Below are 57671 nucleotides of genomic sequence, written 5' to 3'. Positions count from 1 at the left end.
TTCGAGGATCGGACGTCCCCAGCTACCGATGCCGGCGATCAGCCGCGTCGACGGAAAGCGCTTGCGCAGCGCTTCGAAGAGCGGCGTGGTGGTGAGCAGTTCGCCGAAATCGTTCGGCCGCAGCACGAGAATGTCGCGCGGCGTATCGCGGTGCGGATCGAAGCGCGGTCGATAGAAGCGGCTCATCAGCCACACGGGCGTTTCGATCAGCTGATTTTTCCAACCCATGAGTGGCTCCAGTTCGCACGCAAGGCCGAGGCGTCTCTGCGATTGTGCCGGGTTGTGTCCGCAGCAAAACGCCGAGGTTCCGCTCTTTTCCGTCATTCGGATCGCATGCCGGGGATCAGTCGACCGTTCAGGTTCCTATCGTCAGATACAGCATCACCATCGGCGCCTTCGAGCCATCCGGCGTCGCGGCACGCAAAGGCGCGGCATAGGTGCAGCGGAAATCGACGAAGCGTGACCATCTGAAGCGCACGCCCGCGCCGACGCTTGCCAGCATGCCCGGGTTGTACTCCGCAGGCTGGTCGATGCGGGTCCAGACGCGGCCTGCATCGAAGAATGCGAACGGCTGCACGAGCACGTCGTTCGTGCCGAGCGCGAACGCGGGCGTGCGCAACTCGGTCTGCGCGTACCAGCCGCGGTCGCCGAGCACGACGTAGGGATCGTAGCCGCGCACGCTCGACTCGCCGCCGAGCCCGATTTCTTCGCTCGGCAACAGCGTGTCCGGCGTCCACTGGAACGTTCCGTTTGCCGCCAGCGTGAAGCCTTTGCCGAGCGCGAATGCGTCGGATCCCGTCAGTTGCAGATACGTGTAACGCGACGTCGCGCCTTGACGCGCCGTGTTGAACGCCGCGTCGCTGTTGTCGCCGTCGAGGCCGCCCGGACTCGCGACGAATGTCGCGGCGGCGTGCGCCGTGCCCGTGTCCTTCTGCTGGCTGATGTCGTAGACGGCCACGAACTGATGAATATGCGTGTTCGAGTTGAACACCTGAAAGCCGCCGAATTCGAGGTCGTTGTTGCTGCGCTTGAAGTCGTAACCGAACTGGATCAGCTGCGTCCAGTCGCCCGTCGACGGCAGACGCCAGTCGTAGCGTGCGCTGAACTGCGCGGAAATACCCGTCTGCCCATACGTGTTCGGCAGCCGCGGCGTGCTCTGCGCGTACACGCCGAACAGTTCGATGCTGTCGAGCCACGGCAGCGGCGCGACATAGCTGAACGCATGCGCCATGAAACGCGCGCGATTGGTCCTGCCTTCGATATCCGGATTGCCGCTGAAGAAGTCGTTGCTGGCCGTGAACTGATACGCGATCTGTTGATCGAGACCGAAGAGATTGCCGTAACCCAAACCCGCGAAGAAGCGGTCGCGGCCAAGCGAAGGCACGCCCTGATTGTCGTAGCCCACGTTCGCGCGAAGCGGCAGGCGGTCGTCGGTCTGAAGCACGACGTCGGTCGTATTCGTCGCTTCGCCGGGCGCGAAGATCGCATCGACCCGGCGATACGGATTCGCGTTCAGCACGGCAAGCCCGCGCGAAACCTGCGTTTGAAGAATCGGATCGCCGGACACGAGCGGCATCTCGCGTTCGAGCAGCGTGCTCGAAAAATAGCGGTTTCCGTTTGCGCGCACGCGGCCGAGTTTGAACTCCGCAACGTCGATATGCACGACACCGGAACTGATGTCCTGCTCCGGCACATAGACATCGACGAGCGGCTTGCCCGCGTGACGATATCGTTCGATCACCGCCTGCCGGATTTCGGCGAGACGCCCGAATGTGAGCGGCTTGTCGAGATCGGCGGCGAAGCTTTGCAGGAAATCCGCGTCCAGAACGGGCAGGGCGTTGGCCACCACGCGCTGCGCCTGTTGCGGCTGCTGTTGTTGCTGGGCGGTAGATGCGCCAGCCGGTTCGAACACGAGCCCGATGAGCCGATCGACCGCTACCTGCGACGCGTTGCCCTGCGTCTGCGCCTGAGGTTTCGATGGCGCGCTGCGCGGCGGCTGCGGCGCAGGCTGTGGCGCAACATCGCGCCACGCCTGGGCCGCAGCAGGCGTGCCATGCAAGGCCGCCGCCGCAGACGTCGCGACCATCAGCCATCGCATGGCGTCGAACGCGCGACGTCCGCTGTTTGCTGCTGACTTGTGCGTGGAATAGAGCAAGGAGTCTTCGCGGTTTCGGCTACTGAGCGGCAGGCTGCCTCAACACAGGATGCGTCGCGCCTGACGGCATCAACCAGACACCGTCCGGCCCGAAGTCGTAGCCGGCGAAGCTCGCCTTGTCGCTCATCTGCGCGGTCGTGAGTCCGTTGGTGGTCGGCAGATCGCCGCCGCTCACGCTTTGCCCCGTCGTCTCGCGGTTCCAGTAGACGTCGGGTGCGAGCGTGCCGGAGCCGAACGCGATCACGCCATGCGTCGGCATCGAGCGCGTCTGCACGGCGCCCGTCGCGAACGACTGGCTGACCGTGCCGTCGTTGATGCCGACGAGCCCCCCGCCGGATCCCGTCGAGAAAACGGGACTCACGTCACCCGTCGCATACGATTGCGAAATCGTGCCGAGGTTGTAGCCGACCAGCCCGCCGTTCGCATTGGAGCCGCTGACTGTCGCGCTGCTCCATGAACGTTCGACTGTGCCGTCGTTTTTGCCGACGAGTCCGCCGAACGTCGTCGCGTTCTGCTCGACCTCGCCCGCACGGCCTGTCGTGTGTGCGTACGCGATCACACCGTCGTTCACGCCCGCGAGGATGCCGCTTCCCACGGGGCTGGTCGAGACGAAGCCGTTCTCCATACCGACATCGCGCAGCACACCCGCCGATCCCACCACGCCGAACAGTCCCGACGAAGAGTCCTTGTGGAAGTCGTCGATATCGATCGTCGCGTTGGAGATGGTGTGCCACATGCCGTCGAATTGTCCCGTGAATGGCGTCGTATGGTCGCCGATCGGCGTGAAGGTGTGGCCCGTCGCGTCGATGTCGGTGCCGAGCGCATAGTTGCCCGCCAGATCCTGCCGGATGTTCTCCAGATCGTTCACGTTGTTGACCAGCTTGTAGCCGGTGATCTGCGTGAGCTGGCCGCTCGAAGCCGCGGCCGTCCATGACGGATTGCCGAGCAGCGTGCCCGCGCTGTACGTGCCGTTCATGTCGTACAACGCGTTGACGAGGCCCGTGCTGCGCGACCAGTCGATCACGCCGTGATTCGCGATCGAGCCCGCGTTGTCGTGACTCGCGGCGTCGGCGCGCAGAGTCAGATTGCCGCTGCCCTGATTCGCGAGCGTCGCGCCGGAGCCGACTGTCACGTTGTGATAGGCCGCGAGCGTCAGCGATGCGCCGCCTTGCCAGCCGATGCCCGCATTGACGTTCAGATCGCCGCTGCGGCCGTTCGCGCCCGTCGTTTGAACGTTGACCGAGGTTCCGTTGTTGAGCCCCTTCACGAGCGCGTTTGCGGCGTTCCTGTCGATGGTGAAGGTCGGCGTCGAGATGTTCCACTGGCGCGCGCTGACGTTCGTGCCGCCGACGGGAAACGCGAGCGTGTTCGCCTGCATGTCGACAGTGCCGCCTTTTGCGTCGATCACGCCGCCGGGCCGCACGGTGCCGTGCGCGGCGACGAGCCATACGTGACCGTCGCGGGTCGCCGTGCCCGTCGCGCGAATCGCCTCGTGATTGCCTGCCAGCGCGTAGATGTTGCCGTCGACGGATTGCAGGCTCACCTGCGCCGCCTGGATCGTGCCCGTATTGGCGAGCATGCCGCCCGCGCCAGCCTGCACGAACACCTGCTTGCCCGTCGACGAATCCTGCAGCAAGACCTGCTTCGCCACCGCCAGTTCGGCGGTGCCGTTGGGTGCGCTGATCGTGCCGTTGTTCATGATCGCGCTGCGCGCGATCAGAAAGACGTCGCCGCCACTAGAGGAAATCTTGCCGAGGTTGACGATGCCTGCGTTCGAATTCCCCGCAAGCGTCAGCGGCCCGCCGTTCATGAACGCGACGGGATCGGTGTCGAGCGTCGACGCGACGAAGCGTCCGTTGGTGGCGATCACGCCCTGCGTTCCCACGACGATGCCCTGCGGGTTGATCAGATACACGCTGCCGCTTGCCTTGAGCGTGCCGAGGATCGCGGACGGCTTGCCGCCCGTGACGCGGTTGAGCGTCGCGCCGCTGCCGTTGGCGAACACGACCTGATTGCCGCTGCCGATCGAGAAGCTGTCCCAGTTGACGACACCGCGTCCCGTCGACTGATTGACCGTCAGCGTCGAGCCATTCGCGGCAATCGACCCGTTGCCGCCGACGAACCGCCCGCCCGCAGGTAGCGGCCCGGCCGCGTGCGCAGACGCGGCGCAGCAGAAGGCCAGCATCGCGGCAACGCGCAATGTCGTGATTGGGTGGAAAGAACGGGAGGAGAGAAGGAGCGCATTCGAGCTGCGCTGGGTGCCACAGGCGTGCGATACCAGCCGTTGATTCGTGATCATGGTCCTGTCCCTGGCGATCGGTATCGTCCGCAAAACATGCGCGCATCGATACCCTGTTGTAGTGGAGGCCGGATCACTGATGGCGGGTATCGTTGGCGCGCCGGAGCCTTCGCGGTCAGCGGTATTGTGGCAGACGCTTTCAGCTTACGAATCCTTCCCCATCTCGCCCGATATCGTCTTTTTCCGCCGAAAGCACGGCGCGATTGGACATCTGCCGACAGTGTTCAAATCATTCGATGCCAGATTATTCGTAGTGCATAAAGCGTCGGAAAAAGGCGCGAAACGTTGAGATCTTGACGCGCTATCACGACGTGCGCTGCATATCGTTTCATACGCCGCGACTGAAGCATGTCCGGTCGGCCTTGCGGGTCGCAGGCATCCGTTCCGCATGAGCGGAAAGGGGGATGTATGCGACGTGCAGCCCGGGCCCCGTTCATTCGACGCGCATCGCGTCGTCACCCATCGACAGGACACGTGTGGATCGCGATCGGCGTATCGGTTGCCGAACTCGCGTTCGCGCATGCCGCACTGGCGGCGGGCGTGCTTCCGCAAGGCGGGCGCTTTGTGGCCGGCGCGGGCACGATCGCGAACCAGAGCGGCGGTCTGGTGATTACGCAGCCGGGTTCGACGCGCGGCGTGATCGACTGGAACAGTTTCTCCATCGGCCGGAACAACAGCGTGTCGTTCGACAATGGCTCGGGCGCGACGCTCAATCGTGTGACGGGCGGCTCGCCGTCGGCGATTCTCGGCAGGCTGAGCGCAACGGGCAGCCTCTACGTGATCAATCCGCAAGGCATCGTGGTCGGCCCGTCGGGCGTCGTGACCACGGGCGGACGTTTCGTTGCATCGACACTCGATGTCTGCAACTGCGCATTCATGAAAGGCGGCGATGCGCTCACGCTCTCGGGCGACTCGAATGCGAGCGTGGTGAACCTCGGCAAGATCAGCTCCAGCGGCGGCGACGTGTTCCTGATCGCGCGGCGTGCCGTCGTCAATGCCGGCGAGGTGCGTGCGCCGAATGGTTCGGCGGAACTCGCGGCGGGCAGCAAGGTGCTGTTGCAGGATTCGGCGGGCAGCCGGCAGGTGTTCGTGCAAACGGGCAGTCAGGGTGCCGTCGTCAATAGAGGCGCGATACAGGCCGCGCAGATCTCGCTGCAAGCCGCGGACGGCAACGTCTATGCGCTCGCGGGCGGCGGCACACGCATTCGCGCGACAGGCACAGGGACGCGCGACGGACACGTGTGGCTGCTCGCCGACGGCGGCCGTGTCGAGCAATCGGGCTCGATCAAGGCGACGAATGCGGACGGCAGCGGCGGAACCGTCGATACGCAAGCCGCACAACTGGCATTCGGCAAACATGCCGCCGTGCATGCAGGCCAATGGAATCTGTCGACACCTTCTTTCACGATCGACTCCGCAGCCGCAGGCGCGGTGCAGCGCAGCCTGAATGCGGGCACATCGGTCGATATCGCGACGACGGGCGCCAACGGCGCGGCGGGCGATCTGAGCGTCGCATCGAATCTGCGCTGGCAGGGCGCGGCCTCACTCACGCTTGCCGCATACAGGAACGTGTCGATCGGACAGGGCACGACCATCGCCAATCAGGGCTCGGGCAACCTGAACTTGCGCGCCGATGCATCGGCTATCGACAACGGCGGCGGCATCGCCAACCACGGCACGATCGACTGGTCGGGCAGCAGCGGCACGGTCGGCGCTTTCTACGACATAAGCGGCAGCTACCTCGCAGGCACGCAGGTACGCAACGCAGCGTGGACGCCAGGCGCATACAGCGGACAGGTCTCGCAATTCACCGGCTACAAGCTCGTCAATTCGCTGGGCGATCTGGAAGGCGTTGCGAATGATCTCGCCGGCAACTACGCGCTCGGCAAGGACATCGATGCGAGTGCAACAAGCGACGGCTCTTACATGCCGCTCGGCAATCCGAACACGCCCTTCACAGGACAATTCGACGGCCAGGGCAAAACGATCGGGTCGTTGACGCTTGCGCCGTGGGTGCCCGCCAGTCCCTACGACGCGAAGATGATGGGGCTGTTCGGCGTGATCGGCAGCGACGGCGTCGTGCGGAATCTGAACGTCAGCGGCACGGGCACACTCGGCGACAACCAGTATGTCTACATGGGCATGCTGGCGGGTCAGAACAACGGCACGGTGTTGCGCGTCAACGTATCGGGCACGCTCCACAGCGGCAGTTCCGATGCGATCGACTATTCGATCGCGGGTGGCCTCGCGGGCGGCAATGCGGGCTCGGTCCTGCGCTCGTCGAGCAGCGTGACGCTGGTGACGGGCGGCACGCTCGGCGGACTGGTCGGCGCGAATGGCGGGTTGATCGACGAATCCTTTTCGACGGGGCAGGTGGTGTCGTCGAGCTACATCAATCAGGGCGGCGGCGGGCTTGCGGGCGACAACAGCGGCACGATCAGCCGGTCGTATTCAACGTCGCCGACGAGTCTTTATGGCCGTTGCCGCGGCGCGGCGGACACGCCGTGCGGCGGCGCGGGACTCGTCGTGACCAACGAAGGGACGATTACCCAGTCGTTCGCGACGGGGCTCGTCACGCAGCCGTTCTACGAGCCGATCGGTATCGCGCGCACGAATACCGGCACGATCACGAACGATGTCTACTGGAACAGGGACACGACGACTGCAACGATCGGCGTCCAATACGGCACGACGATCCCTGACGCTAACGGACTGACGACCGCGCAGATGAGCAACCCTGCGTCGTTCGTGTCGTACGACTTCGGTCCGACGGGTGTATGGGCGATGCCGGCGGGCGCAACGCATCCTGTGTTGCGCTGGCAGGTTGAGCAGTGAAGAGAGAATTGGCAAGGCGGATACGGCTCGCCGATTGTTTTGGTATTGTCTTCGTATTGCAGTGGCCTAATAATCGATTATATTTTATCGAAGCTTAGGTTTAGCTTAAGGGGCCGCTAATTCTACTTCAGGGTATTTATTACCCGACTCATTCTTCCTTTTTCTTAAATTTGGTAACCTTTCCTTATCGTGAGGTCTTAGTGCTTTAAGGAATGAAATCGATGCCAGGCGTTTTCCCTGACCGTGAGTACTTTTCTCCCGACGGCTCTCTCGTTTCACCGGAATTCGCGCTTTCTACTGCATAACCGGGCCTTACAGAGGCGCTGGATCTCTCGCGTGCATCCGGTCGGAAGATCGGTGCACTGTCAATCTCTGTGCTATGCGGCAATCTGCCCATAGCGCATCTGCCGTCGATCAACACTTTCCATCGCTACATCAAAGCTCTAAGAGAATGCGGCATTGCATCGCGAATAGTACTGCCGCCTGGCTTGCATCGCTTCTCATTGTTATTCCGAATTTTTGCCGAACATTCAATCTTACGAATTCATCGTGTTTTCGCTGAATAGATATTTCGCTATCCATACATTCATTCGAAACTCCATATGGAAACCATCAAATTATTTTCTGTGCATTGTTACGGATCATTCCTCATCCTTACCGGCGAAACGAAGCACTGCAGCACCCAACCACTCGACGTTTCCCCACCGTTTCGCCGCTCAAAGGAGCCGACTGATGAAAAAACCGTTATTGGCCTTGCTACTCATTGCGACGGCAGTCATCGCTGGATGTGGCGGAGGAGACAACTCCAGTTCGACGCCGACACCGACGCCGACGCCATCGAAGCTGCTGACGAACATTACCGTACCCAATTCCGCGAAGCCGGCGTTCAGCTTCGATATCGGCTACACGGAAGCGGGCAGGTACTATCTGGCCGATCGAAACAACAAGGCCGTCGATGTCGTCGATACGAAATCGAATACGCTGATTGCGCAGATTCAAGGCAACTTTACCGGCGCGGGTGCGAGTACGGATGCGTCCGGGCCGGACGGCATCGTCGGCGTGACGGGAACGAACACGCTGTATGTGGGCGACGTGGATTCCGTGAAAATCGTCGATACGTCCGCAATGCAAACGGTCAAGACGATTCCGATCAGCACGTCGGGCTCGCGCGTCGACGAAGGCTGCTACGATCCCGACGATCATCTCATCATGTTCGCGAGTCCCGGCGAAACGCCGCCATACGTGACCTTCATCTCGACCACGACGCAAGCCGTCGTGTCGAAACTGGTCTTTACCGGATCGTCGGGACTGGAGGCTTGCACGTATGACCCGGCTTCGAAGAACTTCCTGATCAACAACGACGGAACAGCAGCCAACCCGGACGGCGAACTCGACATCATCGCCGCGAGTTCCGTCGTGGCCGGAACGCCCGTTGTCAGCAAGTCCTTTCCGCTCGGCAAATGCGCGCCGTCCGGCATCGCGCTCGGTCCGAATAGCGACGTGCTGATCGGCTGCGATCCGTCTGCGGGCGATCCGCTGATCACACTGATACTCGATCGCAACACAGGTTCGCAACTCGCGTCGATACCGTTCGGAGGAACGGACCAGGTCGCCTACGATCCCGCATCGAATCGCTACTTCTTGCCCGCGCGCCATTGGGTGACGAGCGGCACGGCGGCGGCGTCGGGCTTCACGCCGGAAATGGGCGTGATCGACGGCGCGACGCGCAAGCTGCTCTACACCATCGCGGTCGGCACGGGCGCGCACTCGGTCGCAATCGACAGCGGCCTCGGTCAGGTCTATGTGCCGTTCCAGCCAGGTGCCTCGGCATTCCCGAACGGTGGCATCTCCGTCTTCGCTACGAAATAGTCGAGTCGTCATTGCTTTAGCCAGTGGACAAGCAGATTGTCCACTGGTTTTTTTTCGTTTCACTGACTAACAGCTATGTGGACGTAAGGCATGAAAGGCAATTGCGGGCAACGCCCGGCAGAGGCAGCCGATTTCCTGTTGTGGCGCGAGGAAATCCGCTAGTCTGCTGATGCGTGGCTAAGCATCGGCCAGGCCTGTCGTACAAAGTTACCTCTAATAAGCCGGCCTTTCGAACCTAACGATTACTGGAGCACTTGTCATGGAAGTCCAGCAACTGGTTTCTGAATTTCTCGCGTCCGAACATGGCAGTCAGGCGACGCAGGCGCTAGCCGATCAGGGCATCAATGCCGACGACGCCCAGCAGGTGCTAGGGCAGGTAGCAGAGACCGCCCATGCTCACGTTGAAGAGCAGAGTGGCGGCCTGTTGGGCGAGCATGCGGGCAAGAGCTTCTTTGCTGCTTTCGCAGCTGGGCTCGTCAAAGGCGACGGCGTTTTCAAATCGCTTGAAGAAGGCGGGGAAGGCGTGCTGACCGGTCGTGTGGCTGAATCACTGGCGGCGCGTATGGGCATCGATCCGTCCACCGCGTCGACGATTGCGGCCGCTGCCACGCCTTATGTGGTTGCGTTTCTCAAGGAAAGGTTTGCCTGATTCGACTGCGTTTCAAGGCGTGCGGATAGCCTTGCTGCGCATCTGGCCCACCGACAGCCACACCGCGGACACGAGAAAATAGAGTGCGCCTACGGCTGCATAGCCCGCCACTCTTCCGATCGCGTGATCCAGCGGCGCGTGGGCCAGCGACACGAAAAATGCGCCCGCCAATGCCGACTGTCCGCCGCTCAGGATCATCGCCCATTGCGCGCCCATGCGCTTCCAGCGACGGACGGCAGTCGCGAGCTGAAGCAATCCGGAAAGTATCGCCCACACGCCAAACACACCCAGTACCCAGTTCAATCGCAAGGCGACGATGACGGCAATCGCTGTCGCGATGCTGATCACGGCGTTGATCGCCTGAGTACGATTGCTGGCCAGCCCTCCGCTGCGCAACGCATCGACGTAATTGGCCAGCGCATCCCAGAGGGGATACGCGATCAGCAATGCCATTGCGGCCGCCGGAAAACGCTGCCCGGCGGAGAAAGCAAGTGCGACCCAGACAGCAGAAAAAGCGGCCCGCACGATGTAATAGCGCGTGAGCCAGCGCTCTTCCTGAACTCGGGTGGAAACTTCATCGCGATCCGCCATTGCAGCTCCTTATGGATGGGTTGAACGTGCAGGCACGAAGGATCGCACTGCGCACGGCACGGCGGTATCGGTCAAATGACCGACCTTGTGTGTATCGATCTTGCTGACGGGGTCGAGTGGAAACGGAAGAATTGCCGGAAGAGACCGATACGGGCGAACCCTTGTCGTGCGGGTGCTTGCGCATTCATGCATCTGACTCTCCCCAAAAGATGCGATACGCCAACTCCTAGCGTTTTCATGTCGTCCGGCTTTTTGAACAGCGACGCGCCGTTACCATTTGCTGGAAATCAGACCCTTCCGCGCGGCACGTGCATTGCGGCGATGGTCTCGAGACAATCCGATTGCGCTTCGCCGCAGTCGACTCACCGTCGCGGGGGCGTGTGTGATGAAAGAGAAGTTCTCTGTTCTCGACCTTCTGCGGTTCGCGCTCGCGCTATACCTGACGCTGTTCCACTCGATTCATCAATATCCGCAAAGCCGCGACATTCCCCTGATCGAACTCGCCGGAATGGGCGGCTTCGTGACCAGCACATTTTTCATTCTTTCCGGCTTTATCCTCGCGCACGTCTATTTCCATGAAGCGGTGTCGATGCGGGGCGGCATCCGGACGTTCTTCGTCAAACGTCTTTCGAACCTGTACGTCATTCACTTTATCGGGCTCGTGCTGTTCTTTGCGGTGGCTATCGTCAGCACGCATGCCGTCACATCGTTTGCGTTGATGACGCTCGACGACGGGCCAGAAAAGATGGTCGCGTTGCCAGCGACAGCGACAACCTTGAACGTCGCGCTCAATGTATTGCTGCTGCAGGTCTGGAATCCGTTGTACGGTTCGATCAATCCGTCGTCGTGGTCGTTAGCGGTTTTGCTGTTTTTCTACCTGACGTTTCCATTTGCTGCTCCGCGTCTGCTGGCCGCTCGAAACAAGGCGGCGCTTCTCTGTCTGCTATGGATGCTGTATCTCGCTGCCCCTGTTCTTGCAAGCGTGATGCACTGGTACGAACCCGTGATGGTCGGCACAATCATGCGCAATCCTCTGTTGCGCTTGCCGGAGTTCTTCGGAGGCATCCTCTTATACGGGATGTTTCGCGAAGGCATGCTCTCGTCGATTACATCGTCACCCGCTCGATGCATCGTTTCGTTGGCAATGGTCACGTGTTGCTTCGTGACGGGCGCGTGGTTGATCGCACACGGCCCGGAGTATTGGCGATACCTCGTGCACAACGGCGCGATGATGCCCGCGGAGTTGGTGCTGATCGCGCTTTGCACATCGGTCAAAGTGCCTGAGAAATGCGAGAGACTCGCATCGCGTCTTGGCAATTCCGCATTGTCCATCTTTGCGATTCATGCGCCGCTGTTCATGCTCATGATCAAGGCAACCAAGCTGCTTTCGATGGGCGTATCGCCTGTTGAATGCGCAACGCACTTTGCAGCGTGCGCGGCGGCATCGAAGGATATCGTGCCGGGCATGGGCGGCTTGCCGTTGTATCTGATCGGCACGGCCATCGCAGCCGTCTATTTCCAGGAACATCTCGTCGCGCCGCTGCGCGATCTCATTCGCCGCAAGCTCTTGTCGCATAGACACACGAAAGCCGAACCGGGCACGGCCAGAGCTTGAGACGTCACGTAGCCGGAGGCCGACAGCGGCAGCCAGGCTTCCCGCGCTGACGGCGATCGCGTCAATTCACCCAGGTCCACGGTAAATTTGTCCTAGACTTCGAATGCTCCGGGCAGCTTCGATCTCTATGGGATTGTTCAGAGTATTGCCGAGTCGCCCCGTTCGTTAGATAACGAAAGGAGAAACGATGGAATGCATCGAGATATACAGTGGCGACGATGGAAACTCGCAATTCAGACCCGTCCAGCTCTTCGAGGTCAGCCCAGTCACGTTCAATGGCGTGGCCGTGTCCTTGTCGTCGGCGCAAGCATGCGAGAGCGTTCTTCTGCACGAGTTCGACAGTGACTATTTCCTCGGATGGCACAATCCGCCGTCAAGGCAATATGTCGTTGTGCTTGCAGGAGAACTCGAAATTGCCGTGAAGGGCGATGGCGACGCGCGACGCTTTGCGGCGGGCGACGTTTTCGTTGCAGCCGATTTGCACGGCAAGGGCCATACGACGCGCGCAATCCAGGCGGGCCGCGCACTGGTCGTCAACTTGTGAGGATGAGGCGATGCTACTCACGCATGCTTTGGCTGTGGTGACGGGCGGCAGCAGTGGCATTGGCTTCGCAACCGCCGAACGATTCGTCTCCGAAGGGGCACGGGTGGTGATTAGCGGACGCAATGCGGACAAACTGAAGCAGGCCGCGGAGAAACTCGGCGAGAACGCTTTGGGTGTGGTCGCCGATGCCGCAAATCCCGAGGACATGCAACAGTTATACAAGACGGCAGTCGGGCATTTTCAATGCGATGTCAACGTGGTGGTCGCGAATGCCGGTGTGTCCCGGCAAACACCGGTGGCCGAGACGTCGTTGCAGCAGTTTTCCGATGTGCTCAATGTCAATGTCGGCGGCGTCTACGTGACCGTGCGCGAGTCGTTGCCATTTCTCGGGCGGCCCGCAACGATCATCCTCGTTGCGTCGCTCGCGGCCAACCAGGGCACGAAGAATTTCTCGGCTTACTGTGCGTCGAAGGCAGCGGTGATTTCGCTCGCCAAAAGCTTTGCCGCCGAATTCGTCGAGCACGACATACGCGTCAACAGCATTTCGCCCGGAGTCGCGGAGACGCCGATCTTCGACACACTGGGAATATCCAGCGCGCAATTGGCGCAATGGTCGAATGTCATTCCGATGAAGAGGCCGGCTCAGCCCGGTGAAATTGCTGCGGCGATTCTCTTTCTCGCGTCGGATGCATCGCGGTATATGACGGGCGCCGATCTGGCCGTGGATGGGGGCATGTCGGGTATCAGCCCATTTTGACGGCCTGCTCACAGGTCCCTGCGTTTCCAATCGACCAAAAGTGTTTTTTCGTCCTGGCCATAATCGGCCAAACGCAAGGGCGATGACATGTCGCCGTCGCGTAGCTGCTATACGTGGCGTGCGAGACACGGCAGGCAAGGCCAAGACAACCGATAACTTCGACCACGAACAAAGCCGCCTCCTTCGTTGCGGTCGAGCAATATTTCGACGCAAACTCGGTGACATGACCGTGCGGTAGTTCAGGAGGTGGAAGGACATGTTCAAGACCGTCGAGATCAAAAGAAGCGGCGCCACCGCCGCATCCGACCCCGCCTGTTTCAACAGGCTCCATTGGGACATCCCTGCCATCGAGCGCGCCGCCGCTGGCGACTACATCGTGTTCGAAACACGCGACGCATTCGACAACCAGTTCGACTGGACAACTTCTGCAGAAGGCGTGGCGGAGTGCGATCTCAACCGCGTTCATCCGATGACGGGGCCCGTTCATATCGAAGGTGCGGAGCGTGGCGACGCACTTGCCGTGACGGTCGTCGATATCGACCCTGGGCCGTATGGTTATACGGTGATCGTTCCGGGCTTCGGCTTTCTGCGCGATGTGATTCCAGGGCCGTTTATCGCGCATTGGCGACTCGATCGGCTTGCCGCGATATCGGAACAGATCCCGGGCGTGCGCGTCCCGATGTGCGCGTTCCCGGGTTCGATAGGCGTATTGCCGGGAAAGCCAGAGGTGGCAGCGGCGCTCGAGCGCGAGGGCGCGCTCGCAGAGGCGGGTGGCTTCGCGCTGATGCCGGACCCGCAACGGGCATTACCGGCAGCGCTCTTCGGTCCGGGCGCGCCATGGGCCGCCGAAGGGCTTCGTACCGTGCCGCCCCGCGAAAATGGCGGCAATATGGATGTGAAGGCGATGCAGGTAGGCACGACCATCCTGTTTCCGGTTCTGCATCCGGGTGCCGGTCTCTGGACGGGCGACATTCATTTTGCACAAGGCGACGGCGAAGTTTGCGGCTCAGCCGTCGAGATGGCCGCACGCGTCACCATTAAGTGTGAGTTGCGAAAAGGCGCAGGCAAAGCGATTCGCTTTCCGCAGATCGAGGGCGGCTCTCAACTCAAGAACACAGAGCCGAGCCGCTTTCATGCCGTGACGGGAATGCCCGTTAAGGAAGCCGGATACGTGCCGCCGCATCTCGCGTATCTGGATAGCCCCAAAGTCGCTTCATTGACGAATCTCTCCGAAGATCTGACGCTCGCAACGCGCGATGCGCTGATCCGTATCATCGACTGGATGGTGGTCAACAAGAATCTGACGCGTGAACAGGCCTACGTAGTGGCGGCCGTTGCAGTGGATTTGCGAATCGGACAGATCGTCGATGTACCGAATGTAGTGGTGTCCGCTGTACTGCCGCTCGATATCTTCAAGAGCTAGGTGTGTCGGACGGAACATCGCGAAATGCATGCCACTTCCAGTTGTACATCGTTGCCTTTTGGGCCGATATCGAGTGCTTTGATGCACGCGATTTCACTGGTGTCCCGGAAGCAGAAACCTAGAATGTTCTCATGAGCTATCGGAACCTGGCCGATGCCATCGTTAAAGGAGTAGTTGTCATGAGAACGATCGTTCTACGTTTGATCGTCGTTATTGCTTGTGCAGGTCCTGCGTTGGTGTTGGCTCAGCAAAGCGCCGCACCTTCCGCCGATCAGGCAAACGATGCGCAGGCGGCACAGGCTGGTACCGGCAATGCAGCGAGTTACGGCGGTTCGACGAATGGAGCACAGCAAGCCGGATCGACACATCATCTGTTCGGCAGTATGTTTCGACATGGGAGCGGGGCCTCCGGAAAAGGACAATGCGTCGGCCCCGTCAGCTATTGCGACATATTTTTTGGCAGCTAGACAATGGCGCGGCTACTTTCAGTGAATGTTGGACTTCCACGCGATATCGAATGGAAAGGCCGTACGGTTCATACAGGCATATGGAAGGAGCCGCTCAAGAAGCGTTGCTGGGCAGCGCGGCTGAATCTGGACGGAGACGGGCAGGGCGATCTCGCTGGACATGGAGGTGAGCATCGGGCCGTGTTCGTCTATCAGACCGAATCGGCGCGTTTGTGGAAAGAGCAGTTGAAATGGCCGGAAGTTGTGTATGGCCAGTTCGGCGAGAACTTCACGATTGAAGGCATGCCGGATTGCGACGTATGCATCGGCGACCGGTATCGAATCGGCAGTGCGCTGTTCGAGGTGACGCAACCTCGGGTGACATGTTATCGCGTGGGTATTCGCGTCAACGAGCCGCGCATGGCGGCATTGCTCACGTCGAGCGGGCGGCCCGGCTTTTACTTTCGTGTCTTAAAGGAAGGCGAGGTCGGGGCAGACGACGAAATAGTCAAAGTGGAGGAAGGCGGCGAGCGCATGACGGTCACCGAGATCAATGCGCTGCTGTATTCTCCGCATCATCCTCGCGAACGCCTTGAGCGGGCACTGCGTATCGATGCGCTTTCGCTGGGATGGAAGCATTCGTTCGAGGCTTTGTTGCGCAGCTCTGTTAGCGGCAACAAGGGAGGCAACGCCGGGCTTGCGCCCGCCTCGGCAGCTCATCCAGGCGCGCCGGGATTTCATCCACTTACGGTCGCGTCGATTGTCGCGGAGTCCGTCGATGTCGTTTCGTTTGCTCTTCGGCGCGCGGACGATCGGCCATTGCCGATGGCAGAGCCGGGCCAGTATGTCGTATTGCGTCTTCAGCAGGGGGATGGAAAGCCACCGCTCTATCGCAGCTATTCGCTCTCCAATGGTCCGTCATCGCTGGAATACCGGATCAGTGTCAAACTGGAAGCGGGAGGCGTCGCCGCCGCTTATTTGCATGATCGCGTGCGCGTTGGCGATGTCATCGATGTCAGCGCCCCTCGTGGAAGTTTCGTGCTATTGGAGAGCACGAGTCCTGTTGTGCTTCTCAGCGCGGGTATCGGCGCGACGCCCGTTCTCGCGATGCTGAATACGCTGTCGTCGCAACACTCGACGCGGCAGGTCTGGTGGCTGCATGCGGCTCGCGATGGACAGCATCATCCGTTCGATGCCGAAACTCAGCGCTTCGCTGATGCGCTTGCGCATTGCCGTCGCTATATCTGCTTCAGCAAGCCCGACGCCGCGCGTGACCGGCAAGGAGTCCACTACACGGAGACGGGTCATATTTCGCAAGCGATATTAGCGGGCCTGGGTATTCCGGCGGAAGCAGAGGTTTATCTTTGCGGACCGTCCCGCTTCATGACCGATATGCAGACTGCGCTGACGAATCTGGGATTCGCAAAGAGCCAGGTGCACACCGAAATCTTCAATGGAATGGAGTCGATGAATCCGGGAATCGTCGGCGATGCCATTCGTGCGCCGCATCTACCTGAGAACCACGGCACCACCGGTCCGGTTGTGTCCTTTGCCCGCAGCGGAATCAATGTGCACTGGGACGGTTCGACCTACCAGAGCATCCTGGAGTTGGCCGAAGCCTGCGATGTTCCCGTTCGCTGGGCCTGCCGGACGGGTGTTTGCCACAACTGCGAGAGCGGATTGGTCTCGGGAACCGTAGCGTACAGTCCGGAGCCGCTCGACAAGCCCGCAGATGGCAACGTGCTCATCTGCTGCTCGCAACCTGCCGGTGATACGGTCATTGATCTCTAGAAATCTCTAGAATCGCGTACGTATGCCTACTGCACCGACAACCTGGTTTGCAGTCGTCGATGCTCCGCCCGAGTTGTTGACGAATGCGACATAGCCATGCCCCGTTACGTGCTGATACATCCCTTCGATATAGACATCGGTCCGCTTTGAAAAGGCATAGACCGCCTGAAGGTTGACCTGATTCCATTTCGGGTCTTCGCTGAAACTCGTGGTTTGGGTCACGTGTCCATCGGTATAGGTATAAGAAGCGCCCAACGTGACGGCATGCGTGAGCGCATATTTTCCGCTGACTTCATAGTTATCGAATCGTAGCGTGCCGTTGTTGGAGCCGAACGAATGCGTGCCCTGAAACTGGCTGTGCGAGTATGAGAAGCCCACGGTCGCTCCGCCAAAAACATAGCTGACGACGGCTGCGACCGTGCGTTGCACATCCGCTCCGAGCTGAAAGCCGCCAGTGCCGTTCGATTGAGTTTCGGCTGGATCCAGCGCACCCGACGTATTGGTTGTGGAGTTGCTTCCATTCGCCTGGAGATACGCTGCCGCCAGGTTCAATGGGCCGTGGTTATACGCGACGCCCACGCTATAGGCGCGATTGGCTGCGAAATCCGGATTGTTCGAAAACGCATAGAGCCCGCCGAACCGGAAGCCGTAGTACTCGATGCTCGAATACTTGAGTGCGTTATTCATCCGTATCGAGTGATCGAGGTTATCGTTGTCGTACGGATGTGCGAAGCTCGCGTCGCCGAATGTGCCCGCCACGCCTGTCAATGGTTCGACGAAGTCAGTCAGAAAGTCGTACTGTCTTCCTAACGTCACGGTGCCGAACTGGTCTGTGGACAAGCCGACAAATGCCTGTCGTCCGAACAGTCTGCTGTTCTGACCGAGTTTGCCGTTTTGGATATTGAAGCCGTTTTCGAGGACGAATATCGCGTGAAGTCCCGAACCGAGATCTTCCGATCCGCGAAGGCCAAAGCGGCTACCGTTTATCTGACCGCTAGTGGTCTGAAACAGCGAACCATGCGATGTGCCCTTGTTGACGTTATTCGTGTATGAGAGACCCGCGTCGATCAGTCCATAGAGCGTGACGGAACTCTGTCCATACGCGGAAGCAGCGACGAAACTGGAAATCGCGACAAAGGTCAGCTTCTTCATCTTCTCGCCTCTGCAGTCAGACAGTACTTTGTATTGAGAAGTATCGTGTACTGTCGACGTTTTTCAAATGCGAGGCGGTAAAGACAGTTTTTGCATCCAGTCAACGGTTGACGCGCGGACCCGCAAAGATACGCGGGTCCGGCTTCTTTCAGGCGGGTGTTACTCAGGCCATAACAGCCACTTCACTGTAATGCCTGTCCGGCACAACAACGATATTGCCGACGAAGCGCTTCCCCATGAATTGCGTTTGCGCTTCATGAAACTTCGACAGCGGATACGTTGCGGCAAGAACGGGTTTGATCGTGCCCGTCTGAATATAGTCGAGCACGCGCCTGAACGCGCCGCGTGTGCCTTGCGATGATCCGTTCAACTGCAACTGCTTCAGGTACATGGTTCGCAGATCGAGTTGAACCACGGGCCCGGCAATCGCACCTGCCGTCGTATAGCGGCCTTCCGGGCGAAGGATGTTGAGCAGCTTGCCGAACAGCGCACCGCCGACCAGATCGGCCACCACATCGATCGGCTTGCCGCCCGTCATCTGTTCGACAGCGGCAGCGAAATCCGGGCTCTCGCGCAGCATCGCACCTTCTGCGCCGAGCTTCAGCACGGCTTCTTCCTTGCCCTCGCTGACCACCGCGTACGGAATGGCGCCGCGCGCGCGGCACAATTGAATGATGGCCGATCCGACGCCACCCGAAGCACCCGTAATCAGCACCGTGTCGCCGCTCTTGACGGCGGCGCGCTCGATCATCTGCTCGCCCGTGTGATACGCGCACCAGAAGGTCGCGAGTTCGGCATCGGAGTACGAGGAATCGACGCGATGCGCGCTCCCGGAAGAGACCGCTGCGTATTCGGCGTAGCCGCCGTCACGGCCGTGGCCGACATAGTCGATGTCGGCGAGGCTGTCGTCGTCGCGGTTATAGATCGACGCGTCGACGATTACCCGTTCGCCGATACGCGTTTCGCTGACGTCGCTGCCCACGGCGACCACGCGTCCCACGATGTCCGCGCCCTGAATGCGCGGGAACGACAGCGTCGAGCGTCCGCGCCGCCAGGTCGAAACGGCTTGCGGATCGTCGTCGGTGCCGTATGCACCTTCGCGCACCCAGACGTCGGTGTTGTTCAGTCCGCACGCAGTGACGTCGAGCAACACTTCGCCCGGCTGACAGACGGGAACGGGCACGTCGTCGCGATAGACAAGCTTGTCCAGGCCGCCGTGCGCGGTCAGCACGACGGCCTTCATGGTCTTTGGAAGCATGATTGTCCTTTTATGATCCCGTCGCGCGAAGCGAGAAGCGCGCGCGGACGGGTTCCAGGCAGAGGTGAAAGCCTTACGGCTTGACGAACAGCTTGCGCGGCGTGTTGCAGAGCGTCTCGACGCCCGTCTCGGTGATCAGAATACTTTCAGTAATTTCGAGGCCCCAGTCGTCGAGCCACAGGCCGGGCATGAAATGGAACGTCATACCGGGTTCAAGCACCGTCTTGTCGCCTGGACGCAGGCTCATCGTGCGCTCGCCCCAGTCGGGCGGATAGCTCGCGCCGATGGGATAACCGCAACGGCTGTTCTTTTCGATGCCGTACTTGTGCAGCATCGCGAAGAATGCATTGGCGATGTCTTCACATGTATTGCCCGGTTTCGCCGCAGCAAGCCCTGCTTCGATGCCTTCCACCACCGCGCGTTCGCCGTCGAGGAAATGCTTCGGCGGCTTGCCGAGATACACCGTACGCGACTGCGGGCAGTGATAGCGCTTGAAGCAGCCTGCAATTTCGAAGAATGTGCCCGCGTCTTTCGCAAAGGGCGTGTCGTCCCAGGTCAAATGCGGGGCAGCGGCGTCGGCGCCCGTCGGCAGCAGCGGCACAATTGCCGGGTAGTCGCCGCCATAGCCATCCACACCGGTAATTCCTGTTGCGTAGATCTCTGCGACCAGGTCATTCTTGCGCATGCCGGGTTCGATTCGCTCGACGATATGCGCATGCATCTGTTCGACGATTCGTGCGGCCACGCGCATGTATTCGATCTCGCGCGGCGATTTGACTGCGCGTTGCCAGTTCACGAGCGCGGTAGCGTCCTGCCACTTGGCGTTCGGCAGATTCGCGACGAGCGACCGGTAAGCCGCGGCGCTGAAATAGTAGTTATCCATTTCGACGCCGATACGCAATGCGCCCCATCCGCGTGCATCGATCACTTCTTTCGCGAGGTAATCCATCGGATGGCGAACGGGCGACTGCACATAATGGTCCGGGTAGCCGACGATATGCTCGTGCTCCATGAACACCGTGCGCTTCGCGCCGTTAGCGTCCTGACCGCGACCGAACCACACGGGCTCGCCATCAAGTGCGAGCAGCACGCACTGATGCACATAGAACGACCAGCCGTCATAGCCGGTAAGCCACGCCATATTGGTCGGATCGGACACGATCAGCAGTTCGATCCCTGCGGCCTGCATTGCTTTGCGCGTTTTGGCGAGACGCGTGGCGTACTCGGCGCGCTCGAACGGCAGACGGACGCCAGGCGTCGCGTTACGCGTTTCCGTTTGCGTTGTCTCTGACATGTTCCCCTCTCTCTTGCGTGAGGTCGGTTCTAGAAGTGACGCCTCATGCGTGTTCTCCTACGCGTGACAAAGCGCCTCTGGGTATTTCTGCGCGCAGTCTAATGCGGCGAAAAAGCCGCTTCGAATGTGCTAGTTCAATCTTCGATACCCGCATGTAAAGCACTCGACATCTGTTCCGATTGTCCAGGTATTGGCCCTGGGTAGGTACACCCATTCGATGCATGGAGAGCCGCGTGGCGCGGCATTGCGAGGCGCGCTGTTGCAGCGTTGGAAAAAGAATTGTTCTAGAGCAATCGGATCGTGAATATGGCTTTGTATTCTGATTTGCATAGCGGAACGGGCAAGCCGGCATCAGTACTGCGCGCCGATGCCAATGCCCCACGTTCCATCAAGCCCAGCATGACAAACGGGATCGAATCGAGATGACAACCGCGCGAGTCGCCGACATGCCAAGCGTTTCAGATATTGCCCCGGCGGATTTCCCGCCTGACTCACGAGTTGCACGTAATCACGCTGCCGAAGCGCGTGTCGAAGCCCAAAAGAACAAGCCCCTGATCAGGATCGATCGCGTGACGAAGCGCTATGGCGCGCTGACCGTGCTCGACGAGTTGTCGCTCGATGTCATGCCCGGCGAAAAACTCGCATTGATCGGTCCATCGGGTTCGGGCAAGACCACGATCCTGCGCATTCTGATGACGCTCGAATCGATCAACGGCGGTCACGTCGAAATCGATGGCGAACAACTCTTTCATATGCAGCAGGGCGGCCGTATGGTGCCCGCAAACGAGCGGCATCTGCAGAAGATGCGCTCGAAAGTCGGCATGGTGTTTCAGCACTTCAATCTGTTTCCGCACAAGAGCGTGCTCGAGAACATCACGCTCGCGCCGATTCTGACCAAAGGCGAGAGCCGCGAATCGGCAGAGAAGCGCGCGATGGAACTGCTCGACATGGTCGGCATGGCCGACAAGGCGAAGAGCCGGCCCGCGCAGCTGTCGGGCGGCCAGAAGCAGCGCGTGGCGATTGCGCGTGCGCTCGCGCTTGCACCGCGAATCATGCTGTTCGATGAAGTGACGTCGGCACTCGACCCGGAACTCGTCGAAGAAGTGCTGAACGTGATGCAACGTCTCGCGAAAGAGACCGACATGACGATGTTGCTCGTCACGCACGAAATGGGCTTCGCGCACGACTTCGCCGATCGCGTGCTGTTCTTCGACCGTGGCCGGATCGTCGAAGAAGGCAAGCCCGAGGACATATTCAGTCATCCGGAGCATGAACGCACGAAGGCGTTTCTGCGCAAGATCATCGCGGCAGGTCACAGGCTCTGAACAGTTTTTTCCGTTACTGAACACACACGCCGTTGCATACCACCACGCTCGAGGAGCCAAAAATATGAAACTGAAGGCCATTCTGATCACGGGAACCCTGTCGCTGCTGACGCTGAGCGGCGTTGCCTCCGCAGAGGACAAGCTGACGCAACTGAAGGAGCAGGGCTTCGCGCGCATTGCGATCGCGAACGAGCCGCCGTTCACCGCAGTCGGCGCGGACGGCAAGGTGACGGGCGCGGCACCCGATGTGGCGCGCGCGGTGTTCAAGAAGCTCGGCGTCAATGACATCGTTGCGTCGGTCTCCGAGTACGGCGCGATGATTCCCGGCCTCGCAGTGGGCCGGCATGACGCGATCGCGGCGGGCCTGTTCATGACGCCGCAACGCTGCGCGGCCGTTGCATATTCCCAGCCGGTGCTGTGTGCCGTCGAGGCATTCGCGGTGAAGAAGGGCAACACGAAGAGCATCAAGACGTACGAGGAAATCGCCAAAGATCCTAAGGCGGTGATCGGCGTGGAAGGCGGCACCACCGAGCAGAAGCTCGCGACCGCCGCACATATTCCGACCGATCGCGTAGTCATTGTGCCGGACGGACAGAGCGGACTGAAGATGCTTCAGGACGGCCGCATCGACGCATTTGCATTGCCGCTGCTGTCGATCAGCGATCTGCTCTCGAAGGCGAAAGACCCCAACCTGGAATCGATCGCACCCGTGCAGGGCACGCCCGTGCAATGCGATGGCGTCGCGTTCCGCAAACAGGACACCGCACTGCGCGATGCATTCGACGTCGAGTTGAAGAAGATGAAGGAATCCGGCGAATTCGCGAAGATCGTCGAGCCTTATGGGTTCTCCGCGAAAGCGGCGATGTCGACGAGCCGCGAGAAGCTGTGCGCCGGATCGAACTGAAGCCATTCGGGGCCGCCTGATATGCAACCGTATGCACGTCCGGCGGCCAGCCTGAAGTACTGCGAGGTCCGTTTATGAGTGTCTGGTCCGGCTATCTTCTGCTCATTCTGAAAGGCGCCGAAGCCACCGTCGAACTGACGGTGATGGGCACGGTGCTCGCGCTCGTCATGGCCTTCGTCGCAGGGCTCGGCCGATTGTCGCGGTTCGTCGCGGTGCGCTCGCTGGCCACTGCGTACATCGAGTTTTTCCGCGGTACGTCCGTATTCGTCCAGCTGTTCTGGGCGTACTTCGTCCTGCCGATGGCGGGGTTGACGTTGACTCCGCTGCAGGCCGGCATTCTCGCGCTCGGCCTGAACGTCGGCGCATATGGCGCGGAAGTGGTGCGCGGCGCGGTTGTCGCGATTGGCCAGGAGCAGAAGAACGCCTGCATCGCGTTGAATCTGACGCGCTATCAGCGCATGCGTCACGTGATCCTGCCGCAGGCGTTGCCGTTGATGCTGCCCACCTTCGGTAATAACGCAATCGAATTGCTCAAAGGCACGGCCGTCGTTTCGCTGATTTCGCTTGGAGACATGACGTTCCAGGCGCAGGTCGTGCGCTCGCAGACTGGTAATACGTTGATCCCGTTCGCGACGATACTCGCGCTTTACTTCGCGATGGCGTGTCTGATCGCATTCGGCATGCGCAAGCTCGAACGCCGGATGAGCTTCGGTCTTGATGGAATGAGGAGATAAGCGCATGGAATGGGACTGGAGTTTCGCGCGCCAGATCTTGCCGATCCTGCTGCAAGGGCTGGAGATCACGGTGCTCGCCACGGTGCTCGGCGCGGTCGTCGCGGCTGTGGTCGGCATGGTGTTCGCGATTCTGCGCCTGTCGCCGAATCGCGCGGTTGCGAATACCACGACAGCCGTAGTGAGCTTCATTCGCGGCACGCCTTTGCTCGTGCAACTGTACTTCGTGTTTTACGTGTTGCCGGACATCGGCATAAAGATGCCCGCGCTTGCGGCCGGCGTGCTCGCGCTTGGCCTGCACTATGGGACGTATGCGGCGGAAGTCTATCGAAGCGGTATCGAGAACGTGCCGCGCGGGCAATGGGAAGCGGCGAAAGCGTGCAATCTGAATCCGGCGCAAACGTGGCAGCACATCATCCTGCCCGAAGCCGTGCCGCCGATGCTGCCCGCGCTCGCGAACTATCTGATTTCGATGTTCAAGGAAACGCCGCTGCTGTCCGCGATTACCGTGCTCGAACTGATGAACGAAGCGAAGATCATCGCGAATACGGACTACCGCTACCTTGAACCGATGACGCTCGTCGGCGTGCTGTTTCTGTGTATCAGCCTGATCGCCGTGGCCGCTGTGCGACTGCTCGAAAAGCGCTTTCCTCCTCTTGGGCATTGACCGATGCAGACTGACATTCAATCCGCCCAGCGCGCGCCGCGTCTCGATGAACGGGCACTTGAGAAACGCATCGGCCTCGTGATTCTCGCGACCGATCACACGACCGAACCGGACTTCGCGGCACTCGTCGCGAGCGAGCGTATCGGTGTCTACGTGAATCGCGTGCCTTATGTGAACCCGGTGACGCCGGACAATCTGCGCGCGATGCAGCCTTCGCTGACGGCGGGCGCCGCGCTGATTCTGCCCGACGAAGCGCTCGACGTCGTGATGTATTCGTGCACGTCGGCGTCCGTGATGATCGGCGACGCGCAGATCGACGCGGCGATTCGCGCGGCGAAACCGCAAGCTCAGGTGGTCACGCCGACAGCCGCGGCCGTGACCGCGCTGCGCGCGCTCGACGCGCGGCGCATCAGCGTGCTCACGCCTTATACGGTCGAAACGAGCGGTCCGATGGCCGATTACTTCACCGCGCAAGGTTTCGTGATCGATCGCTTTACGTGCCTGGGTTTGAGCGACGACCGCGAGATGGCACGCATCTCGCACGACGATATTGTCGAGTTCGCGCGTGACGCGATGGCCGACGAGTCCGACGCGCTTTTCATTTCGTGCACGGCTGTGCGAGCGGCCGCCGTCATCGCGTGGATCGAGTCGCTAATCGGCAAGCCCGCGGTGAGCAGCAATCTGGCGACGGCGTGGATGTGTCTGCGCCTTTGCGGCGATAACAATGCAAAGTCCGAACACGGACGACTGATGACGCTGCCGTTGCCGTCGCTCGAAGTTTGAGCGGCGCATCTAACGGCAAGCGCTAACTACTATCTGTGTTGTCGATGCGGTCGGGGGCGAAGTCGCATCGCTGGAGATTCAGGAGGGAGGGACGATGGGCTACGCACATTCACATGCATGGGAAGGCGAGGCGGAGCAGCGCCAGTCGACGAGTCTGTTGTGCCGCGCAATCGCGGCATCGGCGCTCGGCAACGCCACGGAGTGGTTCGACTACGGCATCTACGCCTACGGTCTGACCTACATATCGGCGGCGCTTTTTCCGGGCAGCACGGCTCAGGCCACGTTATTCGCGCTCGCCACGTTTGCGATTTCATTTCTGGTCCGTCCGCTGGGCGGTCTGTTCTGGGGTCCGCTCGGTGACCGCCTCGGCCGCAAGCAGGTGCTCGCGATGACGATCATCCTGATGTCGCTGGCCACGCTGCTGGTCGGACTCGTACCGACTTACGCGCACATCGGCTGGTGGGCGCCGACGCTGCTGATCGTTCTGCGCATGATCCAGGGCTTTTCGACGGGCGGCGAATACGGCGGCGCGGCGACTTTCATGGCCGAATATGCGCCGGACCACAAGCGCGGCTTTTGCGGCAGCTTCCTCGAGTTCGCCACGCTCGCGGGCTTTTCGCTCGGCGCGCTGTTGATGCTCGGCTGCTCGGTCGTGCTCGGCAACACCGCGATGCACGATTGGGGATGGCGCCTGCCGTTCCTGATCGCGGCGCCGCTCGGGCTGATCGGCTTCTATCTGCGCTCGAAACTCGAAGACACGCCCGTCTTCGTCGAACTGGAACGCACGAGCCGTACCGACAAGCCAAGCGACAAGCAGAGCTGCGTCACGCTGAAGGCGCTGATTGCCGATTACTGGCGGCCCCTCGTGTTGCTCGGTGGACTGGTGGTGGCGCTGAACGTGGTGAACTATGTGTTGCTCGCCTACATGCCGACCTTCATGCAGAAGCAGCTCGGCATGAGCGACAACATGTCGTTGCTGGTGCCGCTGATCGGCATGCTCACGATGATGGTGTTTCTGCCGTTCGCCGGGACGTTCTCCGACCGGGTCGGCCGCAAGAACGTCTGGTGGTTTTCGCTTGTCGGGCTTTTTGTCGCCGCGATTCCGATGTTCCTGCTGATGAAGCATGGTCTCGCCGGCGCATTGATCGGCTTCTCGGTGCTCGGTCTGCTGTACGTGCCGCAGCTTGCCAGCATCTCGGCGATGTTCCCGGCGATGTTCCCGACACAGGTGCGTTATGCAGGGATGGCGATCGCATATAACGTGTCGACGTCGATCTTCGGCGGCACGGCGCCGATGGTCAACGAGTGGCTTATCGCACGCACCGGCAATGTGCTCGTGCCGGCGTACTACATGATGGCCGCGTGCGCGATCGGCGCGCTGGCGCTGATCTTCGTCACGGAGACGTCGGGTTGTTCGTTGCGCGGGCGCGGCATTCCGGGCAAGGCATGATGCATCGGTAAAGCGGTTGCGGGCGCCCCTGCGGTCAAGGGGCGCTCTTGTCGTCTATCGCACGCTGCGCGGCGGTCAATCCGGTTGTCAAGGCGTCGTCTACCGTGTCGAAGACAAGGTTGCCTTCCTTGACGAGCCGGATCGGTACACCTATGGGCCTTCTCGGATCCGCCGTGCAGATACTCACCACCGCAACGTACCCCACCGGGGGACCGTATCTGAATTCGCCCGATACGGCCCGCACGGAATCGAGCGTCACGGTGATCTCAAAGCCCTTGTACGAGATCGTTTTTTCCATCGATTCACTCCCAGTCTGACGGACTGCAATTGAACAGCCTGCGTCAGCAATAAAGTTAAAGATGTGGGTTTGAAAAATCAACAGATTCGATACCGTTATGGCGACTGCACCTGGACAGGCGCGCCAGGCTTGTCCGCTCCTTGCGGGGCGACCACGAGATAGCGGCGCCTTTCGCCCGCCTTGCCTGCATTGCCCGTTCCGGGCGTGACCAGCTGGCGAATCTGCCCGAGCGCATTGACGATCGCCGAGCCCGCCGGATTGGACATGAAATTCGCGAGCACTTGCAGATCGCCTTTGCCATTGGCGTTGTCGGCGAGAGCCAGTACGTAGGGCTGTTTCGGTTGCAGACCCGTGACGGCGGCCTGCAGAACCTGCACGAGACCCTGATCGAACAATGCGACAGTCGTAGGTGTGCTGGACGCGTTGTTAGCTTTGCCCGACCCTATCGGCACGAGCACGATGTGGACGCTCTGACCCGCGAGGCCCAGCGTCTGCAGGTTCAGCGTGCCGTCGCCTTCCGGTACTGCGTCCGGTACATAGGTTACCGCTTGCGGCGCCTGACCGATGGGCACCGTTGCGATGACCGTGTTGGTCGATGTGTCGATAGCCGTCATCGCATCGGCGTTTTCGAGGCCGACGTAGATGCGGCTGCCGTCGCCCGATGGCCATATCCCATGCGGCAGGTTGCCGACGGGTATCGTCGCGACCTGCGAGAAGTCATCGGTTCGAAATACCTTCACCACGTTCAGGCCGCCGACGCTGACGTACGCGAACGTGCCCTTGTCGTTATGCACGATGTTCACGTGATTCGTGATCGGGCCTGTGTCGAGTGTCGTGATCGGCGCGAATGGCGGTCTTGCATCGAACACCTGGACCTTGCCCGTGTCCTTGAGCGTGAACCAGACCTGCTTGCCGTCGGGCGTTGCCGCGAGGTCGGGACAGAAGGGGCTGGCCTGCCTGACCGTGCCGACGATCTTGTGATCGGCGACGGACACCACTTCGGTCTCCGGGTTGAAGGACGAACAGACATAGCCGTACTTTCCGTCCGGCGAAAAGATCTGCATGCCGGGACCGGACGGGACCGTGATGCGCGATTTCTCCTCGTATGTTTTTCCGTCGAGTACCGCAACGTAGTTTTCGCCGCGCACGGTCACCCACACTTCTTTTCCATCGGGCGTGAAGAAAGCCTCGTGAGGAGAGCGGCCCACGTAGGTGACATGCCTGACGGCGTTGGTCTGCGTATCGATGAACGAAACCGAGTTCGATCCGATCGAGACAACCGCAATCGTGCGATGGTCCGGCGAGAAACCCATGCCGTGAACCAGCAATTGACCTTTGTATAACGGACTGAAATTGCCCGGCGACGGATCGCCGAGGCGAATCAGTCCGAGCAGCCTGTTGTCGGCGGGGTCGATCACCGACACGGTGTTCGAGAACTGTTCGGCGGCGTAGACACGATCGTGATGGCTGACGGGAATGTCGGGATCGGACTGCGACCCGGGGGCCTGGCCCGCCCACGCGAACTGCGCTGCGATGAGCGCGCTTGCAGAGAACGCGACGGCGATGATCGATGGGCGTTTCATCGTTGATCCCCTTGCATAGGGTGTGGCATGTTCATTTGCATGCCGTGACCGGTGGCCTGAGCGGGGGCGGGTGCAGTTGCTGGCAATGGCTGCCCGATCGCAACGTGCATCGCGACGATTTCCTGCTGCTGCTCGACGACGATCTCTTGTGCAATACGGCGCAACTGTTCGTTGTGTCCGTAGCGCAGTTCGGCCTGCGCCATGTCGATCGCGCCTTGATGGTGAGGCACCATCATCGCGACAAAATCGCGATCGACGTCACCCGTCGGTGTCGCGGACATGCCGTCCATCATTTTCGTCATGGCGGCATGGTTCTCCGCCAGAAACGCCGCTTCGCCGGATGTCGATGTCGCGTCGGTCTGTAAGCCGGCTGTCATGGCTGGCGTGTTGCATAGAGTCGGGATCGCTACGGCGACGGCGATCTTCAGCATCGTCCGCACGTTGCGAGGGCTTGGGATACGCACGATTTTTCTCCTGTTGTGGCAAACAGGTATTTCATTGGATTTCGCGCAGAGGGAGAGGCCAGGCGCGATCGGGTTGCCGCGGTATCGCTTGTCGATGAACTATCGCGCAGGTCGGCGGATCGTGCAGGGATGGTGGCGCGTGCCCACTTTCGTATCGAAGTTGAAGGGTTGGCCGCCTAGACTTCGATGGCCGGCGATCGGGCTACGCGTCCGGCGCGACGATAGACGGAGCTGTCCATGTCGAAACTGGTCGGAACGATGGCGAGTGCGATCGATATCCTGTTGCCGGATCTCGAAGCGATCTACAAGGATCTGCATGCGCATCCTGAACTGTCGATGCAGGAGGTGCGAACCGCGCAGATCGCAGCAGATCATGCGCAGAAGTTCGGTTACGAAGTGACCCGCAACGTCGGCGGTACGGGAGTGGTGGCCGTGCTGCGCAACGGCGACGGCCCGACGGTCATGCTGCGCGCCGACATGGATGCGCTGCCGATGGCGGAGGCCACCGGGCTGCCATACGCGAGCACGGTAACGGCCAGGGATGAAGACGGAGTCGAGGTCGGCGTCGCGCATTCGTGCGGTCATGATCTCCATGTAACCTGGCTGATGGGTGTCGTGCGCCTGATGGCCGAACACCGCGACGCCTGGCGCGGCACGCTGATGGCCGTCTTTCAGCCGGGCGAGGAAGTGGGGCGCGGTGCGCGCAGCATGATCGACGACGGCATGATGACGCGCTTCCCCAAGCCCGACGTGATACTGGGTCAGCACGTGATGGTCGGCATGGCGGGTACGGTCAGCTATCGGAGCGGCACGATCCTGTCGGCGGGCGACAGTCTGAAGGTCAGGCTGTTCGGCCGTGGCTCGCACGGTTCGCAGCCGCAGACGTCCGTTGACCCGGTCATCATGGCGGCATCGACGACGCTGCGTCTGCAGACCATCGTTTCGCGTGAAATTTCGCCGCGCGACAGCGCTGTACTGACTATCGGCGCACTCCAGGCGGGCACGAAAGAAAACATCATCCCCGATGACGCCACGCTCAAACTCAATATGCGCACCTTCGATGACGATGTGCGCGAGTACATGCTGGGCGCCATTCGCCGCATCTGCTGCGCGGAATGCGCGGCATCGAACGCGCCGCGCGAACCCGAATTCACTACGCTGTCGAGTTATCCGCTGACGATCAACGACGAAGCGACGATCGAGCGACTAGGCGCTGCGTTCAAAAGCCACTTCGGCGAGCGCGCTTACGAAGCGCAACCCGCTGCGGCGAGTGAGGACTTCAGCGTGTTCGGTCGTGAATGGGGTGTGCCTTACGCATTCTGGTTCGTCGGCGGAACGGATCCGGACCAGTTCAAAAGCGCGTTGGCCGCGAAAAAGCTCAATGAAATTCCGAGCAACCATTCGCCGAAGTTTGCCCCTGTACTCAGCCCGACGCTGCGCACGGGACTCGAAGCGATGCTGTGCGCGGCGGGGGAATGGCTGGGTAAGCTGGACGGTGATGAGTGAATCGTCTGTCTGTTCTGCTGTCACGCGCTCGCGGCACTGGTCGTCGTCGGGATCGTACCGGACGGCGCGCCATGCGTCGGATGCGCAACGGGCGACCATGCATAGAGCCCCGCCCATTCGCTATAACCGTTCACCACAAAACCCCCGCAGCGATCGATGTACCGCTGACGCGACGTTTCATAGACACCTCGGAGCGCAAACCACGGCACATGCGGCAGATCGTGATGCACGAGGTGGTAGTTGTTGTTCAGAAACAGCAGACGCCAGAACCACGCGGCCTCGTTGATGACGGAACGATGTTCGTGCGAAGCGGCCGCACGATGTTCATAAAACGAGCGCACCGCGCTCAACGCCAGCGCAGGATACGCGACACACGCGATAAACAGCCACGGCGCAATCCCGCACGCACGGTCGAGCCACGCCATCAGCGCAGCGAGCGCGGCGAAATGCGCGAGCCACGCGGGCACATCGGACCAGTCGCCGCGCATCGGCTTGCGCAGCGCCTGAGTCGCCGTCGCAGCAATCGAAAACGCGGGGCCGAGCAGCAGGCGTCCAAAAAACGTATTGCGCGCGACCAGCAATCCGCGCGTCAGCGCTCCCGCCTGACGCCACGCAGCGCCGCTGACGAAATAGCTTTCGGGATCGATCTCGGGATGCGTCAGATGTGGATCGTCGTGATGCTGCAAATGCAGATCGCGATACACGCGATACGGAAACCACGCAGCTAGCGGCGCAAAACCGATCAGTCCGTTGACGAACGCAGAGCGCGTCGGGTGTCCATGCAGCAGTTCGTGCTGCAACGACATGTACCACGCGCTGAACACGGCGAGCAGCGGAATCGCGATGCCCAGACCGAGCGAGCGCGCATGGCTCGCGATAAAAAACCATCCGCCGTAGATCGTGCCGATCAAGAGCCACGTCGGCCATTCGGTGCGCCAGGTGAAGCTGTTGCGTCGTTGCGCGAGCGTGTGTCGTTGTGCGTCGTCGAGATAGAAGGACATTGGCGGATCGGTCGTATTGCAGTCCAACCGATCCTAAAGGCGAGGCCGCCGCAGCCGAACCAATTTGTTCGGCAAAGCATGTGAGCAAAGCGGATTTAGCCCGCGTTATGCGTACGGGCTGAACAAATGCCCAGCGCCTTTACCGATGCATGCCGATCTCGCACGCGTGATCGAGCAGCGGTTCGGCTGTGCCGCTGCCGTCGTCGAGTTCCAGTCCGCTGTTGACGACCAGCCAGCCGTCCTTGTCGCTCGACCCTGCGCCCGTCACGAGAATGGTCTGCTGCGCCATGGCGTCGCTGCCGTGACGGTCGCGCGCGACGATGCGAAACGGGTCGTCATTGCCCTTCAGCGACAGCACGCGCATCACGCGGTATTTGTTGCCGTCGAGCGTCGTCCAGTGCCACTGACCGGGCTCGATCGTGCTGAAGCGCGCGAGGTCCTTGATGATGCCGTCGTGCATGCAGTCCATATGGATATGCAACTGCTGCTGCGAGCGGCGGTACTTCGAATTGATTTCGAGGCCCAGCTGGTTCGGCGGAAACGTCAGGCCGATGCGCGAGCCCACGTATTGCCGCGCGGCCCACGCGTCGGCCCAGTAATCGGGTGCATCGGCGTCGAGCACGCTCGGGCTTTCGATGCCCGTCACGCGATCGGTCGGAATCAGCAGAAACTGCGTGTTGCCGTTGATGTCCTTGAGGATCGCGTAGCGCTTTTGCAGATCGACGGAGGTGCAAAAGCCGGGACTGCCCGACGCGCGTGCAGCGGGCACGCACTGATGGTCGACGATATTCCAGAGTGCGTTGGGGTCGGCTGCCGCGATGAGCGCACAGCCGGACGTCCACAGCGCGACGGCAAGCGCCGCCAGGTGCCTGATGCGTGGTCGGATCATGAAGAGTCAGATGGTTGGAGCGGGCACCGTGCCGAGCAGTGCTTCGAACGCGATGCCGATGGCGAGCAGCCGGCGGTCGCTGCCGAGCGGCCCGTCGAGTTCGATGCCGACGGGCAAGCCTTCCTGCGTGAGCCCGGCGGGCAGCGACAGGCCCGGAATGCCCGCGTTGCTGGCGGGATCGGTATTGCGCAGGTAGGCCGTCATTTCTTCGATGGCAGGCGAGCCGTCGATAGACACGATCGACGAGCCGTTCACTTCGTCGATGGGAACGGCCACCAGCCGCGTGGTCGGGAACAGCAGCGCGTCGAGCCGTGCGGCCGCGAACGTATCGGCGTAGTGCTGCTGCAATTGCGGACGCCACGTGTGCAGCGCGTCGGGATACTGCTGCGCCAGAGCGCCCGCCAGTACGGCGTCGTAGATGTCGCGCACATCGGGGCTCGCGATGCGTGCCGCGAGTTCACCCACGGTTTTGACGGGCGCATCGTTCGCGACGAGGTATTCGCGCACGTCGTCGAGCGCTTCGTGAATCGCGATCGGGCCGCCTACCTGTTCGTTCAGACGCATCAGGTCGGGCATTGCGACGGGCACGAAGGTCACACCCGCCGCTTCGAGTTTCGTGAGCGCGCCGCGCGCGACGTCTTCCGTCGAACGTTCGAGTTCGGCCCACAGCGGTTCGGGCAGACCGATGCGCAGCGCGGACAGTTGCACATCGGGCAGCGCCGTGTCGCCCGTGATCACGCCGTCGAGCAGCGCGACATCCGCGACGGTGCGCGCCATTGGTCCGACGGTATCGCGCGTGTGACTGATCGGAACGACGGCCTGCGGATCGTGATAGCGGCGTTCCGCACCGCCGTTGCCCACCGACGGCCGGAAGCCCGCGATGCCCGTCAGCGCGGCGGGGATACGCGTCGAGCCGCCCGTATCGCTGCCGAGTCCGGCAGGCGAAACGCGTGCCGCGACGGCCACGGCCGTGCCGCCCGACGAGCCGCCAGCCATCAACGACGGGTCGTACGGATTGCGCACGGCGCCTGCATGCGGGGCCAGATTCGTGCTCGTGATGCCGAACGCGAGTTCGTGCATGTTGGTCTTGCCGAGCACGATCGCGCCCGCGTCGGTCAGCTTGCGCACGGAGGGCGCGTCCGTCTTCGGCTTGAAGCCGTCGAGCGCGGGCGTGCCCGCCGACGTGAGCAGGCCAGCCGTGTTGATGTTGTCCTTGATGACGACAGGCAGGCCCGCGAGCGGAAGACGGGCTTTTTCGTCGGGCGGCAGGGCGTCGATGCGCTTCGCGGCCGCGAGCGCGCCTTCCATGTCGATGACCGTGAAGGCGTTGAGGGTGGCGAGTGCGGCGGCGCGCGCGAGCAAGGTCGCGACATAGTCGGTGGCGGCGAGGCGCCCCGACTGGATGGCTTCGACGGCCTGGGTTGCCGTCAGCGCGAGCTGCTCATCGACGGTCCATTGCATGTGGTTTGTCTCCCTCGGTTGAAACGTGTCGTGAAAGTGCCCGCGTGCGCGGTCGCACGGCACGTTCATGGGCGTATCCAGTAACGTTACTGCTTGCCCATGAAACGCAGCGCGAGGCGCGCGAGCTTCGGAACGAGCGTCGGACGTACGAGGCGTTTGTCGTAGCCGGCCATCCGTTGGTCGTTTTCCTGGAGACAGAGTTCGATCAGTTGACGTGTCGAGAGTGACTGGCCGATGTTCGAACTGTTGGCGGCGAGGAAGTTCGAGTCGTGCGCGACGCCATTCGCGTCGATGCCTTTCGCGATCGCAACGCGGTCCCAGATCAGCTTGACCCAGATCGCGCCGACGCGCAGCGAGTGCCACGGACGCCGCCACCACGGCATCGTGCGGCGATACCACGCGACCCAGTTGATGAAAAAGAGGATGTGGCGCGCTTCTTCCTGAATGACGGGCTCGAAGGTTTCGACGAGTTCTTCGGGGAAATAGCCCGACAGTTGTGCTGAACGAAACAGGCCGAACGCGAAGAAGCTGTCGATGCATTCGCTATAGCCGGTGAACATCCACGCCCATTCGGCGTCGCGCGGTGCGGGGTAGTCGGGTTCGGGCGCGAGTTCGATGCCGTATGCGGCGACGAGGCGTGACAACACATGCTTGTGACGCGCTTCTTCGGCGGCGTCCATTTCGATTGCTTCGCGCACCAGCGGGTCTTGCACCTGCGCGGCGTAGGTCGAGACGCGGATCGACGCGCGGCCTTCCGTCTGCACCGCGATGTCCCAGATGGGCAGCGACGTGATGCGCTTGAGCGCGTCGGGTGGCAACTGCGGCCAGTCGATAACGGCGGGCTTGTACGGGTTGTGCGTTTCAAGCAGCATCCGGCAGAACATCTGCTTGTGTTCGTCCGAGCCGACCCGCATGCGCGCGTGGCCATCGAAGGTCCAGTGCCGCAGCGCATGATCATGAGCGGCTTCTGCTTCTGTGATCAGGGTGTCTGACATGTCAGGCGGAATCTTTGGCTAGTTATTCCGGCTATTCTGTCATAACCCGTTATTTCGTGACGTCGAGCGGGCATACGCCGTGCTGATGCGCACGTTTTACGTGCCGCGCGACGTCAAAAATTGCAATACTGCTCTGCGTTTATTGATGACAGTCGATCCATAAGCGTCCCCAGCGGAACGCATACGCAAGTGCGTGTTCTTCGTCGAAGAAGTAGTCGAGCGCATCGAACGAATAGGCGTGATCGCCGCTCGCGGGCGTGGTCTTTTCGATCGTGAGATTCGCCGCGAAGAGGCCGTTGGGCAGGCGCTGCGCGACGGGCGCGACTTCGTAGCCCTTGTAGCGGATATGCCGGTTGCCCCGCAAAGCCTTCTCCGGCTTCGGATGTTCGGAACTCGTCCGAAAGTGGTTTGGATTCTTCATTGCACTGCTCCCTGCTGCTGATCGTCCCGCCAAGCGTAAGCGACCCCGTTCGACGACTGAACCAACGATTCGTCGGAAGCAAATCAGGCCGGGGAAGCTTTGAGTTTTCGCGAGGGATCTGCTTGGGGAACCGCTAGTTACGGCTCGATTCTGCCGCGTGTGCGGCCGATTGCCCGTGCGTTTTCGTACAGTGCGCGGAAGGTTTCGGACGAGTCCGCCAAGGTATGCGAAAGAGATCCGCGTTGAACGTCAGAACGTCAAAGCGCAAAAACGCCACGCGCCGCATCGAAGCCGCGCGTGGCGTTCGCCAAAGCAAAAGCAGCGGATCAGTTCGCCAGCGCGAGAACCCGCGAACCGCGCGCATCGTCTTCATCATCCGACGACGCCGCATGCGCAGCGACATTCGCCGCATGATGCGAGCGAAACGCGAGCGCGAATTGCGCGGCCTGCTGGCCGACCGTCGACAGCTGATCGACCACTTTTGGATCCGAGCACGTGTCTACGGTTTCGAAGCGCGTTTCGAGCGTATTGATGCCTGCGCCGAACGGCGTCGGCCAGCCGCGCAACGCGTGCACGATCGAACGCAGCGACGTCAGCACGGAACCCGCCGCCTGCCATCCATACGCGGTGACGATACAGCCGACCGCGCGACCGTCGAGATACGGACGCTCGTCGGCGCGCAGTTCTTCGAGCGTATCGAGTGCGTTCTTCACGAGGCCCGATACGCCGCCGTGATAGCCGGGCGTCGCGATGATCAGCGCATCGGCTTGACGCACCGACTCGATCAGTTCGAGTTGCTCGGCAGTGCGCTGCGCGCTTTCGGGTGCATAGTGCGGCAGGCTGTGCAGGAATGCGCCGCCAAACAGACGCGTGCGCGCGCCGGCCTGTTCGGCGCCGCGCAGCGCGAAACCGAGCGCGCGTTCAGTGGACGATGCCGCGCGCGTGGTGCCGCCGATGCCGATCACGAGCGGGCGGCGGTTCTGGTCGAAACGGGTCAACTTCAAGCTCCTTGCTGCAGTGGCGGCCGGCCGGATGCATGTTCGAACCATTGCGACATGCTTCTCATGCGAACGGGCGATGGGCCTGAACCGTCATGTTAGTGACCGATGGTAGCAGCGGGAAACGACTTTTTGTTCTAACGATATAACGGCGTCAGGGTTATCGGCTGCGCACGCGGGCGTGGATTGCTTGTACGAAAGGCTTCGTTGGAGCGAAGGCGGGACGGTGCCAGAATGAAACCGTCTCCTCCATGAGAACTCCTTGACATGGGATTCGCCCCGGTTTCGCAAGAATCCGGGGCTTTTTTTGCCTGCGGGGAATGGGCGGTGTGTCTGCTACTGCGCTGACGACTGCTGCGGCAACGGCACGATGCGCCGCGCGCCGAGCGAGTTGTCGTTGGCCGTCATATCGCGCGATTCGGGCGTCACGCACACCACGTCGCCCTCGAACGCATTACGCCAGACGAAACCCGTCTTGCAGGTGTCCGGACCATATGCGCCGCCATTGGGCGAGCGGTTTTCGCTTGCCGCCCTGTTTTCGGCGAGGATGCGCGTTTGCGTTTCCTGCGTCACGCACACCTTGTCGCCGGGTTCCGCCTGACGCCAGATGAACGGCTTCACGCACGCGCCGCGCAGGTGGGCGGCCCGCTGCAATTCTTTCCGCGACACCATCTGGTCGGGCGGGTTGTGCGGCTGTGAAGCCACCGCTTGCACGGGCGCGGACACGGGCGGCGTATCCGCCTTCGCTTCGTGCCCCGGGCCCGACAGCTTCAGCACGACGGCACCCATCAGCGCGACGGCGGCGACCGCGCCGCCGATCGTCCAGATGCGCTTGTTGCCGCTGCCATCGCTGCCGTTCCTGTTCACGTTCGTCTTGCGCGAAGTGCGCGATGTAACAGTCGATGTAACAGTCGATGTGTCCGCTCCGGTGTCGTTCCCGCCGGTGCTGTCTGCCGTGTCGTTGTCCGCGTGCTCGCGCAATGCGTTGATCAGCAATTGCATGTCGCTGTCCCAGCGCGCGTGCGTGAGTTCGACGGAATTGCGGTAGGCGAGATCCTTGATGTCGGCGGGCAGATCGGCTTCCTGCGGCATCGCCGCGCCTTGCACCAGAACGGGTATCACCGTCACGCCGCGCTTGAGCGCCGACGCCGTTTCGATCCGCACGAAATCGCCCGGATTGTCGAGGCGCCGTTTGCCGTCGCGGTCCGTCACCGTGAGCCACGTCCGGCCGATCAGCGAGAGCAGCACCGCGCACTTGTCGATGTTCGTTTCGATGGCGCGCCGGAAATCGGCGCCGGGCTCGATCGTCGCGACATCCATGAATACCGTGTGTTCGCCGAATACTTCGCGCAGCGATTCGAACAGGCGTCCCGCCTGGCCTTCCGAATCCTCGCGCCGGTAGCTGATGAAAATTGGCCGCATCGAACGATTCCTCCCTCAACGGGTTGAACGGCGAGCCGATCCTTCAATTCAAATGCTCTTTCATTAAAGCAGAGCAATGCGCGTCCCGTTAGCGCCGCATTCGCAGCCGAACGCAGATGTGATGGAGCACATCCGACACGTTTCCCGCGCAACGGTCCTCGACAGTCTGCTACCCCAACACCGACGCGAGCCGGCTTCTGTTCGGCACCGCTCAGAACGCACAAACTTGCCTTGGCAATGCAGTGTGCTTTGCTATGCTCGTTGAAGCCTCGACGAACCGGCCGATCTGTCAGGCACACATCCGCTGGCGCACACGCGCCTCATTGTTCGTGCTTGTCCGGAGTTCTCCCATGAGTGCATTCGACACGTTGCTCGCGCAAACCATCCAGTCTGCCGAACTGCTTTCCGACACGGGTTCCAACGAAGAACGCAAGGAATACGACCAGACCAATCCCGTCGCGCTGCCCACACGCCGCGCGGCGCTGCCCGCCATTTCCGACAAGGCCGTCGAGCTGATCGTCACCTTCGAGGTCACGAGCGAAGCCGCGTACAACCGGCTCTACACGCATCCCGTGTGGCCACAAGGACAGTCGGGCTGCACGATCGGCATCGGCTACGACCTCGGCTACGTCGACGCGCAGCACATGTCGGCCGACTGGGGCGCCGCGCAGCTCGCGCCCGCCGACATCGCGACGCTCGGCGGCGTGTGCGGCCTCAAGGGTGCGTCGGCGCAACAGGCGTTGCCGCGCGTGAAGTCGGTGAGCGTGCCGTTCGCCGCCGCGAACACGGTTTTCCGGCAGGTGACGCTGCAACGCACGATCGCGCAAACCATCGCGAAGCTGCCGAACGCCGCCACGCTCAAGCCCGATTGTCTGGGCGCGCTGGTGTCGCTCGTCTATAACCGCGGGCCGTCGTTCGGCGCGGCCGGCGACCGCTACACCGAAATGCGCGCGATTGCCGCCGATGTCGCGAACGGCAATCTCACCGACATTCCCAACCAGATCCGTTCGATGAAACGGCTCTGGGCGAACCAGCCGAACCTGCAAGGTCTCGTGCGGCGTCGCGAACTCGAAGCGCTGCTGTTCGAAGAAGGGCTGGGCTGATTCGTTCTTCATGGCGGGCTCGCCGCGCGGGCCCAACATCGGCGTGTGGGATCGAGCGCCGCGCTGCCCGACGGAGTGAAGCGTGCAAAGCATCGAAACATCCGTGCCGCCGCAAGTGCTCGCGGAGCTTCCGCAGCCGCCGCAAGCTGCGTCCGCTGCCGACGCGGGCAATCGTCTGAAAATCAGCGTCGTCAACGGCAACCTGCAGTTCGTGCAGGAAGCGCTGCTGCTCGGCCACTATCGCGATGCATCGCTGACGGGCGTGGAGCGTGTCGTCGACGGTCTGATCGGTGGCGCGCTCAACACGTCGATCCGGCTCGGGCGCTATCCGCAGCATATCGGCACGCAGCAGGTGTTCGTCAACGCGGGCTTCCGCTCGCCGCATCCGTTCCGGCTGCCGCGTCCCGCCGGGCTGATCGTCGTCGGACTCGGAAGCGAAGGGCAACTGCGCGCCGCCGATCTCGTCACGACCGTGCGGCTCGGCGTGATCGCTTGGTCGCAGCGGCTCGCCGAAAACGCGCCGGACCGCGCCGCGCCGTTCGTACTCGCGGCGACGCTGATCGGCAGCGGCGGCTCCGGCATCGCGGCCGGGCAGGCGGCGCGGCTCGTCGCGGAAGGCGTGCGTGACGCCAACCTGCGTCTGCGGCTGACGGACTGGCCATGCGTCGGTCACCTTCGCCTGATCGAGCTGTACATGGACCGCTCGACGGAAGCGTGGCGTTCGCTGAAGCTGCTCGAACAGGCGAGCCCCGACTGCTACGCGATCGACGACGCCGTGAGCGACGGCACGGGCGGCCTGAAGCGTCCGCTCGACAGCAGCTATCGCGGCGCGGACTACGACCTGATCAGCGCGATCACACAGAACGACGCGTCAGGCGAAACGAACGTCGTCTATACGCTCGATACGCGCCGCGCGCGCACGGAAGTCCGCGCGACGGCCACACAAGGGCGTCTGCTCACGCAGCTGGTGAAGGCGGCATCGAACGCGGACAACGACGACGCGAACCTCGGTCTCGTGCTCTATCAGCTGCTCGTGCCGCGCGAAATGCAGCCGTTTCTCGCGGGCGGCTCGGAAATGCAGATCGAAGTCGACAGCGGCACGGCGGGCATTCCGTGGGAAATGCTCGACAGCGCCGCGAACGCGCCGCAGCGCAACGCCGATTCGCCGCGTCCGTGGGCGATCCGCGCGAAGCTGTTGCGCAAGCTGCGGATCGGCGATTTCCGCCATCGCGTCGATGACGCGAGCCGCGAAGCACAGATTCTCGTGATCGGCGAGCCGTATGTCGGTGATCCGCGTTATCCCGCGCTGCCGGGCGCGCGGCAGGAAGCCGACGCCGTTGCGCAGATGCTGAGCGGGCGCCTGGGACTCGCGAGCGTCATGCCGCTCGTCGCGCACTCAGACGGCGAGCGCGGTCCCGACGCGCGCAGGATCGTCAGTACGCTGCTCGAACGCGACTGGCGCGTGCTGCACATTTCGGGGCACGGCGAGCCGCCCGCCGACGAAGCGAATTCCGTCGGCGCCGGCGACGACCGGTTGCGCGGCGTGGTGCTGTCGGACGGCATCTTTCTCGGGCCGCGCGAGATCCGCATGTTGCAGCGCACGCCGCAACTCGTGTTCGTGAACTGCTGCTATCTGGCGGCGCGCAGCGGCGATCAACTGCTGAAGGCCGCGGACACACCCGCATACGACCGGCCGCGTTATGCCGCGAACGTCGCGGAATCGCTGATCCGCATCGGCGTGAAGTGCGTGATCGCGGCGGGCTGGGCCGTCGACGACGAGCCCGCGCAGAAGTTCGCGACCACGTTCTATCAGCGGCTTCTCGACGGCGAGCGCTTTCTCGATGCCGTCGCCGCCGCGCGCGACGCGGCCTGGCTGTGCGGCGGCAATACGTGGGCGGCGTACCAGTGCTACGGCGACGCGAACTGGACGCTCGACATGTCGGAGAGCAACGCGAGCGTGCGCGAACGTTCGCCCGACGAACGGTATGCGGGCATCGCGTCGGCGGTATCGCTCGTGCTCGCGCTCGAAGAACTCGAGACGGGCGCGCGCTTCGAAGCGGCGGGTTCGACGGAACGCCTGCAATACCTCGATATGCGCTTCGGCAAGCGCTGGGGATCGCAGGGCAACGTCGCCGAAGCGTTTGGCCGCGCGTGGGCCGCTGCGAAGAACGACGACAAGGCTGTCGCGTGGTACGCACAGGCAGTGAGCGTCGGCGATGGACGCGCGACCTTCAACGCAACCGATCAGCTCGCGAACCTGCAGTGCCGGCTGGCGTGGACCGCGCTGAAGACGAAGGCGACGCAGCCGGGCGGCGCGTCGGCGGACGATATCGAAGCGGCGCGCAGCCGGATCGGCGACAGTCTGCGGCTGCTGGAATCGCTGCTCGCCGTGCAACGGACGGTCGAGCGCGTGAGCATCTGCGCGTCGGCGTACAAGCGCATCGCGCTGACCGCGCGCGTGGCGGGCGATGCGGCGGCGGAGTCCGCGGCGATCGGCACGATGCTCGACCTGTACCGCGAAGCCGAACAGATCGGCAACGCACGCGGCGAGGCATCGGCGTTCTATCCGCTGATGAACCGGCTTGCGGCCGAACTGATGTGCGGCATGGGCGCGGACAACGCGAGTGGCTTCGATGCCGATTCCGTCGCCAGGTTGAGACGCATGCTCGAACAGCAGGCACACGACGAGCCGAACTTCTGGAACATTTCGGCGGGCACGGAATTGCGCCTTTACGAGAGTCTCGCCGCGAAGCGGCTCGACATTGACCTTGCCGCGATCCGCTCAGATTTCGACGATCTGCACACGCGCGTGCCGTCGCCGGGCTACTGGAGTTCAGTGCTCGATCAGTGCGATTTCGTGCTGAACCGCTATGCGAACCAGACCGCCGCGAGCGTCGCCGAGAAGACGGCCGCCGGGCAGTTGCTGGCGATGCTGGAGAAGTGGGTCGACTGAACTGGCGCGCCCGGCCGCGACGAAACACGCGGCCGGGCACGCGCTTCAGGACAGATCGGGCAGCGCGCTCAGATAGCTGCTCGTGAAGCTCGCGACTTTCTGCTGCAGCGTGCCTTGCACGGCGTCGAGCACGGACATGTTGATCTGCGCATTCGTCGAGAAGCGCTTCAGGCTCGCATCGTTGCTTTTCACCTTGACGAACAACACTTGCGTGACCGTTGTGCTCGCCGATAGCGAGAAGGCCATCAGCGACACCGTGATGTTGCCGTCGGCGTCGGGCTCGGCGAGCGCGATCTGGAAGCTCGCGGTATTCGCGCGGCGGCTCTCGCGATTGAAGAGCGTGATCCACGGCGTGGACGTGTCCATCGACTGCAATGCCTTGAGCGTCGCTTCAATGAGCGGCGCGGCGGCGACGGCGCCCGGACCGAGCAGCACGGCTGCGACGGCCATGATCGCTTCGTGTACGTCGAGGCCGGCTTCGTTGGACACGTAATCGGTCAGCTCGCAGGTTTGCACGAGCCAGCCGAGGTTCGCGAGCACGCTGCCGTAGCCGTGATACCAGTTCTGCGTGTCGTCGGGCGACACGCCCTTGTTTTTGAGGATCAGTTGCGCGAGCAGCAGCGAGTCGGCGACGGCCTGGCGGCGGGCGGCGGAAATGCCCGCCTTGAACGAGACGACGCCCGAACCGGCGACGACCGCCTGGTCCTTCGATGCATCGAAGGCAGGCGGCGGATTCGCCGTATCGGTTTCCCCGCCGCGGCGGCGATGCGGCGCGGGCAGTTGGGCATCGTTCACGAAGGCAGTCGCTTGAGCGGGCGTTGGAGCAGCGGTCATGATGAAACTCCCATGCGGAATGAGAACGGACGGTGGAGTTGTCTGGCGTGGGGGCGCGGGCGGGCGCATGGATCGGCCATCGGCTGCGGCCGGTGTGCCTGTGTCGGCACGTTCAAACAGGGTAGGTCAAGCTTGATCGATGGTTGGGCATTTTTCCGCGAAGCGTTCGGAACCCCACACTGGCTGCGGCTCGCCGCGGCGTCGCGAGTGAAGACGAGGCTTTCGCGGGCAGTCATTCACCTGTGATGGAGGAAGTCATGTCGACCCAGATGAAAGTGTTCGCCTCGCAGCAGTTGGGCACGCAGCACGCGCCCGATCTCAGTCCGTTCAACTGGCAGTTTCTCGCGCAGGGCGACTCGTGGTTCTCGCTCAGCACGCTCAAGCCTTGGGCCGCGTCGCGGCTGCTCGATCACATGCAGTTTCCGCAGCGCACCGTGACGGTGAATTGCGCCGATCCCGGCGACACGCTCGCGCATATGGTCGACATGCGGCGCGATCCGCTGTTCTTTTCGTTGCTCGCGGGACCGAAGGAGCAGCCGTGGAATGCGATCCTGCTGTCGGCGGGCGGCAACGATCTGATCGACGCCGTGCAGGTGCCGCCCGTCGATGCCGACCAGATGCCCATCGCGCCGCATGAACGGCTCCTGTTGACGGAATCGGAATGGGACGGCCCGCTTTCCGTCGACAAATACATTTCGCAGGATGGCTGGGCGAACTTCGCGAACCATCTGACGCTGCAATTCAAGGCGCTGGACTTCATCCGCTCGAAGAGCCGGAACAATCGCAATACGCCGATCTTCACGCACACCTACGACTACGCGACGCCGCGTCCGAGTCCCGCGATCGCCGGGCTCGGTCCGTGGCTGATGCCGGCGCTCGTGACTTACAAGGTTCCCATGCAGGACTGGGACAAAGTCGCCGATGCCTTCATCGACAAACTCGCCGAGATCACGCTGAACCTCGGCTTGCCGAACGTTCACGTGATCGACACACGCAAATCGCTGACGCGCGCCGTCGACGATTCGCCCGGCGTCAGCAACGACTGGGAAAACGAGATCCATCCGACGGGCGACGGCTACGAAAAAATGGCGCCGCGCTACGTAGAGCGGATCTGCTCCGTGCTCGGGATTGCGTAGGCGCCGATCCGGTTTTGTTATCACCCCATCCAACAGTCGAATTGTTCCCGTATCGGGCACCGATTTATATTGCGTACACCGAGGGCCGTGATTGATTCACGGTCCAGACAGGACGAATGCGCGGCGAGACCAGACCGCGCATCAGGTGCACAGGAGCGCAAGCATGAATCGAATCGATCTGGAGGGGCGTGTCGTCGTCGTGACGGGCGGCGCGCGGGGTATCGGCTATGCGGTGGCGCAGCGCGCGCTGCGGTCGGGCGCGTCCGTCGCGCTGTGGGATCTGGACGCCGGGCGGCTCGCGCGCAGCGAGCGCGAACTGGGCGAACTCGGCAAGGTCGCCGCCATCACCGTCGATCAAACGAAAGAGGCGCAGATCGACGCCGCCGTCAGCCAGACACTCGCCGCGTTCGGCGCGATCGACGTGCTGATCAACTGCGCGGGCATCACGGGCGGCAACGGCACGACATGGGAACTCGATCCCGACGTGTGGCGGCAGGTGATCGACGTGAACCTGATCGGGCCGTATCTGGTGTGCCGCGCGGTCGTGCCGCAGATGCTCAAGCAGGGTTATGGACGCATTGTCAATATCGCTTCGGTGGCGGGCAAGGAAGGCAATCCGAACGCGTCGCACTACAGCGCGTCGAAGGCTGGGCTGATCGGACTTACCAAATCGCTCGGCAAGGAACTCGCGACGAAGAACATCCTCGTCAACGCCGTCACGCCGGCCGCCGCGAAAACCGAAATCTTCGATTCGATGAAGCAGGAACACATCGACTACATGCTCTCCAAGATACCGATGAACCGCTTCCTGCTGCCCGACGAAGCGGCTTCGCTGATCCTGTGGCTCGGCTCGGAAGACTGCGCGTTCAGCACGGGTTCGGTATTCGATCTGTCGGGCGGGCGCGCGACTTACTAGCTGGCGTGATGTTCACCTGCGCGCAGCGATCACGATAACGGCGGCACACGCATGCCGCCAGGCCTTCGCACGAAGGCCACTGGAGACACGACACGATGAACCGGACATCATCCGACGCGACGCTCGACGCCATCGTCAGTCAGGTCATGCGGCGACTGCTGCCGTTCCTGCTGCTGATGTACGTGCTGGCGTTTCTCGACCGCGCGAACATCGGCTTTGCGCAGAAAGCGTTGCAGCACGACACGGGCATTTCGAACGCGGCGTTCGCGTTCGGCGCGGGCGTGTTCTTCGTCGGCTATGCACTGTTCGAGGTGCCGAGCAATCTGCTGCTGCATCGCGTCGGCGCGCGGCTGTGGATGTGCCGGATCATGGTGACGTGGGGCCTCGTGTCGGCGGCGATGAGTCTTGCGCACACGGCGACGGCCTTCTACACGTTGCGCTTTCTGCTCGGTGTCGCCGAGGCGGGTTTCTTTCCGGGCGTGATCTATTACCTCACGCGCTGGTTTCCGCAATCGGCGCGTGCGCGCGCCGTCGGCGTGTTCTATTTCGGCGCGCCGCTCGCGTTCATGTTCGGCAGTCCGCTGTCCGGCTTTCTGCTCGATCTGCATGGCGCGCTGGACCTCGCGGGCTGGCAGTGGCTGTTTCTGATCGAGGGTGTGCTGGCATCGATAGTCGGCGTGTGGGCGTTCTTCTATCTCGACGACCGGCCCGAAGATGCACGCTGGCTCACGCCGGCTGCGCGCAAGACCTTGAGCGCCGCACTCGACGACGACGCGCGCGCGGCCGCCGCGCACGGCCCGCACAATCTGCTGGCGGCGCTGGTCGACCGGCGCGTGCTGTTGTTGTCGGCGATCTATCTGTTGATCCAGATGAGCGTGTACGGCGTGATCTTCTATCTGCCGCAGCAGGTGGCCGCGCTGATGGGCGAATCGGTCGGACTGCGCGTCGGTCTCGTCGCCGCGGTGCCGTGGATCTGCGCGCTCGCGCTGACGTGGTACGTGCCGCGCCGCGCCGATGCGACGCTCACGCACCGGCGCTGGGCCGTCGTGTTGCTGGTGCTCGCGGGATGCGGGATCGGCGTGTCGGGTCTTGCGCATAGCCCGCTCGTGGCCTTGCTCGCGCTGTGCTGCGCGGCGAGCGGTTTCATCGCTGCGCAGCCGCTTTTCTGGACGTTTCCGACGCGCTATCTGACGGGCGCGGCGGCGGCGGGCGGCATCGCGCTGATCAACTCGCTCGGCAGCCTGGGCGGCTTCATTGCGCCGACGCTGCGCACGAGTGCCGAACACGCATTCCAGTCGACGTCGGCGGGCCTCTTGCTGCTCGGCGCGGCGAGCCTGCTGGCGGCGCTGCTGATCGGCACGCTGATGCGCCGCGACGCGAGCCGCGACACGTCCGCATTCCCGCAACCCATTCATCGCGCCCGCTGACACGCGAGGCGCGCGCAACCCACGAACGGAGCTTTAGAACATGGCGATGCCCACTATCCGGCACGTGCGTGCCTTCGTCGTCCGCGGCGGCGGCGCGGACTATCACGATCAGGCCGACGGACACTGGATCGACGATCACATCTCGACGCCGATGGCGCGTTACCCCGAATACCGGCAAAGCCGGCAGTCATTCGGTATCAACGTGCTGGGGACGCTCGTCGTCGAAATCGAGGCGAGCGACGGCACGGTCGGCTTTGCGGTGACGACGGGCGGCGAGATCGGCGCGTTTATCGTCGAGAAGCATCTGGCGCGCTTCCTCGAAGGGCAACTCGTGACGGACATCGAGAAGATGTGGGATCAGATGTACTTCTCGACGCTGTACTACGGGCGCAAGGGCGTCGTGCTCAACACGATTTCGGGCGTCGATCTGGCACTGTGGGATCTGCTCGCGAAAGTGCGCAAGGAGCCCGTGTATCAATTGCTGGGCGGACCCGTGCGCGACGAATTGCAGTTCTACGCGACGGGCGCGCGGCCCGATCTGGCGAAGCAGATGGGGTTTATCGGCGGCAAGCTGCCGTTGCAGCACAATCCGGCGGAAGGCGAAGAGGGCTTGCGCAAGAACATCGACAAGCTCGCGGAAATGCGCAACCGCGTCGGCGACGACTTCTGGCTGATGTACGACTGCTGGATGAGCCTCGACGTGACGTACGCGACGAAGCTCGCGAAGGCCGCGCACGAGCATGGGCTGAAGTGGATCGAAGAAGCCTTGTCGCCCGACGACTACTGGGGTTACGCCGAACTGCGCCGCAATGTGCCGCGCGGCATGATGGTATCGACGGGCGAGCACGAAGCGACGCGCTGGGGCTTCCGGATGCTGCTCGAAATGGGCTGCTGCGATCTGATCCAGCCGGACGTGGGCTGGTGCGGCGGCATCACGGAACTGATCAAGATTTCCGCGCTTGCCGATGCGCATAACGTGCTGGTCGTGCCGCATGGGTCGTCGGTGTACAGCTATCACTTCGTGGTCACGCGCCATAACTCGCCGTTCGCCGAGTTTCTGATGATGGCGCCGAAGGCCGATCAGGTCGTGCCGATGTTCACGCCGTTGCTGCTCGACGAACCGGTTCCTGTGAATGGTCGAATGAAGGTGCCCGAGACGCCGGGCTTCGGCGTGCGATTGAATCCGGAGTGCAAGCTCGAGCGGCCTTATCAGCATTGAAAATTTAGGAGACGCATGTGCTGCTGAAAGACAAGTCGGTGATCGTGACGGGCGGCTCGCGCGGCATTGGACGCGCGATCGCGGTGGCGTGTGCGCGTGAGGGCGCCGATGTCGCGATCAATTACTGGGGCGATAACGATGCATCGTATGGCCGGCGCTCCGCTGTTGACGAGGTTGTCGATGAGATTCAGGCGCTTGGGCGACGAGTGATTGCCGTTGAAGGGAACGTTGCTCTGCGTTCGACTGGCGTCGAGCTTGTGGCTCGAACTGTTGATGCCTTCGGCAAGGTCGATGTGCTGGCCAGCAATGCAGGTATTTGTCCGTTTCATGCGTTTCTGGATATGCCTGCTGATGTGCTCGAAACTACCGTTGCCGTTAATCTCAACGGCGCGTTTTTTGTCACTCAGGCTGCTGCGCAGCAGATGAAGGCGCAAGGTACGGGCGGTGCGATTGTCGCGACTAGTTCTATTAGCGCGCTAGTGGGTGGCGGTATGCAGACGCACTACACGCCCACCAAGGCTGGTGTGCATTCTTTGATGCAGTCATGTGCTGTCGCTCTTGGACCTTTTGGGATTCGGTGTAATTCGGTTATGCCTGGGACTATTGCTACTGATCTTAATGCCGAGGACCTGGCTGATGACGCCAAGAAGGCTTACTTTGAGAAGCGGATTCCTTTAGGGCGGTTGGGGCAGCCTGATGACGTCGCCGAGTGTGTGGTGTTTTTGGCCTCCGACCGGGCAAGGTATGTTACTGGCGCTGCTTTGTTGGTCGATGGTGGGTTGTTTGTGAATTTGCAGTAGCTGCTTTTTTGTCTGCGACGCTAGTCGCCATTTTTGGCTTTTTGCGGCGCTGGCATCCGCGAATTCGTATCCGTACTTCACGCGTTGCCCCTGTGCGGGGCGGCACCTACTTTTCTTTGCAGCGGCAAAGAAAAGTAGGCAAAAGAAAGCCGCTTCAAACCTCCGGTGCCCGCCAGGATAACGCCACGGCACACGGTCCTTGAGCTGTCGCGCAGTGACGCAAACACTCCGTAGAAAGCCCGCAGTCAGGCGCGCGCGGCGCGAAACATGACATCCACCTGGAGCACATTCGGTCAGCACGTTTTTTTGCATTTGCCCTCGGTTGATTGCGGCGGTATGTGCTCCAGACTGTGTGGGGCTTTCGCGCCGTGCGCGGTTGACTGCGGGCTTTCTACAGAGTGCGGACGTCGCTGAGCGATAGCTCAACTGCGGCACGCCGCAGCGCTATTCGGGCAGGCACCGGAGGTTCAAAAGCGGCTTTCTTTTGCCTACTTTTCTTTGCCGCTGCAAAGAAAAGTAGGTGCCGCCCCGCACAGGGGCGACGCGTGAAGTACGGATACGAATTCGCGGATGCCAGCCAAAAGCAAAAACCAAAAAGCACAGAATGGCGACTAGCGTCGCAGACAAAAAAACAACTAGGCCAGGGCATCTTCCCGAGAAAGCCTCGCAGAGTGCACCCTCAACAGCTCAACAAACCGCTGCGCAGGCTCAGCAAGAGCCTCTTCCTTGCGAGTAAGAATCCCAAACCCGGCAAGGCTTTTGCCAATCTCAACAGGCAGAGCAACGAGCAACTTGCCACGCACGTGATCCCTGACAACAGACTCAGGCAACATAGCGACAGCGTCATAATTCTCAAGCAACTGCAAAGTAGCAAAAATAGAAGCACATTCGGTGAGATTAGCAGGCGTCCCAAGCCCAGCCCGAGCAAGCTCTTCCTCAAACAAAACCCGAGCCGGACTAGAAACAGGCTGCGCGACCCAGGGCCAATCCATCAGCTCGCGCAGCGAAACAGAAGCCCGTTCAGCAAGCGGATGCACAGCCCGCACAACCAGAACCAGGGTCTCCCGCGCCAAAGGCTCAAAACTGAAATCATTGTGCTGCAGAGGATTAGTCAACCGCCCAAGCGCAAGATCCACTTCGCGGCGATGCAGCAATTGCACCACCTGATCGCTGGTCTCACCGAGAATGCAGACATGCAACAAAGGCCGCTCAGTCTTGAGCGCAGCAACCGCCATCGCCAGCAGATCGGGCGCGGCGCCCATGATCGCGCCAACCGTCAGTTGCCCATGGCCGCCTTTACGCTTCGCATCGAGATCTTCGGCAAAACGCGTGAGTTCCGCGAGCGCACGCCGTGCATAGGCAAGTGTGACAACGCCCAGCGGCGTCGGCTGCATGCCGCGCGCATTGCGTTCGAACAGCAGAAAGCCCAGCGCTTCTTCGATGTCGCCGAGCATGCGGCTCGCGCTCGGCTGCGCGACGTTAATGGCGTCGGCGGCCTGATGGACGTTGCGGGCGTCGTCGAGCGCGACGAGCAGCGCAAGATGCTTGAACTTGAGCCGGTTGACGAGGGCGACAGTGGCGGCGTTCTGGCTCATGTAAGGTCGGAAAATCGAACGTTAGCGATTCGGTTTGAGTATCGCCCAATCCCAACAACGGATTGAGATGTTATCGACGCCCGAATTATAGTCGCATCAGACGCTACCTCAGAGAGCGGCAAGAACAAGTGATCGAAGACACTGGAGACAACCCCGGCATGGAGACAATCGCTTTCCGGATGGTGCTGAACCCCGGCATGCGCGACGAGTACGAGCGCCGGCATCGGGAGATCTGGCCGGAACTCGTCGACGCACTGCACAACGCCGGCGTGCGCGATTACCGGATCTTTCTCGACGACGACTCGCACCATCTGTTCGCGATACTTACGCGCACGGCGGATCATTCGATGGAGCGCCTGCCCGAACTCGCCGTGATGCGCAAATGGTGGGATTACATGGCCGACATCATGCAGACGGCGCCCGACCATACGCCGCTCCAGCAGCCGCTCATTCCAGTATTTGAGTTGCAGCATCCCTTCAACTGATTCGCGACGCTCGCGGCGCACGTGCGCCAGCGACGAAGGACGCGCCATGAAAGTTGTCGACCCGCACATTCATCTGTGGGATCTGAAGACGCATCATTACCCCTGGCTCGCCAATCCCGGCGTGTCCTTCGTCGGCGATGCGCGCGCGCTCAAGCACGACTATCTGATCGCCGATCTGCTGAAAGACGCAGGCGAGATCGAACTGCTCAAGTGCGTGCACGTCGAGGCAAATCACGATCCCGAAGATCCCGTCGAAGAGACGCGCTGGCTGCAAGAGGTGGCCGATGCAGCGGGTTCGCGCGCAATGCCCAACGGCATCGTTGCGGCCGTCGATCTGTCGGCCGCCAACGCCGCACAAGTACTCGAACGGCACGCGGCATTCGCCAACACACGCGGCGTGCGGCAAATCCTTAACGTGCATCACGACAAGCTATACGACTACGTCGGTCGTCACTTCATGCGCGATGCGACGTGGCGCGAGAACTTCAGGCTGTTGCGCAAGCACGGCATGTCGTTCGACGCGCAATTGTATCCGTCGCAGATGGAAGAACTGGCCGCGCTCGCGAACGAGCATCACGACACTCAGTTCATCGTCAATCACGCGGGCATGTTCGTCGATCGCAATAGCGTCGGCGGATATCGCGCGTGGCGCGAAGGGATGAAGACGCTCGCGCAGTGTCCGAACGTCGCCGTGAAGATCAGCGGACTCGCGATGTTCGATCACGCATGGACAGTCGAAAGCCTGCGTCCGTATGTGCTCGAAACCATCGATACGTTCGGCGTCGAGCGTGCGATGTTCGCATCGAACTTTCCCGTCGACCGCCAGTTCGGCTCATACGGAGACTTGTGGCACGCGTATGTGTCGATCGTCGGCGCAGCGAGCGAAGCGGAAAAAGACGCGCTATTCGTGCGCAACGCAGAGCGGCTCTATCGAATCTGAAGGATAAGAAGCATCGGAAGGAGGCGAGGGTGCAGCAACAGCTACATGAACACACTCAGGACGTGCCGCGGCTGGAATTGCGGCACGCAAGCAAGACGTTCGGGCGCGTGCGCGCGCTGTCGGACGGCGAACTCGTGCTGTGGCCGGGCGAAGTGCATGCGCTGCTCGGCGAAAACGGTGCGGGCAAATCGACGCTCGTGAAGATACTCGCGGGCGTGCATCAGCCGGATACGGGCGAGTTGCGCATCGACGGCATCGAGCGGCGTTTCGCGACGCCCGCCGAAGCGCGCGATGCGGGACTCGCTGTGATCTATCAGGAACCGACGCTGTTCTTCGATCTGTCGATTGCCGAGAACATTTTCATGGGACGACAACCCGTCGACCGCTTCGGCCGCATCCAGCACGACGCAATGCGCAAGGAAGTGGACGGGTTGCTCGCGTCGCTCGGCGTCGATCTGCGCGCGGATCGACTTGTGCGCGGATTGTCGATTGCCGATCAGCAGGTGATCGAAATCGCGAAAGCGCTCTCGCTGAACGCGAACGTGCTCATCATGGACGAGCCGACCGCGGCGCTGTCGCTGCCCGAAGTCGAACGGCTCTTCGCAATCGTGCGCAAGCTGCGCGAGCGCGACGTCGCGATTCTGTTCATCACGCACCGGCTCGACGAAGTGTTCGCGTTGACGCAGCACGTCACGATCATGCGCGACGGCGCAAAGGTATTCGATGCACCTACTTCGGAAATGACGACGGAGTCGGTCGTCGCAAAGATGGTCGGCCGCGATCTGGAAACGTTCTATCCGAAAGCCGACGTGCAGCCTGGCGATGTGCGTCTGTCGGTGCGTAACCTGACACGCATCGGCGTGTTCAAGGATATTTCGTTCGACGTGCGCGCCGGCGAAATCGTGGCGCTCGCGGGACTCGTCGGTGCGGGCCGCAGCGAAGTGGCACGCGCGATCTTCGGCATCGATCCCATCGATTCGGGCGAAGTGCAGATCGCAGGCAAGCGGCTCGCGACGGGCAATCCCGCTGCGGCTGTGCGCGCGGGTCTCGCCCTCGTGCCGGAAGACCGGCGTCAGCAAGGGCTCGCGCTGGAGTTGAGCATCGCGCGCAATGCGTCGATGACGGTGCTCGGGCGGCTGGTGCGTCACGGCCTGATTTCGACGCGCAGCGAAACGCAACTCGCGACGCGCTGGGGCACGCGGCTGCGTCTGAAGGCAAGCGATCCGTCTGCGCCCGTCGGCACGTTGTCGGGTGGCAATCAGCAGAAAGTGGTGCTCGGCAAGTGGCTCGCGACAGGCCCGAAGGTGTTGATCATCGACGAGCCGACGCGCGGCATCGATGTCGGCGCGAAGGCCGAAGTGTATGGCGCGCTGTCCGAACTCGTGCAGGAAGGCATGGCCGTGCTGATGATTTCGAGCGAACTGCCCGAAGTGCTCGGCATGGCCGACCGCGTGCTCGTGATGCACGAAGGCCGCATCACAGCGGAGATTTCACGCGCCGACGCGAACGAGGAGCGGATCATGAGTGCGGCACTCGGACAATCGGCGGCATTACTGGGGCGCGCAGCATGATCCGGCATTCGACTCACTCACACGCGGCGTCCATCGAGCACACGCCGATGCAGCGCACGCGTTCGGGACCGGGCGGTATCGTCGGCACGCTTGCGAAAAGCCGCGAGACCACGCTGTTCGTCGTGCTGATTCTGCTGATACTCGGCACGTCGCTCGCACGGCCACAGTTTCTGAACTTGCAGAATCTGCGCGACGTGCTGCTCAACGTATCGATCATCAGCTTGCTGACGGCGGGCATGACGGTCGTGATCCTGATGCGGCATATCGATCTGTCCGTTGGATCGACGGTCGGGATCAGCGCGTACGCAGTGGGCAGTTTGTATGTGGCGTTTCCGCATATGCCTGTGCTCGTCGCGTTGGTGGCGGGCGTGGCGATCGGGCTGATCGCGGGCGGTATTAACGCGCTGCTGATTGCGGTGGGGCGCGTGCCTTCGCTGGTGGCAACCTTGTCGACGCTCTACATTTTCCGCGGCGCCGATTACGCATGGGTGCACGGCGGCCAGATCAACGCGACGAGTCTGCCCGAAGCCTATTCGCGCCTTGCGACGGGCACGCTGCTCGGCATACCCACTCTCGCGCTGATCGCCGCAGTCGTGCTGCTCGCGTTGTCGTTCTACCTGAAACACTTCCGCGCGGGACGCGAGCATTACGCAATCGGCTCGAATCCGGAAGCCGCGCGGCTCGCGGGCGTCAATGTCGAGCGACGCGTGATGTCGGGCTTTCTGCTGTCGGGTGCGATTGCGGGCTTTGCGGGCGCACTGTGGCTCGCGCGCTTCGGCACCGTCGACGCCAGCACCGCGAAGGGCATCGAACTGCAGGTCGTGGCGGCCGCCGTGGTCGGCAGCGTCGCGATCACGGGCGGCGTCGGCACGATACTCGGCGCGACGCTCGGCGCGCTCGTGCTCGGCGTCATCAGCATCGCGCTCGTCGTGCTGCATGTGTCGCCGTTCTGGGAGCAGGCGATCGAAGGCGCGCTGATCGTCGCCGCGATCGCCGCCGATACGCTGCTGGCCCGCTCCGTCGCCAAACGCATGATGAGGAAACGCGATCATGGCTAAACCCGATTCCGCGCTGCTCACGCGCAAACGCGAAACGCCGCTGCGCTGGGAAACCCTGCTCGTCGTCGTGCTGATTGCGTCGCTCGGTCTTGGGCGCGTGCTGTCGCCCGTGTTCCTGACGGGCGCGAACCTCAGCAACGTGCTCGCCGATCTGACCGAGATCGCATTGATGGCGTTGCCGATGACGCTCATCATCGTCGCGGCGGAAATCGATCTGTCCGTGGCGTCGGTGCTCGGTGCGTCGAGCGCGCTGATGGGCGTGCTGTGGCATATGGGCCTGCCGATGCCCGTCGTCATCGTGCTCGTGCTGGTGTTCGGCATGATTGCAGGGCTCTTCAACGGCCTGGTGATCGTCAAGCTGAACCTGCCTTCGCTCGCGGTGACGATCGGCACGCTCGCGCTGTTTCGCGGGCTCTCGTATGTGCTGCTCGGCGATCAGGCCGTCGCGGATTTCCCCGCGGGCTACACGGCGTTCGGCATGGATACGCTGTTCGGCACGTTCATTCCGCTGCCTTTCGTGATCGTCATCGTGTGTGCTGTGCTGTTCACCGTGCTGTTGCAATCGACGGCGTTCGGCCGCAGCCTCTACGCGATCGGCGCGAATCCGACGGCGGCCGCGTTCTCGGGCATCGAGGTCGCGAAAGTGCGGCTGCGTCTGTTCGTGCTGTCGGGCTTCATGAGCGCACTCGCGGGCATCGTCTATACGCTGCGCTTCACCAGTGCGCGCGGCGACAACGGCGAAGGCTTCGAGCTGTCGGTGATCGCGGCCGTGCTGTTCGGCGGCGTGAGCATTTTCGGCGGACGCGGGTCGATGGTCGGTGTGCTGCTGTCGCTGCTGATCATCGGCGTATTGAAGAACGCGCTCACGCTCGACGACGTATCGAGCGAAACGCTGACCATCGTCACGGGCGCGCTGCTGCTCGCGTCGGTGCTGATTCCGAATCTCGTCGCACGCTGGCGCGCGATGCGCGACCGCAAGCTGATTGCCGCACAGACATTGACGAAGCCGAGCGCGCCCTGACATCGAGCATATCGAACGTGATGCCGTTCAAACCCACCGGACGCAAAAAGTCCGAACCACCACCAGGAGACAAGAGATGAACAAACCACTGCGTCACGCGGGAGCGATGATGCTCTGCGCGGCCATGCTCGGCGTCAGCGTCGCGGCGGCCGCAGCCGGCATCAAGCCCGACCTGAAAATCGCGTTCGTGCCGAAACAGATCAACAACCCGTACGAAGTGATCGCCGACGACGGCGGCATGGCCGCGATCAAGGAGTTCAAGGGGCAGGGCAAGGTGGTGGGGCCGTCGGATGCGGGCGCGTCGTCGCAGGTGTCGTACATCAACACGCTGACGACGCAGCGCCAGGACGCAATCGTGATCGCCGCCAACGACGCGAACGCGCTCGTGCCGTATCTGAAGAAAGCGATGTCGCAAGGCATCAAGGTCGTGACGTTCGACTCCGACACGGCACCCGATGGCCGCCAGCTGTTCGTGAATCAGGCGAACGCCGAGAGCATCGGTCGTGGGCAGATCCAGCTCGTGTCGAAGCTGATGGGCGGCGAGGGCGAGTTCGCGATTCTGTCCGCGACGCCGAACGCGACCAACCAGAACACGTGGATCAAGTGGATGCAGGAGGAACTGAAGAAGCCCGAGTACTCGAAGATGAAGCTCGTGAAGATCGCGTACGGCAACGACGACGACCAGAAATCGTTTGTCGAGACGCAGGGCTTGTTGCAGGCGTATCCGAACCTGAAGGCGATCGTCGCGCCGACGTCCGTGGGCATTGCGGCTGCAGCACGCTACATCTCGACGTCGTCGAGCAAGGGCAAGGTGGCGGTGACGGGCCTCGGCACGCCGAACCAGATGCGCGCGTTCGTCAAGAACGGCACCGTGAAGGCGTTCCAGTTGTGGGATCCGGGCCAGTTGGGCTATCTCGCGGCCTACGCGGCGGCTAGTCTGGCGTCGGGTGCGATCACGGGCAAGGAAGGCGAATCGTTCGATGCAGGCAAGCTCGGCAAGCGCACGATCGGCGCGCAAGGCGAAATCATCCTCGGACCGCCGACGACGTTCGACGCCAGCAATATCGACAACTTCAACTTCTGACGCCAACCCGGCGGATTGATGCAGAAAGGGCCGCTCGCGTGTCGCGAGCGGCTCTTTTCATTGGATGTCGCATTCACGCCAGGCCATTGTCCTGCGCGTATTTGACGAGATCGGCGTTCGTGCGCAGAAAGAGCTTCTTCATTGCCGTGCTCTTTTGCGTCGCGATGGTCGAGATCGACCGGTTCACGTGATGCGCGATCTCGGTCAACGTCGCGCCCGCCGCGAAAAGCCGGATCACCTCCAGTTCCTTCTTCGTCAGGACGGACTTGCCGCTCTCCATGCCGTCCGGCAACTGCTGCAGACGCGCGCGAATCTTCTCCGAAAAGTAGGGCCGCCGCTGATGCATGACTTCGCGCGCGGCCGTACGGAATTCCTCGACGCCTTCACATTTGTCGACGATGCCCGCGATCCCCGAGCGCGACAGGCGCGCAAGCACGTCGTCATTGTTAAGCATGGTGAACACGACGATGGGAATGTCCGGGTATTGCCTGCGTAACTGACTGATCAGGCTGAGGCCGTCGGTGTCGCTCTTGCCGGTATCCATCGTGAAGTCTGTGATGACCAGATCCCAGTGGCTTTTCGACAGCAGGCCGAGCAGTTCGCCGCCGGACTTGACGGCGGCATCGACCGTGAAGCCGGGAAGTTCGTTCAATGCATGGATGATGGCGTGCCGGATGACGGGGTGGTCGTCGGCGATGACAATCCTGAAGTCGCGGATGGCATTCATGATCATGAGGCTGGCGGCGTTGGTGACGCGCGCAATGCGTGTGAGAATTGGATGATGCAATGCGCGCTGTTCTGAAACGAGGGGACGATTATCCTGCGTAGAGGGTGGGATTAAAACAGATATCGGTAGGAAGACGAAGGGATGATTTGATGTGTCGCGTAAATCGCTTGTCATGCCGTGATGAAGCGGATAGAAGAAATCTGACGCTCTGACGGATTCTGTCGATGTAGTTGGTCGGCTGTACCGTCTTGCGCAACAATTCACTGCATGAAAACGAGAGCGCGAATCGCGTGAAGCACATTTCGCCGTAAAGAAATGTCAAGAATGAGGCGCAGCGTGTGCTAGATGTCAACGCTTCACGAAACTGTGCGTTTAGACCGTTGACCTCATCAGGTCGCGCGGCCAAAAGCCGTCTAGTCAACAACCAAAGGTTTGAGGATTCAAGCATGAACAAGCACATCATCGCTGCTGCACTGGCAGGTCTGTTCTCGATCGGCGCATTCGCGCAGGCATCGGCTCCCGCCGCTACGGAAGAAGCACCGGCAGCTGCATCGGCACCGGCTGCGAAGCATCACGCGAAGAAGCACCACGCAAAGAAGAAGCACGCGCACAAGAAGGCAGCGCCCGCCAAGGCAGCCAGCGACGAAGCAGCATCGGCAGCACAGTAATTAGCGCGTTGCGCTGATTTCGAAGGAGGAAGTGTGGACTTTGTGTCCGCCTTCCTCCTTTGTTTTTTTCTTAGCTGCGTGAACTGCGCTGGTCTGCGAATGGACCGAGCGCTGAAGCAAAGCGTCGTGCGCATGCGAGGCCAAATTCTGTCGGACGCATGCCTCGATCGTGTGCGACGTCGAAGCCCATGCGCCACGCCGCGATGCGTTTGCCATAGCACGTCAGTGCATCGAGCGACTGCATCACGAAGACGATCGAAGGCAGTACTTGTTCGTAGAGCGTTTGTGCTTTTTCTTCATCGCCTGCGGCGAACGCCCTGTGAATTGCTGCTTGCCAGTCGAATGAATCGGGCGCGACGATCAGCCCCGCGCAACCCGCGCGCAGATTGTCGATCAATTCCTGCCCGCCGCGTCCATTGAAAACGGGTAGCGCGCTGCCTTGTTCGCGCAAGCGTTCTATCGTCGACTGAATGATCGTTGCCGGACCTTCGCCTTTGAGCCATTGAAAATGCGCACATTGCGCTGCGAGCGCCGACAGCGATTGCACCGATAAACCCA

52 protein-coding genes (2 of these 52 cut by a window edge) are annotated in these 57671 nt (G+C 61.9%); 31 read left to right on the top strand and 21 right to left on the bottom strand.

All coding sequences use genetic code 11. From position 1 onward, the window contains the following. The 3 genes from QEN71_RS12840 to QEN71_RS12830 form a co-directional block, all read right to left on the bottom strand. Window positions 1–228: the beginning of a glycosyltransferase family 9 protein gene (locus QEN71_RS12840; RefSeq protein WP_201653719.1), read on the bottom strand. 963 nt of this gene lie to the left of the window's left edge; the window shows 228 of its 1191 coding nt (coding positions 1–228); its start codon is at window positions 226–228; its stop codon lies off the left edge, out of view. Between the two features lie 127 nt (window positions 229–355). Further along, on the bottom strand, window positions 356–2086 hold the full coding sequence (locus QEN71_RS12835) for a ShlB/FhaC/HecB family hemolysin secretion/activation protein (RefSeq protein WP_201653716.1): 1731 nt from the start codon (window positions 2084–2086) through the stop codon (window positions 356–358). Window positions 2087–2174: 88 nt separating this feature from the next. After that, on the bottom strand, window positions 2175–4454 hold the full coding sequence (locus QEN71_RS12830) for a two-partner secretion domain-containing protein (protein ID WP_201653713.1): 2280 nt from the start codon (window positions 4452–4454) through the stop codon (window positions 2175–2177). On the opposite strand from QEN71_RS12830, the gene QEN71_RS12825 reads away from it, so the two are divergent. From QEN71_RS12825 to QEN71_RS12810, 4 genes are all read left to right on the top strand, one after another. Further along, entirely contained in the window at window positions 4453–4743 is a 291-nt protein-coding gene (locus QEN71_RS12825) for a hypothetical protein (protein ID WP_201653710.1), read from the top strand. The two genes, QEN71_RS12830 and QEN71_RS12825, sit on opposite strands and share 2 nt — an antisense overlap. A 119-nt stretch (window positions 4744–4862) precedes the next feature. After that, entirely contained in the window at window positions 4863–7289 is a 2427-nt protein-coding gene (locus QEN71_RS12820) for a two-partner secretion domain-containing protein (RefSeq protein WP_201653707.1), read from the top strand. A gap of 732 nt (window positions 7290–8021) precedes the next feature. Then, window positions 8022–9158, top strand: coding sequence for a YncE family protein (locus tag QEN71_RS12815; protein ID WP_201653704.1), 1137 nt, complete (start codon window positions 8022–8024; stop codon window positions 9156–9158). 259 nt (window positions 9159–9417) lie between these two features. Further along, a complete protein-coding gene (locus QEN71_RS12810; RefSeq protein ID WP_201653701.1) occupies window positions 9418–9807 on the top strand; it encodes a hypothetical protein in 390 nt (129 codons plus the stop codon). 12 nt (window positions 9808–9819) lie between these two features. Here QEN71_RS12810 and QEN71_RS12805 read toward each other — a convergent pair whose 3' ends face one another. After that, complete coding sequence (locus QEN71_RS12805) at window positions 9820–10398, bottom strand: DUF308 domain-containing protein (protein ID WP_201653698.1); 579 nt, start codon at window positions 10396–10398, stop codon at window positions 9820–9822. Between the two features lie 385 nt (window positions 10399–10783). On the opposite strand from QEN71_RS12805, the gene QEN71_RS12800 reads away from it, so the two are divergent. The 6 genes from QEN71_RS12800 (at window position 10784) to QEN71_RS12775 (ending at window position 16974) form a co-directional block, all read left to right on the top strand. Then, on the top strand, window positions 10784–12013 hold the full coding sequence (locus QEN71_RS12800) for an acyltransferase family protein (RefSeq protein WP_201653695.1): 1230 nt from the start codon (window positions 10784–10786) through the stop codon (window positions 12011–12013). Window positions 12014–12200: 187 nt separating this feature from the next. After that, a complete protein-coding gene (locus QEN71_RS12795; protein ID WP_201653692.1) occupies window positions 12201–12557 on the top strand; it encodes a cupin domain-containing protein in 357 nt (118 codons plus the stop codon). 34 nt (window positions 12558–12591) lie between these two features. Continuing rightward, complete coding sequence (locus tag QEN71_RS12790) at window positions 12592–13314, top strand: SDR family NAD(P)-dependent oxidoreductase (protein WP_233471977.1); 723 nt, start codon at window positions 12592–12594, stop codon at window positions 13312–13314. 256 nt (window positions 13315–13570) lie between these two features. After that, window positions 13571–14737 (top strand): acetamidase/formamidase family protein, encoded by a 1167-nt coding sequence (locus tag QEN71_RS12785; protein WP_201653689.1) that lies wholly within the window; start codon window positions 13571–13573, stop codon window positions 14735–14737. 179 nt (window positions 14738–14916) lie between these two features. Continuing rightward, the gene (locus QEN71_RS12780; RefSeq protein ID WP_201653686.1) at window positions 14917–15204 is read left to right on the top strand and encodes a hypothetical protein; all 288 of its coding nucleotides are present in this window, start codon (window positions 14917–14919) and stop codon (window positions 15202–15204) included. A 3-nt stretch (window positions 15205–15207) separates the two neighbouring features. Next, on the top strand, window positions 15208–16974 hold the full coding sequence (locus QEN71_RS12775) for an MOSC and FAD-binding oxidoreductase domain-containing protein (protein WP_201653683.1): 1767 nt from the start codon (window positions 15208–15210) through the stop codon (window positions 16972–16974). Between the two features lie 6 nt (window positions 16975–16980). Here QEN71_RS12775 and QEN71_RS12770 read toward each other — a convergent pair whose 3' ends face one another. From QEN71_RS12770 to doeA, 3 genes are all read right to left on the bottom strand, one after another. Further along, the gene (locus QEN71_RS12770; protein ID WP_201653680.1) at window positions 16981–18126 is read right to left on the bottom strand and encodes a porin; all 1146 of its coding nucleotides are present in this window, start codon (window positions 18124–18126) and stop codon (window positions 16981–16983) included. Between the two features lie 163 nt (window positions 18127–18289). After that, window positions 18290–19384 carry an alcohol dehydrogenase family protein gene (locus tag QEN71_RS12765; RefSeq protein WP_201653677.1) on the bottom strand — a complete coding sequence of 365 codons (1095 nt, stop codon included), beginning with the start codon at window positions 19382–19384 and terminating at the stop codon, window positions 18290–18292. A 73-nt stretch (window positions 19385–19457) separates the two neighbouring features. Then, on the bottom strand, window positions 19458–20678 hold the full coding sequence (gene doeA, locus QEN71_RS12760; RefSeq protein ID WP_201653675.1) for an ectoine hydrolase DoeA: 1221 nt from the start codon (window positions 20676–20678) through the stop codon (window positions 19458–19460). A 422-nt stretch (window positions 20679–21100) separates the two neighbouring features. On the opposite strand from doeA, the gene ehuA reads away from it, so the two are divergent. The 6 genes from ehuA to QEN71_RS12730 all read left to right on the top strand — a co-directional run bounded on the left by ehuA (window position 21101) and on the right by QEN71_RS12730 (window position 26538). After that, the gene (ehuA, locus tag QEN71_RS12755) at window positions 21101–22003 is read left to right on the top strand and encodes an ectoine/hydroxyectoine ABC transporter ATP-binding protein EhuA (RefSeq protein ID WP_290468252.1); all 903 of its coding nucleotides are present in this window, start codon (window positions 21101–21103) and stop codon (window positions 22001–22003) included. 64 nt (window positions 22004–22067) lie between these two features. Continuing rightward, window positions 22068–22907 (top strand): ectoine/hydroxyectoine ABC transporter substrate-binding protein EhuB, encoded by an 840-nt coding sequence (gene ehuB / locus QEN71_RS12750; protein WP_201653671.1) that lies wholly within the window; start codon window positions 22068–22070, stop codon window positions 22905–22907. A 74-nt stretch (window positions 22908–22981) separates the two neighbouring features. Then, window positions 22982–23641, top strand: a complete 660-nt coding sequence (gene ehuC / locus QEN71_RS12745) for an ectoine/hydroxyectoine ABC transporter permease subunit EhuC (RefSeq protein ID WP_201653668.1) — start codon at window positions 22982–22984, stop codon at window positions 23639–23641. 4 nt (window positions 23642–23645) lie between these two features. Next, the gene (gene ehuD / locus QEN71_RS12740) at window positions 23646–24305 is read left to right on the top strand and encodes an ectoine/hydroxyectoine ABC transporter permease subunit EhuD (protein ID WP_201653665.1); all 660 of its coding nucleotides are present in this window, start codon (window positions 23646–23648) and stop codon (window positions 24303–24305) included. A gap of 3 nt (window positions 24306–24308) precedes the next feature. Continuing rightward, window positions 24309–25088: an ectoine utilization protein EutA gene (gene eutA, locus QEN71_RS12735; protein ID WP_201653662.1), complete on the top strand. Its 780-nt coding sequence runs from the start codon at window positions 24309–24311 to the stop codon at window positions 25086–25088. Between the two features lie 94 nt (window positions 25089–25182). After that, window positions 25183–26538 (top strand): MFS transporter, encoded by a 1356-nt coding sequence (locus QEN71_RS12730; protein ID WP_201653659.1) that lies wholly within the window; start codon window positions 25183–25185, stop codon window positions 26536–26538. Between the two features lie 34 nt (window positions 26539–26572). Here the strand turns inward: QEN71_RS12730 and QEN71_RS12725 are convergent, their stop codons facing one another. The 3 genes from QEN71_RS12725 to QEN71_RS12715 form a co-directional block, all read right to left on the bottom strand. Next, window positions 26573–26836 carry a hypothetical protein gene (locus tag QEN71_RS12725; protein ID WP_201653656.1) on the bottom strand — a complete coding sequence of 88 codons (264 nt, stop codon included), beginning with the start codon at window positions 26834–26836 and terminating at the stop codon, window positions 26573–26575. Between the two features lie 95 nt (window positions 26837–26931). Then, the gene (locus tag QEN71_RS12720) at window positions 26932–28419 is read right to left on the bottom strand and encodes a YncE family protein (RefSeq protein WP_201653653.1); all 1488 of its coding nucleotides are present in this window, start codon (window positions 28417–28419) and stop codon (window positions 26932–26934) included. Further along, a complete protein-coding gene (locus QEN71_RS12715) occupies window positions 28416–28883 on the bottom strand; it encodes a DUF305 domain-containing protein (RefSeq protein WP_233471975.1) in 468 nt (155 codons plus the stop codon). Before QEN71_RS12715 ends, QEN71_RS12720 begins: the two co-directional genes overlap by 4 nt. 237 nt (window positions 28884–29120) lie before the next feature. Between QEN71_RS12715 and QEN71_RS12710 the strand changes: the two genes are divergently transcribed. After that, a complete protein-coding gene (locus tag QEN71_RS12710) occupies window positions 29121–30389 on the top strand; it encodes a M20 family metallopeptidase (protein ID WP_201653647.1) in 1269 nt (422 codons plus the stop codon). A 20-nt stretch (window positions 30390–30409) separates the two neighbouring features. Here the strand turns inward: QEN71_RS12710 and QEN71_RS12705 are convergent, their stop codons facing one another. From QEN71_RS12705 to QEN71_RS12675, 7 genes are all read right to left on the bottom strand, one after another. Further along, the gene (locus QEN71_RS12705; RefSeq protein WP_201653644.1) at window positions 30410–31390 is read right to left on the bottom strand and encodes a fatty acid desaturase; all 981 of its coding nucleotides are present in this window, start codon (window positions 31388–31390) and stop codon (window positions 30410–30412) included. 139 nt (window positions 31391–31529) lie between these two features. Next, complete coding sequence (locus QEN71_RS12700; protein WP_201653642.1) at window positions 31530–32279, bottom strand: CDP-diacylglycerol diphosphatase; 750 nt, start codon at window positions 32277–32279, stop codon at window positions 31530–31532. A gap of 6 nt (window positions 32280–32285) precedes the next feature. Further along, a complete protein-coding gene (gene iaaH / locus QEN71_RS12695; protein WP_201653639.1) occupies window positions 32286–33740 on the bottom strand; it encodes an indoleacetamide hydrolase in 1455 nt (484 codons plus the stop codon). An 86-nt stretch (window positions 33741–33826) separates the two neighbouring features. Beyond that, window positions 33827–34735, bottom strand: coding sequence for a ferritin-like domain-containing protein (locus tag QEN71_RS12690; protein ID WP_201653636.1), 909 nt, complete (start codon window positions 34733–34735; stop codon window positions 33827–33829). Window positions 34736–34874: 139 nt separating this feature from the next. Beyond that, window positions 34875–35099, bottom strand: coding sequence for a transcriptional regulator (locus tag QEN71_RS12685; RefSeq protein ID WP_201653870.1), 225 nt, complete (start codon window positions 35097–35099; stop codon window positions 34875–34877). Window positions 35100–35482: 383 nt separating this feature from the next. Continuing rightward, on the bottom strand, window positions 35483–36154 hold the full coding sequence (locus QEN71_RS12680) for an NADPH-dependent FMN reductase (RefSeq protein WP_201653633.1): 672 nt from the start codon (window positions 36152–36154) through the stop codon (window positions 35483–35485). A gap of 336 nt (window positions 36155–36490) precedes the next feature. Then, window positions 36491–37576: a toll/interleukin-1 receptor domain-containing protein gene (locus QEN71_RS12675; RefSeq protein WP_201653630.1), complete on the bottom strand. Its 1086-nt coding sequence runs from the start codon at window positions 37574–37576 to the stop codon at window positions 36491–36493. Window positions 37577–37926: 350 nt separating this feature from the next. Here QEN71_RS12675 and QEN71_RS12670 point away from each other — a divergent pair, with 350 nt between their 5' ends. Beyond that, window positions 37927–38679 (top strand): glycoside hydrolase family protein, encoded by a 753-nt coding sequence (locus tag QEN71_RS12670; RefSeq protein ID WP_201653627.1) that lies wholly within the window; start codon window positions 37927–37929, stop codon window positions 38677–38679. Window positions 38680–38761: 82 nt separating this feature from the next. Next, a complete protein-coding gene (locus tag QEN71_RS12665; RefSeq protein WP_201653624.1) occupies window positions 38762–41632 on the top strand; it encodes a CHAT domain-containing protein in 2871 nt (956 codons plus the stop codon). A gap of 45 nt (window positions 41633–41677) precedes the next feature. Here the strand turns inward: QEN71_RS12665 and QEN71_RS12660 are convergent, their stop codons facing one another. Next, window positions 41678–42466, bottom strand: coding sequence for a hypothetical protein (locus QEN71_RS12660; protein WP_201653622.1), 789 nt, complete (start codon window positions 42464–42466; stop codon window positions 41678–41680). 257 nt (window positions 42467–42723) lie between these two features. Here QEN71_RS12660 and QEN71_RS12655 point away from each other — a divergent pair, with 257 nt between their 5' ends. The 5 genes from QEN71_RS12655 (at window position 42724) to QEN71_RS12635 (ending at window position 47964) form a co-directional block, all read left to right on the top strand. Continuing rightward, window positions 42724–43602, top strand: a complete 879-nt coding sequence (locus tag QEN71_RS12655; RefSeq protein ID WP_201653619.1) for a GDSL-type esterase/lipase family protein — start codon at window positions 42724–42726, stop codon at window positions 43600–43602. A gap of 163 nt (window positions 43603–43765) precedes the next feature. Next, complete coding sequence (locus QEN71_RS12650; RefSeq protein ID WP_201653616.1) at window positions 43766–44518, top strand: SDR family NAD(P)-dependent oxidoreductase; 753 nt, start codon at window positions 43766–43768, stop codon at window positions 44516–44518. A 95-nt stretch (window positions 44519–44613) separates the two neighbouring features. Then, a complete protein-coding gene (locus QEN71_RS12645) occupies window positions 44614–45945 on the top strand; it encodes an MFS transporter (RefSeq protein WP_201653613.1) in 1332 nt (443 codons plus the stop codon). Window positions 45946–45985: 40 nt separating this feature from the next. Next, the gene (rhmD, locus tag QEN71_RS12640) at window positions 45986–47164 is read left to right on the top strand and encodes an L-rhamnonate dehydratase (protein WP_201653610.1); all 1179 of its coding nucleotides are present in this window, start codon (window positions 45986–45988) and stop codon (window positions 47162–47164) included. A 17-nt stretch (window positions 47165–47181) separates the two neighbouring features. Continuing rightward, window positions 47182–47964, top strand: coding sequence for an SDR family NAD(P)-dependent oxidoreductase (locus QEN71_RS12635; RefSeq protein ID WP_201653607.1), 783 nt, complete (start codon window positions 47182–47184; stop codon window positions 47962–47964). Between the two features lie 635 nt (window positions 47965–48599). Here the strand turns inward: QEN71_RS12635 and QEN71_RS12630 are convergent. After that, the gene (locus QEN71_RS12630; protein ID WP_201653604.1) at window positions 48600–49559 is read right to left on the bottom strand and encodes a LysR family transcriptional regulator; all 960 of its coding nucleotides are present in this window, start codon (window positions 49557–49559) and stop codon (window positions 48600–48602) included. Window positions 49560–49717: 158 nt separating this feature from the next. On the opposite strand from QEN71_RS12630, the gene QEN71_RS12625 reads away from it, so the two are divergent. From QEN71_RS12625 to rhaS, 6 genes are all read left to right on the top strand, one after another. Then, window positions 49718–50044 (top strand): L-rhamnose mutarotase, encoded by a 327-nt coding sequence (locus tag QEN71_RS12625; RefSeq protein ID WP_201653601.1) that lies wholly within the window; start codon window positions 49718–49720, stop codon window positions 50042–50044. A 46-nt stretch (window positions 50045–50090) separates the two neighbouring features. After that, complete coding sequence (locus tag QEN71_RS12620; protein WP_201653598.1) at window positions 50091–50984, top strand: amidohydrolase family protein; 894 nt, start codon at window positions 50091–50093, stop codon at window positions 50982–50984. A 62-nt stretch (window positions 50985–51046) separates the two neighbouring features. Continuing rightward, on the top strand, window positions 51047–52555 hold the full coding sequence (locus QEN71_RS12615; protein ID WP_201653867.1) for a sugar ABC transporter ATP-binding protein: 1509 nt from the start codon (window positions 51047–51049) through the stop codon (window positions 52553–52555). Beyond that, window positions 52552–53613 carry an ABC transporter permease gene (locus tag QEN71_RS12610; protein WP_201653595.1) on the top strand — a complete coding sequence of 354 codons (1062 nt, stop codon included), beginning with the start codon at window positions 52552–52554 and terminating at the stop codon, window positions 53611–53613. The genes QEN71_RS12615 and QEN71_RS12610 overlap by 4 nt, the downstream gene beginning before the upstream one ends. Then, window positions 53606–54634: an ABC transporter permease gene (locus tag QEN71_RS12605; RefSeq protein WP_201653592.1), complete on the top strand. Its 1029-nt coding sequence runs from the start codon at window positions 53606–53608 to the stop codon at window positions 54632–54634. Before QEN71_RS12610 ends, QEN71_RS12605 begins: the two co-directional genes overlap by 8 nt. Window positions 54635–54710: 76 nt before the next feature. After that, a complete protein-coding gene (rhaS, locus tag QEN71_RS12600) occupies window positions 54711–55718 on the top strand; it encodes a rhamnose ABC transporter substrate-binding protein (RefSeq protein WP_201653589.1) in 1008 nt (335 codons plus the stop codon). A 73-nt stretch (window positions 55719–55791) separates the two neighbouring features. On the opposite strand, the gene QEN71_RS12595 is transcribed toward rhaS, so the two are convergent. Further along, the gene (locus tag QEN71_RS12595) at window positions 55792–56445 is read right to left on the bottom strand and encodes a response regulator transcription factor (protein WP_201653586.1); all 654 of its coding nucleotides are present in this window, start codon (window positions 56443–56445) and stop codon (window positions 55792–55794) included. A gap of 446 nt (window positions 56446–56891) precedes the next feature. Here QEN71_RS12595 and QEN71_RS12590 point away from each other — a divergent pair, with 446 nt between their 5' ends. After that, entirely contained in the window at window positions 56892–57113 is a 222-nt protein-coding gene (locus QEN71_RS12590) for a hypothetical protein (protein ID WP_201653583.1), read from the top strand. A gap of 70 nt (window positions 57114–57183) precedes the next feature. On the opposite strand, the gene QEN71_RS12585 is transcribed toward QEN71_RS12590, so the two are convergent. After that, on the bottom strand, window positions 57184–57671 hold the 3' portion of the coding sequence (locus QEN71_RS12585; protein ID WP_233471974.1) for a dihydrodipicolinate synthase family protein. It continues 445 nt past the right edge of the window; only the last 488 of its 933 coding nucleotides appear in the window; the start codon falls outside the window, past its right edge; it ends in the stop codon at window positions 57184–57186.

Source organism: Paraburkholderia sabiae, assembly GCF_030412785.1.
GTDB classification, from domain to species: Bacteria; Pseudomonadota; Gammaproteobacteria; order Burkholderiales; family Burkholderiaceae; genus Paraburkholderia; species Paraburkholderia sabiae.
Note: the sequence above shows the minus strand (reverse complement) of the source record. Positions and strands in the feature narration are given on the sequence as shown.

What these genes read in the sequence shown, in the direction of transcription:
- QEN71_RS12835 (WP_201653716.1), bottom strand. Translation starts at nt 2,086, where the DNA reads ATGGTCGCGACGTCTGCGGCGGCGGCCTTGCATGGCACGCCTGCTGCG.
- QEN71_RS12825 (WP_201653710.1), top strand. Translation starts at nt 4,453, where the DNA reads ATGGTCCTGTCCCTGGCGATCGGTATCGTCCGCAAAACATGCGCGCAT.
- QEN71_RS12830 (WP_201653713.1), bottom strand. Translation starts at nt 4,454, where the DNA reads ATGATCACGAATCAACGGCTGGTATCGCACGCCTGTGGCACCCAGCGC.
- QEN71_RS12820 (WP_201653707.1), top strand. Translation starts at nt 4,863, where the DNA reads ATGCGACGTGCAGCCCGGGCCCCGTTCATTCGACGCGCATCGCGTCGT.
- QEN71_RS12815 (WP_201653704.1), top strand. Translation starts at nt 8,022, where the DNA reads ATGAAAAAACCGTTATTGGCCTTGCTACTCATTGCGACGGCAGTCATC.
- QEN71_RS12810 (WP_201653701.1), top strand. Translation starts at nt 9,418, where the DNA reads ATGGAAGTCCAGCAACTGGTTTCTGAATTTCTCGCGTCCGAACATGGC.
- QEN71_RS12805 (WP_201653698.1), bottom strand. Translation starts at nt 10,398, where the DNA reads ATGGCGGATCGCGATGAAGTTTCCACCCGAGTTCAGGAAGAGCGCTGG.
- QEN71_RS12800 (WP_201653695.1), top strand. Translation starts at nt 10,784, where the DNA reads ATGAAAGAGAAGTTCTCTGTTCTCGACCTTCTGCGGTTCGCGCTCGCG.
- QEN71_RS12795 (WP_201653692.1), top strand. Translation starts at nt 12,201, where the DNA reads ATGGAATGCATCGAGATATACAGTGGCGACGATGGAAACTCGCAATTC.
- QEN71_RS12785 (WP_201653689.1), top strand. Translation starts at nt 13,571, where the DNA reads ATGTTCAAGACCGTCGAGATCAAAAGAAGCGGCGCCACCGCCGCATCC.
- QEN71_RS12780 (WP_201653686.1), top strand. Translation starts at nt 14,917, where the DNA reads ATGAGAACGATCGTTCTACGTTTGATCGTCGTTATTGCTTGTGCAGGT.
- QEN71_RS12775 (WP_201653683.1), top strand. Translation starts at nt 15,208, where the DNA reads ATGGCGCGGCTACTTTCAGTGAATGTTGGACTTCCACGCGATATCGAA.
- QEN71_RS12770 (WP_201653680.1), bottom strand. Translation starts at nt 18,126, where the DNA reads ATGAAGAAGCTGACCTTTGTCGCGATTTCCAGTTTCGTCGCTGCTTCC.
- QEN71_RS12765 (WP_201653677.1), bottom strand. Translation starts at nt 19,384, where the DNA reads ATGCTTCCAAAGACCATGAAGGCCGTCGTGCTGACCGCGCACGGCGGC.
- doeA (WP_201653675.1), bottom strand. Translation starts at nt 20,678, where the DNA reads ATGTCAGAGACAACGCAAACGGAAACGCGTAACGCGACGCCTGGCGTC.
- ehuA (WP_290468252.1), top strand. Translation starts at nt 21,101, where the DNA reads ATGACAACCGCGCGAGTCGCCGACATGCCAAGCGTTTCAGATATTGCC.
- ehuB (WP_201653671.1), top strand. Translation starts at nt 22,068, where the DNA reads ATGAAACTGAAGGCCATTCTGATCACGGGAACCCTGTCGCTGCTGACG.
- ehuC (WP_201653668.1), top strand. Translation starts at nt 22,982, where the DNA reads ATGAGTGTCTGGTCCGGCTATCTTCTGCTCATTCTGAAAGGCGCCGAA.
- ehuD (WP_201653665.1), top strand. Translation starts at nt 23,646, where the DNA reads ATGGAATGGGACTGGAGTTTCGCGCGCCAGATCTTGCCGATCCTGCTG.
- eutA (WP_201653662.1), top strand. Translation starts at nt 24,309, where the DNA reads ATGCAGACTGACATTCAATCCGCCCAGCGCGCGCCGCGTCTCGATGAA.
- QEN71_RS12730 (WP_201653659.1), top strand. Translation starts at nt 25,183, where the DNA reads ATGGGCTACGCACATTCACATGCATGGGAAGGCGAGGCGGAGCAGCGC.
- QEN71_RS12725 (WP_201653656.1), bottom strand. Translation starts at nt 26,836, where the DNA reads ATGGAAAAAACGATCTCGTACAAGGGCTTTGAGATCACCGTGACGCTC.
- QEN71_RS12720 (WP_201653653.1), bottom strand. Translation starts at nt 28,419, where the DNA reads ATGAAACGCCCATCGATCATCGCCGTCGCGTTCTCTGCAAGCGCGCTC.
- QEN71_RS12710 (WP_201653647.1), top strand. Translation starts at nt 29,121, where the DNA reads ATGTCGAAACTGGTCGGAACGATGGCGAGTGCGATCGATATCCTGTTG.
- QEN71_RS12705 (WP_201653644.1), bottom strand. Translation starts at nt 31,390, where the DNA reads ATGTCCTTCTATCTCGACGACGCACAACGACACACGCTCGCGCAACGA.
- QEN71_RS12700 (WP_201653642.1), bottom strand. Translation starts at nt 32,279, where the DNA reads ATGATCCGACCACGCATCAGGCACCTGGCGGCGCTTGCCGTCGCGCTG.
- iaaH (WP_201653639.1), bottom strand. Translation starts at nt 33,740, where the DNA reads ATGCAATGGACCGTCGATGAGCAGCTCGCGCTGACGGCAACCCAGGCC.
- QEN71_RS12690 (WP_201653636.1), bottom strand. Translation starts at nt 34,735, where the DNA reads ATGTCAGACACCCTGATCACAGAAGCAGAAGCCGCTCATGATCATGCG.
- QEN71_RS12675 (WP_201653630.1), bottom strand. Translation starts at nt 37,576, where the DNA reads ATGCGGCCAATTTTCATCAGCTACCGGCGCGAGGATTCGGAAGGCCAG.
- QEN71_RS12670 (WP_201653627.1), top strand. Translation starts at nt 37,927, where the DNA reads ATGAGTGCATTCGACACGTTGCTCGCGCAAACCATCCAGTCTGCCGAA.
- QEN71_RS12660 (WP_201653622.1), bottom strand. Translation starts at nt 42,466, where the DNA reads ATGACCGCTGCTCCAACGCCCGCTCAAGCGACTGCCTTCGTGAACGAT.
- QEN71_RS12655 (WP_201653619.1), top strand. Translation starts at nt 42,724, where the DNA reads ATGTCGACCCAGATGAAAGTGTTCGCCTCGCAGCAGTTGGGCACGCAG.
- QEN71_RS12650 (WP_201653616.1), top strand. Translation starts at nt 43,766, where the DNA reads ATGAATCGAATCGATCTGGAGGGGCGTGTCGTCGTCGTGACGGGCGGC.
- QEN71_RS12645 (WP_201653613.1), top strand. Translation starts at nt 44,614, where the DNA reads ATGAACCGGACATCATCCGACGCGACGCTCGACGCCATCGTCAGTCAG.
- rhmD (WP_201653610.1), top strand. Translation starts at nt 45,986, where the DNA reads ATGGCGATGCCCACTATCCGGCACGTGCGTGCCTTCGTCGTCCGCGGC.
- QEN71_RS12630 (WP_201653604.1), bottom strand. Translation starts at nt 49,559, where the DNA reads ATGAGCCAGAACGCCGCCACTGTCGCCCTCGTCAACCGGCTCAAGTTC.
- QEN71_RS12625 (WP_201653601.1), top strand. Translation starts at nt 49,718, where the DNA reads ATGGAGACAATCGCTTTCCGGATGGTGCTGAACCCCGGCATGCGCGAC.
- QEN71_RS12620 (WP_201653598.1), top strand. Translation starts at nt 50,091, where the DNA reads ATGAAAGTTGTCGACCCGCACATTCATCTGTGGGATCTGAAGACGCAT.
- QEN71_RS12610 (WP_201653595.1), top strand. Translation starts at nt 52,552, where the DNA reads ATGATCCGGCATTCGACTCACTCACACGCGGCGTCCATCGAGCACACG.
- QEN71_RS12605 (WP_201653592.1), top strand. Translation starts at nt 53,606, where the DNA reads ATGGCTAAACCCGATTCCGCGCTGCTCACGCGCAAACGCGAAACGCCG.
- rhaS (WP_201653589.1), top strand. Translation starts at nt 54,711, where the DNA reads ATGAACAAACCACTGCGTCACGCGGGAGCGATGATGCTCTGCGCGGCC.
- QEN71_RS12595 (WP_201653586.1), bottom strand. Translation starts at nt 56,445, where the DNA reads ATGAATGCCATCCGCGACTTCAGGATTGTCATCGCCGACGACCACCCC.
- QEN71_RS12590 (WP_201653583.1), top strand. Translation starts at nt 56,892, where the DNA reads ATGAACAAGCACATCATCGCTGCTGCACTGGCAGGTCTGTTCTCGATC.